55 protein-coding genes (1 of these 55 cut by a window edge) are annotated in these 56,907 nt (G+C 58.0%); 24 read left to right on the top strand and 31 right to left on the bottom strand.

The window, feature by feature from the left end; all coding sequences use genetic code 11:
• The 5 genes from PYR65_RS11275 to PYR65_RS11255 all read left to right on the top strand — a co-directional run.
• Nucleotides 1–362 carry the end of a sensor histidine kinase gene (locus PYR65_RS11275; RefSeq protein ID WP_328518488.1) on the top strand. It extends 1,459 nt beyond the left edge of the window, so only the last 362 of its 1,821 coding nucleotides appear in the window; its start codon lies off the left edge, out of view; the stop codon is at nt 360–362.
• Nucleotides 359–1,714 carry a sigma-54-dependent transcriptional regulator gene (locus PYR65_RS11270; RefSeq protein ID WP_060640449.1) on the top strand — a complete coding sequence of 452 codons (1,356 nt, stop codon included), beginning with the start codon at nt 359–361 and terminating at the stop codon, nt 1,712–1,714. Before PYR65_RS11275 ends, PYR65_RS11270 begins: the two co-directional genes overlap by 4 nt.
• A 203-nt stretch (nt 1,715–1,917) precedes the next feature.
• Complete coding sequence (locus tag PYR65_RS11265; RefSeq protein ID WP_060640450.1) at nt 1,918–2,901, top strand: tripartite tricarboxylate transporter substrate-binding protein; 984 nt, start codon at nt 1,918–1,920, stop codon at nt 2,899–2,901.
• A 135-nt stretch (nt 2,902–3,036) separates the two neighbouring features.
• On the top strand, nt 3,037–3,498 hold the full coding sequence (locus PYR65_RS11260; protein ID WP_060640451.1) for a tripartite tricarboxylate transporter TctB family protein: 462 nt from the start codon (nt 3,037–3,039) through the stop codon (nt 3,496–3,498).
• A gap of 9 nt (nt 3,499–3,507) precedes the next feature.
• Nucleotides 3,508–5,013: a tripartite tricarboxylate transporter permease gene (locus PYR65_RS11255; protein WP_060640452.1), complete on the top strand. Its 1,506-nt coding sequence runs from the start codon at nt 3,508–3,510 to the stop codon at nt 5,011–5,013.
• A gap of 302 nt (nt 5,014–5,315) precedes the next feature.
• Here PYR65_RS11255 and PYR65_RS11250 read toward each other — a convergent pair whose 3' ends face one another.
• Nucleotides 5,316–5,486 (bottom strand): hypothetical protein, encoded by a 171-nt coding sequence (locus PYR65_RS11250; RefSeq protein ID WP_276118046.1) that lies wholly within the window; start codon nt 5,484–5,486, stop codon nt 5,316–5,318.
• A gap of 194 nt (nt 5,487–5,680) precedes the next feature.
• Here PYR65_RS11250 and PYR65_RS11245 point away from each other — a divergent pair, with 194 nt between their 5' ends.
• The 4 genes from PYR65_RS11245 (at nt 5,681) to PYR65_RS30590 (ending at nt 7,709) form a co-directional block, all read left to right on the top strand.
• On the top strand, nt 5,681–5,893 hold the full coding sequence (locus tag PYR65_RS11245) for a hypothetical protein (RefSeq protein WP_276118044.1): 213 nt from the start codon (nt 5,681–5,683) through the stop codon (nt 5,891–5,893).
• A gap of 173 nt (nt 5,894–6,066) precedes the next feature.
• Nucleotides 6,067–6,270, top strand: coding sequence for a hypothetical protein (locus PYR65_RS11240; protein WP_276118043.1), 204 nt, complete (start codon nt 6,067–6,069; stop codon nt 6,268–6,270).
• Nucleotides 6,271–6,357: 87 nt separating this feature from the next.
• Complete coding sequence (locus PYR65_RS11235) at nt 6,358–6,708, top strand: hypothetical protein (protein ID WP_276118042.1); 351 nt, start codon at nt 6,358–6,360, stop codon at nt 6,706–6,708.
• On the top strand, nt 6,705–7,709 hold the full coding sequence (locus PYR65_RS30590) for a GlxA family transcriptional regulator (protein ID WP_037096584.1): 1,005 nt from the start codon (nt 6,705–6,707) through the stop codon (nt 7,707–7,709). Before PYR65_RS11235 ends, PYR65_RS30590 begins: the two co-directional genes overlap by 4 nt.
• Before the next feature lie 49 nt (nt 7,710–7,758).
• Here PYR65_RS30590 and PYR65_RS11220 read toward each other — a convergent pair whose 3' ends face one another.
• From PYR65_RS11220 to PYR65_RS11195, 6 genes are all read right to left on the bottom strand, one after another.
• Entirely contained in the window at nt 7,759–9,087 is a 1,329-nt protein-coding gene (locus tag PYR65_RS11220) for a diguanylate cyclase (protein WP_276118040.1), read from the bottom strand.
• A 246-nt stretch (nt 9,088–9,333) separates the two neighbouring features.
• Nucleotides 9,334–10,167, bottom strand: a complete 834-nt coding sequence (locus PYR65_RS11215; RefSeq protein WP_060640457.1) for a response regulator — start codon at nt 10,165–10,167, stop codon at nt 9,334–9,336.
• A 124-nt stretch (nt 10,168–10,291) separates the two neighbouring features.
• Nucleotides 10,292–10,555, bottom strand: coding sequence for a hypothetical protein (locus tag PYR65_RS11210; RefSeq protein WP_276118039.1), 264 nt, complete (start codon nt 10,553–10,555; stop codon nt 10,292–10,294).
• A gap of 272 nt (nt 10,556–10,827) precedes the next feature.
• Nucleotides 10,828–13,389 (bottom strand): GcvT family protein, encoded by a 2,562-nt coding sequence (locus PYR65_RS11205; protein ID WP_276118038.1) that lies wholly within the window; start codon nt 13,387–13,389, stop codon nt 10,828–10,830.
• Between the two features lie 207 nt (nt 13,390–13,596).
• Complete coding sequence (locus PYR65_RS11200) at nt 13,597–16,185, bottom strand: mechanosensitive ion channel family protein (RefSeq protein ID WP_276118037.1); 2,589 nt, start codon at nt 16,183–16,185, stop codon at nt 13,597–13,599.
• 149 nt (nt 16,186–16,334) lie between these two features.
• Nucleotides 16,335–16,895, bottom strand: coding sequence for a DUF924 family protein (locus PYR65_RS11195; protein WP_276118036.1), 561 nt, complete (start codon nt 16,893–16,895; stop codon nt 16,335–16,337).
• A 451-nt stretch (nt 16,896–17,346) separates the two neighbouring features.
• Here PYR65_RS11195 and PYR65_RS11190 point away from each other — a divergent pair, with 451 nt between their 5' ends.
• From PYR65_RS11190 to PYR65_RS11170, 5 genes are all read left to right on the top strand, one after another.
• Entirely contained in the window at nt 17,347–18,372 is a 1,026-nt protein-coding gene (locus tag PYR65_RS11190) for a sulfate ABC transporter substrate-binding protein (RefSeq protein WP_276118035.1), read from the top strand.
• Nucleotides 18,373–18,378: 6 nt separating this feature from the next.
• Nucleotides 18,379–19,236, top strand: a complete 858-nt coding sequence (cysT, locus tag PYR65_RS11185) for a sulfate ABC transporter permease subunit CysT (RefSeq protein ID WP_060640463.1) — start codon at nt 18,379–18,381, stop codon at nt 19,234–19,236.
• Complete coding sequence (cysW, locus tag PYR65_RS11180) at nt 19,226–20,113, top strand: sulfate ABC transporter permease subunit CysW (RefSeq protein ID WP_060640464.1); 888 nt, start codon at nt 19,226–19,228, stop codon at nt 20,111–20,113. The genes cysT and cysW overlap by 11 nt, the downstream gene beginning before the upstream one ends.
• Before the next feature lie 14 nt (nt 20,114–20,127).
• Complete coding sequence (locus PYR65_RS11175) at nt 20,128–21,159, top strand: sulfate/molybdate ABC transporter ATP-binding protein (RefSeq protein ID WP_276118034.1); 1,032 nt, start codon at nt 20,128–20,130, stop codon at nt 21,157–21,159.
• A gap of 339 nt (nt 21,160–21,498) precedes the next feature.
• Nucleotides 21,499–23,583 (top strand): acyltransferase family protein, encoded by a 2,085-nt coding sequence (locus PYR65_RS11170; protein ID WP_276118033.1) that lies wholly within the window; start codon nt 21,499–21,501, stop codon nt 23,581–23,583.
• Here the strand turns inward: PYR65_RS11170 and PYR65_RS11165 are convergent.
• Nucleotides 23,573–23,812: a DUF6894 family protein gene (locus PYR65_RS11165; protein ID WP_060640468.1), complete on the bottom strand. Its 240-nt coding sequence runs from the start codon at nt 23,810–23,812 to the stop codon at nt 23,573–23,575. The two genes, PYR65_RS11170 and PYR65_RS11165, sit on opposite strands and share 11 nt — an antisense overlap.
• Before the next feature lie 192 nt (nt 23,813–24,004).
• Between PYR65_RS11165 and PYR65_RS11160 the strand changes: the two genes are divergently transcribed.
• Complete coding sequence (locus PYR65_RS11160) at nt 24,005–24,235, top strand: hypothetical protein (protein ID WP_060640469.1); 231 nt, start codon at nt 24,005–24,007, stop codon at nt 24,233–24,235.
• Between the two features lie 32 nt (nt 24,236–24,267).
• Here the strand turns inward: PYR65_RS11160 and PYR65_RS11155 are convergent, their stop codons facing one another.
• From PYR65_RS11155 to PYR65_RS11090, 14 genes are all read right to left on the bottom strand, one after another.
• On the bottom strand, nt 24,268–24,432 hold the full coding sequence (locus tag PYR65_RS11155; protein ID WP_276118032.1) for a hypothetical protein: 165 nt from the start codon (nt 24,430–24,432) through the stop codon (nt 24,268–24,270).
• A 75-nt stretch (nt 24,433–24,507) separates the two neighbouring features.
• The gene (locus PYR65_RS11150; RefSeq protein ID WP_276118031.1) at nt 24,508–25,122 is read right to left on the bottom strand and encodes a DUF1236 domain-containing protein; all 615 of its coding nucleotides are present in this window, start codon (nt 25,120–25,122) and stop codon (nt 24,508–24,510) included.
• Nucleotides 25,123–25,215: 93 nt separating this feature from the next.
• On the bottom strand, nt 25,216–26,937 hold the full coding sequence (locus PYR65_RS11145; protein WP_276118030.1) for an ABC transporter ATP-binding protein: 1,722 nt from the start codon (nt 26,935–26,937) through the stop codon (nt 25,216–25,218).
• A 324-nt stretch (nt 26,938–27,261) separates the two neighbouring features.
• Nucleotides 27,262–28,452, bottom strand: a complete 1,191-nt coding sequence (locus PYR65_RS11140) for a cystathionine beta-lyase (RefSeq protein WP_276121036.1) — start codon at nt 28,450–28,452, stop codon at nt 27,262–27,264.
• 169 nt (nt 28,453–28,621) lie between these two features.
• Nucleotides 28,622–29,218 (bottom strand): 2-hydroxychromene-2-carboxylate isomerase, encoded by a 597-nt coding sequence (locus PYR65_RS11135; protein ID WP_276118029.1) that lies wholly within the window; start codon nt 29,216–29,218, stop codon nt 28,622–28,624.
• Between the two features lie 42 nt (nt 29,219–29,260).
• Nucleotides 29,261–30,295 (bottom strand): LLM class flavin-dependent oxidoreductase, encoded by a 1,035-nt coding sequence (locus tag PYR65_RS11130; RefSeq protein ID WP_276118028.1) that lies wholly within the window; start codon nt 30,293–30,295, stop codon nt 29,261–29,263.
• A gap of 27 nt (nt 30,296–30,322) precedes the next feature.
• Nucleotides 30,323–31,261 (bottom strand): ABC transporter substrate-binding protein, encoded by a 939-nt coding sequence (locus PYR65_RS11125; RefSeq protein ID WP_276121035.1) that lies wholly within the window; start codon nt 31,259–31,261, stop codon nt 30,323–30,325.
• Between the two features lie 76 nt (nt 31,262–31,337).
• Nucleotides 31,338–32,282, bottom strand: coding sequence for an ABC transporter substrate-binding protein (locus tag PYR65_RS11120; RefSeq protein ID WP_276118027.1), 945 nt, complete (start codon nt 32,280–32,282; stop codon nt 31,338–31,340).
• 75 nt (nt 32,283–32,357) lie between these two features.
• Complete coding sequence (locus tag PYR65_RS11115) at nt 32,358–34,139, bottom strand: amino acid ABC transporter permease/ATP-binding protein (protein ID WP_276118026.1); 1,782 nt, start codon at nt 34,137–34,139, stop codon at nt 32,358–32,360.
• 36 nt (nt 34,140–34,175) lie between these two features.
• Nucleotides 34,176–34,730, bottom strand: a complete 555-nt coding sequence (locus PYR65_RS11110; RefSeq protein ID WP_276118025.1) for a GNAT family N-acetyltransferase — start codon at nt 34,728–34,730, stop codon at nt 34,176–34,178.
• Between the two features lie 48 nt (nt 34,731–34,778).
• Nucleotides 34,779–35,981, bottom strand: a complete 1,203-nt coding sequence (locus PYR65_RS11105) for a M20 aminoacylase family protein (RefSeq protein WP_276118024.1) — start codon at nt 35,979–35,981, stop codon at nt 34,779–34,781.
• A gap of 16 nt (nt 35,982–35,997) precedes the next feature.
• Complete coding sequence (locus PYR65_RS11100; RefSeq protein WP_276118023.1) at nt 35,998–37,347, bottom strand: LLM class flavin-dependent oxidoreductase; 1,350 nt, start codon at nt 37,345–37,347, stop codon at nt 35,998–36,000.
• 23 nt (nt 37,348–37,370) lie between these two features.
• Nucleotides 37,371–38,363 (bottom strand): MsnO8 family LLM class oxidoreductase, encoded by a 993-nt coding sequence (locus tag PYR65_RS11095; RefSeq protein ID WP_276118022.1) that lies wholly within the window; start codon nt 38,361–38,363, stop codon nt 37,371–37,373.
• A 473-nt stretch (nt 38,364–38,836) separates the two neighbouring features.
• A complete protein-coding gene (locus PYR65_RS11090) occupies nt 38,837–39,592 on the bottom strand; it encodes a class I SAM-dependent methyltransferase (RefSeq protein WP_276118021.1) in 756 nt (251 codons plus the stop codon).
• 192 nt (nt 39,593–39,784) lie between these two features.
• Here PYR65_RS11090 and PYR65_RS11085 point away from each other — a divergent pair, with 192 nt between their 5' ends.
• The 4 genes from PYR65_RS11085 (at nt 39,785) to PYR65_RS11070 (ending at nt 45,649) form a co-directional block, all read left to right on the top strand.
• Nucleotides 39,785–42,181: a WcbI family polysaccharide biosynthesis putative acetyltransferase gene (locus PYR65_RS11085; RefSeq protein WP_276118020.1), complete on the top strand. Its 2,397-nt coding sequence runs from the start codon at nt 39,785–39,787 to the stop codon at nt 42,179–42,181.
• 31 nt (nt 42,182–42,212) lie between these two features.
• A complete protein-coding gene (locus PYR65_RS11080; RefSeq protein ID WP_276118019.1) occupies nt 42,213–43,019 on the top strand; it encodes a glycosyltransferase family 29 protein in 807 nt (268 codons plus the stop codon).
• A gap of 467 nt (nt 43,020–43,486) precedes the next feature.
• On the top strand, nt 43,487–44,899 hold the full coding sequence (locus PYR65_RS11075) for a site-specific integrase (protein WP_276118018.1): 1,413 nt from the start codon (nt 43,487–43,489) through the stop codon (nt 44,897–44,899).
• Between the two features lie 420 nt (nt 44,900–45,319).
• Entirely contained in the window at nt 45,320–45,649 is a 330-nt protein-coding gene (locus PYR65_RS11070) for a hypothetical protein (protein WP_276118017.1), read from the top strand.
• Nucleotides 45,650–45,668: 19 nt separating this feature from the next.
• On the opposite strand, the gene PYR65_RS11065 is transcribed toward PYR65_RS11070, so the two are convergent.
• From PYR65_RS11065 to PYR65_RS11040, 6 genes are read right to left on the bottom strand one after another with little or no spacing between them, the layout of a single operon-like run.
• Entirely contained in the window at nt 45,669–46,088 is a 420-nt protein-coding gene (locus tag PYR65_RS11065) for a hypothetical protein (RefSeq protein WP_276118016.1), read from the bottom strand.
• A complete protein-coding gene (locus PYR65_RS11060; protein ID WP_276118015.1) occupies nt 46,085–47,083 on the bottom strand; it encodes a hypothetical protein in 999 nt (332 codons plus the stop codon). The genes PYR65_RS11065 and PYR65_RS11060 overlap by 4 nt, the downstream gene beginning before the upstream one ends.
• Nucleotides 47,080–47,766, bottom strand: coding sequence for a hypothetical protein (locus tag PYR65_RS11055; RefSeq protein WP_276118014.1), 687 nt, complete (start codon nt 47,764–47,766; stop codon nt 47,080–47,082). The genes PYR65_RS11060 and PYR65_RS11055 overlap by 4 nt, the downstream gene beginning before the upstream one ends.
• Before the next feature lie 30 nt (nt 47,767–47,796).
• The gene (locus PYR65_RS11050; protein WP_276118012.1) at nt 47,797–48,279 is read right to left on the bottom strand and encodes a hypothetical protein; all 483 of its coding nucleotides are present in this window, start codon (nt 48,277–48,279) and stop codon (nt 47,797–47,799) included.
• On the bottom strand, nt 48,269–48,469 hold the full coding sequence (locus PYR65_RS11045) for a hypothetical protein (protein WP_276118011.1): 201 nt from the start codon (nt 48,467–48,469) through the stop codon (nt 48,269–48,271). The genes PYR65_RS11050 and PYR65_RS11045 overlap by 11 nt, the downstream gene beginning before the upstream one ends.
• Nucleotides 48,459–49,019 (bottom strand): hypothetical protein, encoded by a 561-nt coding sequence (locus PYR65_RS11040; protein ID WP_276118010.1) that lies wholly within the window; start codon nt 49,017–49,019, stop codon nt 48,459–48,461. Before PYR65_RS11040 ends, PYR65_RS11045 begins: the two co-directional genes overlap by 11 nt.
• Nucleotides 49,020–49,370: 351 nt before the next feature.
• On the opposite strand from PYR65_RS11040, the gene PYR65_RS11035 reads away from it, so the two are divergent.
• Nucleotides 49,371–50,912: a hypothetical protein gene (locus PYR65_RS11035; protein ID WP_276118009.1), complete on the top strand. Its 1,542-nt coding sequence runs from the start codon at nt 49,371–49,373 to the stop codon at nt 50,910–50,912.
• Nucleotides 50,913–51,113: 201 nt separating this feature from the next.
• Here PYR65_RS11035 and PYR65_RS11030 read toward each other — a convergent pair whose 3' ends face one another.
• Nucleotides 51,114–51,416, bottom strand: coding sequence for a hypothetical protein (locus PYR65_RS11030; RefSeq protein WP_276118008.1), 303 nt, complete (start codon nt 51,414–51,416; stop codon nt 51,114–51,116).
• Between the two features lie 241 nt (nt 51,417–51,657).
• On the opposite strand from PYR65_RS11030, the gene PYR65_RS11025 reads away from it, so the two are divergent.
• Entirely contained in the window at nt 51,658–52,086 is a 429-nt protein-coding gene (locus PYR65_RS11025) for a hypothetical protein (protein ID WP_276118007.1), read from the top strand.
• 503 nt (nt 52,087–52,589) lie between these two features.
• Entirely contained in the window at nt 52,590–53,648 is a 1,059-nt protein-coding gene (locus tag PYR65_RS11020) for a nucleotidyl transferase AbiEii/AbiGii toxin family protein (RefSeq protein ID WP_276118006.1), read from the top strand.
• Between the two features lie 4 nt (nt 53,649–53,652).
• On the opposite strand, the gene PYR65_RS11015 is transcribed toward PYR65_RS11020, so the two are convergent.
• Nucleotides 53,653–54,396 (bottom strand): hypothetical protein, encoded by a 744-nt coding sequence (locus PYR65_RS11015; protein ID WP_276118005.1) that lies wholly within the window; start codon nt 54,394–54,396, stop codon nt 53,653–53,655.
• Nucleotides 54,397–54,541: 145 nt separating this feature from the next.
• Between PYR65_RS11015 and PYR65_RS11010 the strand changes: the two genes are divergently transcribed.
• Entirely contained in the window at nt 54,542–55,600 is a 1,059-nt protein-coding gene (locus PYR65_RS11010) for a hypothetical protein (RefSeq protein WP_276118004.1), read from the top strand.
• 152 nt (nt 55,601–55,752) lie between these two features.
• Entirely contained in the window at nt 55,753–56,244 is a 492-nt protein-coding gene (locus PYR65_RS11005; RefSeq protein ID WP_276118003.1) for a hypothetical protein, read from the top strand.
• Between the two features lie 5 nt (nt 56,245–56,249).
• Here PYR65_RS11005 and PYR65_RS11000 read toward each other — a convergent pair whose 3' ends face one another.
• Nucleotides 56,250–56,792, bottom strand: coding sequence for a hypothetical protein (locus PYR65_RS11000; protein ID WP_276118002.1), 543 nt, complete (start codon nt 56,790–56,792; stop codon nt 56,250–56,252).
• Between the last annotated feature and the right edge of the window lie 115 nt (nt 56,793–56,907).

The raw sequence follows: 56,907 nt of genomic DNA, 5'->3' as shown, positions 1-56,907 counted from the left end.
TCCATGCGGGTTTCGTCCGGCTGCAGCAGGTTCTGGTCAACATCATCACCAATGCGGCGGATGCGGTCGAAGGGCTCGCCGACCGGCGCATCCACGTCGGTGCGGAACGTCTGGGAGACAAGATCATCCTGACGATCAGGGATCATGGACCGGGCGTGCCGGCCGCGATTACAGAGCGCATCTTCGATCCGTTCTACACCACCAAGGGCGTCGGCAAGGGCCTGGGGCTTGGCCTTTCCATTTCCTATAATATCGTCAAGGATTTCGGTGGCAGCCTTTCCGTCACCGATCATCCGGACGGCGGCGCTGTCTTCCGCATCGAGCTTGAGGCTGCGGCCGCCGCCAGGGAGGCTGCCGAGTGAGTGACGCGCGCGTGCTTCTGGTCGATGATGAGGAGGACATGCGCCGCTCCACCGCGCAGGCGCTCGGCCTGTTCGGCCTGGATGTCGATACGTTTTCCAGCGCCGAGGACGTGCTGGAGCTGATCGGCTACAGTTTTTCCGGCGTCGTCATCAGCGATATCCGCATGCCCGGCATGGATGGCATGACGCTTTTGCAGCGCATCCGCGAAATGGATGCCGAAATCCCGGTCATTCTGGTGACGGGCCACGGTGACGTGCAACTGGCCGTCAAGGCGATGCGCGAGGGTGTCTATGATTTCCTTGAAAAGCCGTTCACCGCCCAGCATCTGGCAGCCATTGCCCGCCGGGCGCTCGACCGCCGCAGCCTGGTCCTTGAAAATCGGCGGCTGCGGGCCGTTGCCGGCAAGCGGGACGATATCGAGGCACGGCTGCCCGGCCGGACACAGGCCATGGTCGAGCTGCGCTACCGGTTGCGCGCCATCGGCGCGACCGATGCGGACACGCTGATCATCGGCGAAACCGGCGTCGGCAAGGAGGTCGTTGCCCGGGCTTTGCACGATATCAGCGCGCGCGCCGACCGGCCGCTGATCGCCATCAATTGCGCCGCCCTGCCGGAAAACCTGATCGAAAGCGAGCTGTTCGGCCACGAGGCCGGCGCCTTTCCGGGGGCGCTCCGGCCGCGCTACGGCAAGTTCGAACATGGCCGCGGTGGCACCATCCTGCTGGACGAGATCGGCTCCCTGCCCTTCGACCTGCAGGCGAAGTTCCTGCGGGTCCTGCAGGACCGGGTCATCACCCGGCTTGGGTCGAACGAGATCGTGCCGCTCGACGTGCGTTTCGTCGCCACCAGCAAGGTCAACCTCGAGGCGGAAGTCGCCGCCGGCCGGTTCCGCGCCGATCTTCTCTACCGCCTAAATGTCGCGACGCTGCATGTGCCGGCCTTGGCGCAGCGGAAGGCCGATATTCCACTGCTCTTCCTGCAGCTGGTCCGGGAGGCTGCCGCCCGCTACGTGCGCAACGATATCGATGTGGCGCCGAGCCTGATCACCGAGATTGCCGAGCGCGCCTGGCCGGGCAATGTCCGCGAGCTGCGCAATGCCGCCGACCGCCTGGTGCTTGGCCTCGACCTCAAGCCGGACGAGGCACAGGCATCGCCGGAAAAACAGCGGCTGGCCGACAAGGTCGCCGACTATGAGCGCGGCATCATCGCCAGCGCGCTTGCCGCCCATGGCGGCGCGCTCAGGCCCGTTTACGAGCTTCTGGGCATCTCCAGAAAGACGCTTTACGAGAAGATGCAGAAATACGGTCTCGATAAAAAAATCTCAGTTCTGGATGACGACTACGCACGCTGACCGTGCGATGGGTGGAAATCCACCCATGCTTTTATGCATATGTTCCCGATCTTACCCATGCTGCGCCGCAACATCCGCGATATTGTCGGAATATCTTCGCTGAAAGGTTGCCGCTTTGGTGTCCTCAGCCACAAATGGCCCATCCAGAATCGGCGCGGGAGGAGCTGCGCCAGCTGGCAACATTTTCATCCGGGAGGACTTTGATGAAAACCCTGACAGCCATTTTCGGTATGACGGCGCTTGCTGCCGTTTCCCTCGTTTCCCTTTCCGCCAGCGCCCAGACCTATCCGGACCGCACGATCACCATGGTCGTCCCGTTCTCGGCCGGTGGCCCGACCGATACGGTTGCGCGCCTTGTGGCCGAATCCATGTCCAAGGATCTCGGCCAGCAAATCGTCGTCGAAAATGTCGGCGGCGCCGGTGGTTCGCTCGGCGCCGGCCGCGTGGCCCAGGCCGATCCGGACGGTTACACGGTTCTGCTCCATCATATCGGCATGGCAACCAGCGCCACGCTCTACCGCAAGCTTGCCTATGACACGCTGAACGCCTTCGACTATGTCGGCCTCGTCACCGATGTGCCGATGACGATCGTCGCCCGCAAGGATTTCGAGCCGGCTGACCTGAAGAGCCTGATCGAATACGTCAAGGCCAACAAGGACACGGTCACCGTGGCCAATGCCGGTATCGGCGCTGCCTCGCATCTGTGCGGCATGATGCTGATGAGCGCCATCGACACGCCGCTCGTCACCGTTCCCTACAAGGGCACCGGTCCGGCCATGACCGACCTTCTCGGCGGCCAGGTCGATATCATGTGCGACCAGACCACCAACACCACCAAGCAGATCCTTGGCGGCACCATCAAGGCCTATGCCGTCACCTCGCCGGAACGCCTGCCGGTCCTGCCCGACGTGCCGACTGCGGCCGAAGGCGGCCTTGCTGATTTCCAGGTCGGCATCTGGCACGGGGTCTACGCGCCGAAGGGCACCCCGGCAGAGGCCACAGAGCGCCTGTCGAAGGCCCTTCAGGTTGCCCTGAAGGATCCGAACGTGGTTGCCCGCTTCGCCGAGCTCGGCACGGTTCCATCGCCGGAAGCGGATGCAACGCCGGCCGCACTGAAGACCAAGCTGGAAACCGAGATCGCCCGCTGGAAGCCGGTGATCGAAGCTGCCGGCCAATACGCCGACTGATTATTACCACGATAAGGCCAATGCCCTCCCGCCTTCCTCTTTCCCAAAAGAGGAAGGCGTCTGCCCAACATCTGTTCAACCGTAATGCGGAGGGGATGGCGGTCAGAAAAAAGCGGGCTGAATAAAGGAGGTACCATGAAATCCTTATCCTTCGACACCACCAATGCGCTGTGCGGCGGGCTCTTCATCGCGCTCGGCGGTTTTTTCATCTATCAGAGCCTCAACCTTGAGCTGGGCACGGCATTCCGGATGGGACCCGGTTTCTTCCCGCTGTTCCTGGCAGGCATCCTGGTGCTGCTCGGCGTCGTCATCGTCATTCAGTCCACCCAGATCGAAGGCGAACCGCTCGGACCTGTCGCCTGGCGCGGCCTGCTGTTCATCCTGCCGGCGCCGATCTTTTTCGGACTGACCGTGCGCGGTCTCGGCTTCGTGCCGTCGCTGTTCTTCACCGCCCTGATCGCCTGTTTCGCCTCGCAGCGCATGAAGCCGCTGACGGCGCTGGCGCTCTCCCTGGCGCTGACGATCTTTTCGGTCGGCGTGTTCAGCTACGCACTCGGCCTGCCCTTCCAGCGCTTCGGCCCCTGGGTCAGATTCTAGGACATCACGATGGATCTTTTCAGCAATCTCGCCCTCGGCTTCACCACTGCCGGCTCGCCGGAAAACCTTCTCTTCTGCCTGATCGGCGTGCTGCTTGGCACCCTGATCGGCGTGCTGCCCGGCATCGGCGCCACCGCGACCATCGCCATGCTCCTGCCGATCACCTTCCAGCTTGAGCCCGTCTCCTCGCTGATCATGCTGGCCGGCATCTATTACGGCGCACAATATGGCGGGTCGACCACCGCCATCCTGATCAACATGCCCGGCGAATCCTCCTCCGCCGTCACCGCCATCGACGGCTACCAGATGGCCCGCAAAGGCCGCGCCGGTGCTGCCCTGTCGATCGCAGCGCTCGGGTCGTTCTTTGCCGGTACTGTTTCGACCTTCCTGGTGGCGATCTTTGCCCTGCCCCTGACAGCAATCGCCCTTCAGTTCGGCGCGGCGGAATATTTCTCGCTGATGATCGTCGGCCTCGTGTCCTCGATCGCGCTTGCCCACGGCTCTATCGTCAAGGCGCTGGCGATGGTGGCACTCGGGCTTCTGCTCGGTCTCGTCGGCACCGATATCTATACCGGAGCCCCGCGCTTCACGCTCGGCATCCGGGAATATGCGGATGGTTTGAACTTCGTCGCCGTTGCCGTCGGCGTCTTCGGCGTCGCTGAAATCCTGCGAAACCTTGAGGGTGAAAAGACCCGGACCGTGCTGATGGCCAAGGTCAGCGGCCTGTTGCCGACCCGTGACGACTTCAAGCAGATGTTTGCACCGGTCATTCGTGGCACGATCATCGGCTCGGCGCTCGGCATCCTGCCGGGCGGCGGCGCGATCCTGGCGGCCTTTGCCTCCTACACGGTCGAAAAGCGCGTATCCAAGCATCCGGAAGAATTCGGCCATGGCGCCATTGCAGGCGTCGCGGGTCCGGAATCGGCCAACAATGCCGGTGCCCAGACATCGTTCATTCCGCTTCTGACGCTCGGCATTCCTGCCAACCCGGTGATGGCGCTGATGGTCGGCGCGATGATCATCCAGGGCATCGTGCCCGGCCCGAATGTCGCCGTCGAACAGCCCGCGCTGTTTTGGGGCATCATCGCCTCGATGTGGATCGGCAACCTGATGCTGGTCGTCCTCAACCTGCCGCTGATCGGGCTGTGGGTGAAGCTGCTGACGATCCCCTATTACGTGCTCTTCCCGATCATCATGGCCTTCTGCTCGATCGGGGTCTACAGCGTCAATTCCAACGTCTACGACCTCTATGCCGTCGCCTTTTTCGGTCTTGCCGGATATGCGCTGGTCAAGCTGCGCTGCGAGCCCGCACCGCTCCTGCTCGGCTTCGTGCTCGGACCGTTGCTGGAAGAAAACCTGCGGCGCGCCATGATCCTGTCGCGCGGCGATGCCACCACCTTCGTCACCCGGCCGATCAGTGCCATCCTGCTCCTGATCGCGCTTGCCGTCCTTGCCGTGGTCTTCCTCCCATCCGTCAAGGCCAAGCGCGAAGCGGTGTTCCAGGAAGAGGATTGATCCCCAGCCTTAACAGGCGCCGGAATGACGTTGCGACGATCGCCGGCAGGCTCCCCTGCCGGCGATCCCGCAGAGAGACCGTGCCGAAACGAACAAAGGCCCGTAACGAACAAAGGCCGGTCTCTCGACCAGCCCTTCAAAAAGTCCCGACGATATCCATCATCAGCTATCGGTGTTTAACGGCCACCTGCTCGTTACCGCATAATCAATTAAGGCAAAAATCATGCAGCTTATTTAAAGTGGTAAAGCAACCTTCGCATTGGGAAGAACATGGGCTGTAGTTGTCATATTCACCCTGATGTTTACGCTGCATTGACATCCGTCTTGCCGTCTTTGCTCCTTACATAGGCAGCCCCTGTCGTGGCTTCTATCATCGCCATGTTGATGATATAGCTCAACAGGACCTTACTTTGATCATCGGCCAGAAGCTTTGCTGCACTGAGAAGATCGACGATATGAGACTTTGGTTTCATGGTGTACTCCAGTCCTGTCAGAAGTGACACCCTATCGTTGTCTATTTTGATCATAAGTTTCAACTGCGGATAATCATCGGTGAAAGTTGCCAGTTGAGGTGCAAAACACCCCTATAATTTTAGGGGATTTGCGCATATTTCATATTTCGCAATCACGATAAGTCCTGTCCCGCATCCTTCTCTGAGAACCCCAGATGACACCCGGCCCAATTTTCACCGATGCGCAGCTTAAACTTTGGCTGCGGCGCGTTAACACTGAAATGTCCAAGGGAACGCCGCCGGAAGAGACTTTGGAACTGGTCAAGGCAACCATGCACGCACAAAATGCCGGCCAGGCTCCACTTTTATCGGCCGAAGACAGCACCCAAAAAGCAGCGAAAAATTCTAAAAAACGCTGCCGGGAGTAAGCGTTTTTTCCAGCTTTTGACGTGCGGGCGCACAGGCATTTCCACAGCCAGATACATCATGTTTATTGATGCAAGAGATCAATTATATTCGCTTGAATGATGAGGGGCCATCCGGCATTACTCTTTCATGGTCGCGACCTTTTGATGCCTCCCACTCAAAAGGAACCAGAGCAATGACATTGCTAAGTTTAGAACAGAGCACCAAGTCAAGCCATTCGTCCTTCGCGTCAGCCCTTCTTGGCCTGCGGTCGCGTGCCGTCGCCTCGTGGAAGCGCCGCCGTGCCGAGCGTGCGCTTGAAGGCCTCTCCTACGACACGCTGAAGGATATCGGCTTCCCATCGGCCGATCGCACCAACGGATCCAAGCCCGCACGATGATGCGGTATGGAATGGCCCGTGACGGGCAACCGTGTCGAAGAAGCATGAGCTACGTATAATAAAGGGCATTTCGGCCATGAAGGCGGAATGCCCTTTTTGTTTGCCGGGATCGCGCAATCCGGCATGGCCTATTTCCGACACATAGAATTTCCGCATCCGCTGGTCGCAAAACTGCCGGAAATACGTCCGGAAACGCGTCAAAAAACCGTGCTGCAACTCGGAGAGGCAAGATGCGAATGCGACATTTCCGGCATTGATAACGAAGCTTTTGGGCGTTTTCTGACCATTCTGCCGTTTTCAGCGCCATGCCACCACAGCGGACAGGTATTTATTTCTTCCCAGTCGCTGGCATCCATGCCAATGTCGCATTCAGGAAAGCCCGATGACGCTTTTCCACGTGACAAATGCGACATCTGCGGCGCATGGGACCTTCGATGAACAAGCCACTGACCAAAAAGCGATCACTCGTCTTCTTTCTCGTGCCCAACTTCTCGATGCTGCCCTTTTCCGCAGCGATCGAGACGCTGCGCATCGCCAACCGCATGCTGGGCTATGAAGCCTATACATGGCGCCTATCCTCGACCGATGGCACGCAGGTCCTGTCGTCAAGCGGCATCGGCCTGGAGGTCAACACCTCGCTTGCCGATGAACGGAAATTTCTCGGCGGTGAAAACCGTCCCTCGATGGTGCTGGTCTGTTCCGGCATCTATGTCGAAGACTTCAACAACAAATCCGTCAATGCCTGGCTGCGCGAGGTCTACAATCGCGGCGTCTCGGTGGGCAGCCTCTGTACGGGCGCCCATGTGCTGGCCACTGCCGGCCTGCTGACGGGCAAGCGCTGCGCCATTCACTGGGAAAACCTGCCGGGCTTTGCCGAAACCTTCCCGCAGGTCGATGTCTATGCCGATCTCTACGAGATCGACAGCAACATCTATACCTGCGCCGGCGGCACCGCCTCGCTGGACATGATGCTGAACCTGATCGACCAGGACTTTGGCGAGAACCTGGTCAACCGTGTCTGCGAACAGGCACTGACGGACCGCGTGCGCGGGCCGCATGACCGCCAGCGCCTGCCGCTGCGCGCCCGCCTTGGCGTGCAGAATGCCAAGGTTCTGTCGATCATCGAGTTGATGGAAGGCAACCTCTCCGAGCCGCTGTCGCTTTTGGAAATCGCCGATGGCGCCGGCCTGTCGCGCCGCCAGATCGAGCGCCTGTTCCGCCAGGAGATGGGCCGCTCCCCTGCCCGCTACTATCTGGAAATCCGACTCGACCGCGCCCGACACCTCCTGGTGCAGTCGGCCATGCCGGTGGTCGAAGTCGCCGTTGCCTGCGGCTTCGTGTCGGCCTCGCATTTTTCCAAGTGTTATCGCGAACTCTACAATCGCTCGCCGCAGCAGGAGCGTGCCGAGCGCAAGCTGACCTTGCAGGCAGCACGATAAACACGCGATCTGCGGCGGCGCGGCATAAAATGCTGGCGCCGCCGTTCTTTTACGACGCCATGGATTTAAGCAGGGTCAGTTCCGAGACGATCCGGTTTCGCCCGTCATATTTCGCCATGTAGAGAAACTGGTCGGCGGCGTTCAGGTAATTCTCGAAGGTCTCGAGCCCCTCGATCGTGGCAAGGCCGATCGACACGGTCACCGACAGTTCCTCGTCATCGGCAATCACCTTTGCCTGCGCCAGATCGAGCCGCAGCATTTCGCAGAAATCGCTGGCAGCATTGACATCGAGCCCGTTGAACAGCACGCCGAACTCTTCGCCGCCCAGGCGGGCCAGAAGATGCTCCTCACCGACAAGCCCGCGCAGGCGCTTGGCAACGGCTTTCAGCACCAGGTCGCCAACCTCGTGGCCGTAAGTATCGTTCAGCCGCTTGAAATGGTCGATATCGAGAATGGCAATCGAGGTCGTCTCGCCACGGCGCAGGCATTGTTCGACCAGCCTTGGCCCGTGCTGGAAGAAATAGCGCCTGTTATAGATGTCGGTGAGATAATCGCGGGCGGCAATGCCATGCAGCGCCTGGATCCGCTTCTGGATGCTGGCGACCTGAAACACCCGGCTGTTGAACTCATCGACCAGAAACGGTTTCGGTATGAACTCGGTGCCGCCGCGTTGCAAAAACCGCGCCGCATGCTGGCGGTCGCCATCGCCGGCAAGCGCAATGACCCCCAGCGTATCCTCGCCATATCGCTGCCTTAGCTCCGCCAGCAGCGTATAGGCTGTCATGTCCGGAAGCGCAAAATCGGTGACGACCAGATCAAAGCAGCCGCCGGTATCCAAGAGATGCAGCGCCTCTTTTCCGCCCGCCGCCGTCGTGACGCAGAACTGCTGCTGCCGCAGCTGGCTCAAAACAACGACCTGCGACGTGGGGTCCGAATCCACCAGCAGCACGGTCGTCTTCATATTGGTCAAGGCGCGGTCAACGAGCGAAATCACATGGCTGATCGAATCCGGCTGGCTCTTGATGACGCAGTCGATGACCTGGCGGCAGAGGATATCCTCGCGCGTGCTGTTGTTGAACGACCCCGTAAACACGATTGCAGCGATGTTCTGGGAAATCACATATTCTAGCGCTTCGCAGTTGGGCGCATCCGGCAGATTGAGGTCGAGAACCGCGACGCAATAGGCGCCGTCGCCCGCTTCAACGGCCTGACGAAGTGCCTCCAGAGACGCGCAATGGGTGACATCGACGCCGTGCGCAGTCTCCAGGCCGTGCTTGAGAACGGTGGCAAACATACGGGAATCCTCGACCAGCAGCATTCGCTTGCCCGAATGCTTCTGGATGTGGTTTTCCCGCGCTAGCGCCTTGCGAAAGCTCACGTCCCATCAATCCCATATTGAGCCAAGGCGGCCTTATGACCATTCGGGCTCTTAAAAAAATATTGGCATTATGCAATTGGCGGCCCCGCTCAAATGAGAGCAGGACTTTTGTCCCCCGCGCATTCAACCGCCAGGCACTTGCGATTTGGTTAAAACTGCCGGCCGGTTGATCAAGTTTCGCCACCGGGAACACAAAAATGTCACATTTCCGGCAGCGAAAATTCTAATTTAGTTACGCTGAAATATTCAGGCCGTCTTGGCGATCTTGGCGCCGAGCGTCTGGATCTTGGTCAGCGTATCGAGGTTCTGGTTCACCCGGCAATAAAACTCCTCGTTGACGAACGGCCGCAACATGAAATCATTGCCGCCGGCCTTCAGGAAGCGCGCCGACAAGAGCCGGTTGGCCGAGGACGACACGCCGATGATGCGCAACTGATGCGGACCATAGGCGCCGCGGATGCGGCGGGTCAGCTCGAAGCCGTCAATATCAGGCATGTTGTAATCGGTGATCACAAGGCCGATATCCGGATGCTTCTTCAGGAGCTCGAGTGCCGCAGCGCCGCTTTCCGCCGAACTGGTGCGGAAATTGTAGCGCTTCAGCTGCGTCGTCAAAAGCGCGCGCGCCGTTGGGCTGTCATCGACGATCAACACATGGTGCTTGTGGTTGGTCAGAAACCGGCAGACCGCTTCCGCCAACATATCGACGGCAAAGACACTGTCCTTGATGACATAATCGACGATGTCCTTGGCAAGGATGGTCTCGCGGGTGCTTTCCTGGAAGGTGCCGGTGAAAACGATCGTCGGCACGCTCATGTCGATGAGATAGGACAGAGCCTCGCCGTTTTCCGCGCCCGGAAGATTGATGTTGGAAATGGCGAGCGTGGCCGGAAAAGAAGCGTTCTCGATCGAAAACTGCAGATCGTCATAGTCGCGGCAGACGATGACGTCGATATCGAGAAGCTCTTTCAGCCTCTTGGAGACCATGGCGGCGAAAAGATTGGAATCCTCGGCAAGCACGATGCGATGCTGCTGCAACGATTCACCGGAATAGTACATTCCGGACACGCCAAAAAATGACATTGATTGCCTATCTGAAAAGATTGTCCCCGAGGCCAAGCTACGCAGAAAGGTTTTCGCAGTCGTTAATCGCGGCCCCGAATGGAAGACCACTTTTGGGCCAATGCGAAACCGGCAAACTGAGCTCTTACTTGAAGACGGCCGAGCCGTTGACGAGCTCTATCGTTTCATCGCCCTGCAGGCCGACGCGGTCGCCGCTCGGCGTCGTGATGAAACAGCCGCTCGGGCAGATCGATTCCGTGCCGCCTGCGCTGATGGCGACTTCCATGCGGCTTTCGCCCTCCACCACGACAAGCACCGCAGCGTCGGCATCCTTGTTGGTCACCGTCGCGGACCATGCCGGAAGGGCCATCATGACAGTCAAAACACATGCACTTACGAATGTTTTCATTGCCCATCAGCGCCTCTGCGCCGCCCCTTTTTGGCATTTGCACTCCAGACGACAGGTCTGGTCAGAACAAGATGCCGCTTCACCCCGCACCAGACTAGCGCACGCGGGAGGAATTGCATGAGAAATATGATGGGACGGCTGAATAGAGGCTGAATGGCCGGGATAACCGGCGTTCATCTGGACGGCCGGCTTTCACGTCTGTCGCCAATGTCCAACGCACCCGCTCGATGGAGCGAGTGCGTTGGAAAGTTTGCGGTCAGCCAGGGGGAATGTCAGCTCTTCGGCTTCAGGTTTTCCGGATCGTAGAGCGGCTTGTAGCCGATCCCCACCACCTCGACCGGGTAGGTTTCGGCGAAATACTCGATGTTCAGCTTGCGGCCGACCTGGCAATAGGCCTGCGGCAGATAGGCGAGCGCGATATTCTTGCCGATGGTCGGGCCAAACGCGATCGAGGTCGTGTAGGAGCGGCGGCCGAGATCGTCGATCAGCACATCGCCGGTTTCCGGGTCCATGACCGGCAGGTTGCCGAGCGGGTAGCGCTTCACGCCGGTTTTGTCGGCATTCTCAGTCATGACCAGCGTGCACAGCATCGCCGGCTGATGTTCGCGCGCCTTGTATTCCAGATGTTTCGCTTTGCCGCGGAAATCGGCTTCCTTGACCTTCGGGCGGGCAAGATCCGCCTCGATCAGATTATACTGGGTCAGAAGGTCGGCATTCTGCAGGCGCAGGCTCTTTTCCATGCGGCGCGAGTTTGCATAGGTTTCCACACCGAAGGCCATGACACCGGTGGCGCGCAGCGCGTCCCAGACAGCCAGGCCATCCTCGTATTTCATATGCAGTTCCCAGCCCTGTTCGCCGACATAGGAAATGCGGAAGGCGGTTACCGGCTTGCCGCCGATCTCGATTGGCTTGATCGCCGCAAAGGCGAAGTTTTCCGGATCGAGGCCCGACGGATCGGCAACGACTTTCTTCAGCGTCTCGCGTGCATTCGGTCCCCAGATGCCGATGGTGATGAATTTTTCGGTGACATCGATGATGGTGACATCAAGGCCACGATCCTGCGCGACACGGCGCATATAGTGGAAGTCGCGCGGGCCCGCATCGGCGCCGTTGATCAGGCGGCACCGGTCGGCCATGCGGATGACGGTAAAGTCAGCCCGCACCATGCCTTCGTCATCGAGGAAGTGGGTGTAGATGCCCTTGCCGATATTGCCGTCGCCACCGATCTTCGCAGCACACAGCCATTCGAGCAGCTCGACGTGATCCGGCCCCTCGATATCCACCATGTGGAAATGCGAGAGGTTGACGATACCGCAATCGTCGGTCATCGCCAGATGCTCGGCATTGGACACGCGCCAGAAGTGGCGGTTGTCCCATTCGTTCTCGCGCACAGGAACCTTGTCGCCGTATTTTTCCAGGAGATGCTCGTTGGCGGCGTAGCCATGGGCACGCTCCCAGCCGCCGAGTTCCATGAAATAGCCGCCAAGCTCCTTTTCGCGCTCGTGGAACGGCGAGCGCTTGACGCCACGGCCGGAAGCATAGGGCTCGCGATTGTGCACGGCCGGGAAATAGATTTTCTGCGCCGCCTCGTAGGTGCGGCCTTCGATGAACTTTTCTTCCAGCTGATGCGGGTAGAAGCGTGCATAGTCGATCGAATTGTGATCGACCTCGGTGCGGCCGTCGGTCATCCAGTCGGCAATGAGCTTGCCGTAGCCGGGACCGTCCTTCACCCAGATGGCGACGCAGTACCAAAGGCCCCGCACCTTCTGGCTCTCGCCGCAGGAAGCGCCACCGCCGGCGGAAACCTGCAGCAGGCCGTTGAAGGAATGGCTCTCATTATAGCCGAGCTCGCCGAGGATCGGCGTCAGCTCCATGGCGCGCTCGAGCGGCTCGATGATCTGTTCCATGTCGAGATCGCGCTGCGACGGCGACAGGCGTGCCTCGTGCTTTTCCAGGATGTCGCGCGGATGGCAGAGGCGCGGATTGGTGGTCTCGTAGTAACCCCACTCGATCTGGCCGCCCTCCGTCGTCTTCGGATCGCCGGTGTCGCGCATATAGGCGGAGTTGCCCTGGTCGCGCAGCAGCGGAAAGCCGATCTCCTTGCCGGTGCCTTCAAACTCGTTGTAGGGACCGAAGAATGTGAGCGGGTGATCGACCGGCATGACCGGCAGGTCTTCACCGACCATTTCGGCGATCAGGCGGCCCCAGATGCCGGCACAGACGATGACATGATCGGCCATGATCGTGCCGCGATGGGTGACGACGCCCTTGATACGGCCGCCCTCGACAATCAACGACTTGGCCGGCGTGTTGCCATAGACCTGAAGCTTGCCGGATTTCTCCGCCGCGTCAACGAGCTTGCCCGCAACCGTCTGCGAGCGCGGGATGACCAGGCCCGCATCCGGATCGAACAGGCCGCCCATCACCTGATCTTCCTCGATCAGCGGGAACATCTGCTTGATTTCCGCAGGCGAAACATAATGCGCGCGGGTGCCGAACGCCTTGGCGGAGGACAGCTTGCGCTTGATCTCTTCCATCCAGGTATCGTCGCCGGTGCGCGCCACTTCCAGGCCGCCAATGCGGGCGTAATGGCCCATCTTCTCGTAGAAATCGATCGAATACTGGGTCGTCCAGACCGAGAGGTAATCGTGGCTCGTCGTGTAGCAGAAGTCGGAGGCATGCGCAGTCGAGCCGATATCCGTCGGAATGCCCGACTTGTCGATGCCGACGATATCATCCCAGCCACGCTCGATCAGGTGATGGGCGATCGACGCGCCGACGATCCCTCCCAACCCGATGATAACGACCTTCGCCTTTTGCGGAAATTCTGCCATTGCCCACGACCCTGATTGAAGACTGAAATCGGATTTTAGAGTTTGCGTCCCACAGACTAGAGCCTGTCTACGACATAATCATCATGCTGCACGACCAGAAGCGCCATGGGCGCCAATTGCCGGCACAGCTATCCCAAGCTTCGCTGCAAACGACAACCGGAATCACCGGGATGGGTGGACCGGTCAGGGCTGGCGCTGACCGCAATCCTATTCGGCCGCCCCGTCAGCGGTCACCCGGCGCGGGCGCCGTTGCGTGCCGCTGCGTTTGAAAGCCTCGATGGGCTGTGGCGTTGCCGCAGGCGGCCCGGCGGCCTCGGCTTTCAGAGTTTCGGCATCGGCCTCCGGTCCCGGCGGCAGCGTTTCTGGCTCCAGTTCCTCCTTGGAAAACGGTGCCCCAAGCCCCTCGTCCTTGAAACGTTCGTAGATCGCTAGCCGCAGATCGTTGCGCACACCGTTGCCATTGACGATATCGGCAAGGAATACCCGCAATTCGAAGGTCATTGTCTCGTCGCCGAAAGCAGTGAAAACAGCCTGCGGTTCTGGGTTTTTCAATACGAGCGAATGACCCGCCGCAATTTGCAACAGCGTATCCATCACCAGCCTTGGCGTACTGTCATAGCTGACAATGACGGGAATGTCCGAGCGGCCGAGCTTGTTCTTATGCGTCCAGTTGCCGACAGACGCATTGATGAACAGCGAGTTCGGCACCATGATCGTCTGGCGCTGGAAGGTCTCGATCTCGGTCGCTCGAACCGAGATGCGCTTGACGAAGCCTTCCGTCGTGCCGGTCACCACCCAGTCTCCGACCTTGAACGGCCGTTCGACCAGAAGGATGAGGCCCGAGACGAAATTGGAGACGATGTTCTGCAGGCCGAAACCGACGCCGAGAGACAGGGCACCGGCAACCAGCGCCAGGTTCGACAGGTCGAACCCCGCCGCAGAAATGCCGATCAGGCCGGCCAGGCCAATGCCGAGATAGCCGATGCCGGTCTTGACGGAGTTTCGCACGCCGGTATCGACGCGGCTTCGCGCCATCACATTGCCGTCGAGCCAGCGCTGGAGCCAGCGCGTCACCACGTAACCGGCGGCAAACAGCAGGATCCCGGCCAGGATGCCGACAATGGAGATCTTGATGCTGCCAATATTGATGTCGGTAAAGATCCGGTAGGCCCATGCCTCGATATCGGCGGTCTGGAAGCCCCATTGCAACAGGATCAGCGGAATGAAGAACAGCACCACCAGGACATAGATCCCCAGTCCGGCCGCCAGACCAGTCTGGTCGAGCGCAACCTGTTCCATCCGGAAGCGCTTTTCGAGATAGCGGCCGACCACCGTGTCGGCGAGCGCATTCTGCTTGGCAACGGCCTTACCGGTGAGGATGCCGATATACATCGTCACCAGAATGGCACCGGTCATCACGATCTGCGTGGCGATGAAGCGGGCAAGCCCCACATAGCCGGCGAGCGCGGCCACGATCAGCAATATGCCGCTCGACACGAACAACAGCGACACCGCCCGCGGCCATGGCTTGCCGCGCGCATCGAGACTATCGCCTTTCGGAACGATCGGCTTGATCAACGCCATCGCCATCAGGATGAGACCGATGATGATCGTGGCGATCAGGCTTTTGACGACGGTCAGGACCACGGGCGAGCCCATGACCTCGCTGATCGCACCGGCGAGATAGTCGAGACCATTGACGAGGGCCATGGCAAAGATCGACAGCGCCAAGAGGCGTGCACCGCGATCCGAAACCCGCACCAGCCGCCAGGCCCTCTGCTTGGGCGCCAGCACCGCATTCGACAGGGTCGAAACAAACAGCAGCGCGACGCAGATTGCCAGCGTGATCGAAATGATCGGCGCGATATCGGGCCGCAGGACCTTGAAGGCCTGCAGGAAGAAATAGCTGGTGGCCGCAAACACCGCCATCGCCACCGTCGGGATCATCGTCGACCAGAAGGCTACCGACAGGCGGGTGATATAGCCCGGCTCTTCGCTGAGAACCTCACGATGGATCAGCGGGAAAAACAGTTTTCGCGTGCCGAGCAACAGGACGAGCGCTGCGCAAAGGGACAGAAACAAGGCGCTCAGCAGCTGCAGCCGCTTGAAATTCCACGCAAAGGTCAACCAGCTGCCGACGGTGCGCGCAAAGGCCTGCCGCTCCAGCGTCAGCGAGGCCATCGCGTCCATGACCATCGGGCCGTTGATATCGGTATGCTTGAGGAGCGTGTTGCTGAACAGGGCACGCCGTGTGGCGGTGATGCCATTCGACAGCTTGGTGGCCTGGATAGACAGGTCCTCCGCCGTTCCAGTGAGCGCGTTGATTTCGCCGCGCTCTGCCAAAAGGCGCTTGCGCTCCTGCGCCACGACATCCGTCTCGGGCGGCGCGCCATCGGCCGGCGGATCGCCGAGTTCTGCCAGACGCGCCTTGATTTCATCGAGCCGTGGCCGGGTGGCGACCGATATCGCGATGATCTGCTTGGTCGCCGCCTCGACCTCGACCTTCAACTCGGCAAGACGGCTATCGTCATCCTTGGCAGCGTTGGTCTGGTCGGTCAGCCGTGCCAGGTTCTTGCGCGCCTCTTCGAGCTGCGCGGATGCCTGCGCCTGCGGACTAGCGGCCGCTGCTGCTGCCGTTTGCTGCGGCGTCGCTTGTCCCGAAGGTTGTTGCGGCGTGGCCTGTCCGGCCGGCTGCTGCTGCGGCGTCGCCTGCGCGGCTGGCTGCTGCGCCATGAGAGGCCCGGATGCGGCAAACATCGACAAACAGAGAAGGATGGCAAAACATTTCGACATCATCGGCAATCACATATCCTTTTCCGCCAGACCGCGCTGAAGAGTAGAATCGGCGCGCGCGGTGCGCAGAGCTTTTGGCGTTCCATAGGCCGGGCCGTAGCCAGATGCAAAATCGGATTGACCGTTTTGCTATATCTGGCTGGCCCTTCGGCTTAAAATCCTGATCCCGGTTGAGAGAGAAACGTGACCTCCGCCGGGGTGGACACACGCCCTAAAATGGCATTGCGATGCGGGAACCGTCCAAACTGGAGGACAACCTCGCGGTGCCGGATGGCATAGTCCAGATAATTGGCATCGCCCAGTTCCGTGAACAGCGCCACCGATCGTGACTGATCGACGAGGTTTTCCGAATGTTCAAAAGGCAGATAGAGGAAAACGCGCTGATCGACGGAAAGGCCGGTATCCGCCCCCGCGTCCAGCGCAAGGTTCGCCTCCCGCAGGGCAAGTCCGTCGGTCGCAAACGCCAGCGGCGTGCCACGATACATGTTGCGCGGCATCTGATCGAACAGGATGATGGTGGCCAACCGGGCGCTGGGCGTGGCCCGCCACTCAGGCGGAACACCGCGCGCCAGTTCCAGATGCGTCGAGCGGAAACGCTGTTCGCATTCACTGTCGAGCGACGGATGCGGCTTGAACCAGTCCTGCGGTTGCAACTCACCGAACCAGAACGACAGGATGTCATCCGGTGTGCTTATCCCGACAGTGTCTGCCATGCGCTTCTTTCCTCTTCATTCACGTCAGCCGGCCCAACATCGCCGCCCGGCTCCATTGGCCGGTGGCCGGTTTCCCATGCAATTCCGGCGGTACCACGGCGAATAGCATCTTCATGCGTATTTGCCATGCTGCCAATCGCTGAAGTTCTGCGGATTCAAGACTCGCGCAAGACAGCCGGTATCCCGGTCAGACCCGGCGGCAGGCTCGCGCTGATCATGCGGCGCCGTGATTTTCTCGGTTTTGCCGGGGGATGGACGTTCCGCAACCGGCCTATGCGTGGTAACTTATTCTAGGGAACGGAGCGCCCGGGGGATGGTGAGGCAAATGATTTCGATATTACACCGGGTGAAGAGCAGGACTTTCTCCAGCTATGCGCGCAAAGGGAAAGTTCTGCGTTATAATTTCCTACCCAATGAATAGAGTATGCCTGCTAACAACGGAGAGGTAGACATGCGAGCGAAACAACTCACGAAATTCTTTACGGCGGCGCTTCTTGCCTCCGCCATCCAGATCGGCGGCCTCGGCGTTGCGTTTGCCGACACGACGATTCTCAATGTCTCCTATGACCCGACCCGCGAACTCTACAAGGATTTCAACGCGGCCTTCGCGGAAAAGTGGAAGACGGACACGGGCGAGACAGTCACGATCCAGACCTCGCATGGCGGGTCCGGCAAGCAGGCACGCTCGGTCATCGACGGCTTGGAAGCTGACGTCGTGACCCTGGCTCTGGAAGCCGATATCGACGCCATTGCCAAGGAATCCGGCAAGATCCCGGCAGACTGGAAGTCGAAATTCGAAAACAACAGCGCCCCTTACACGTCCACGATCGTCTTCCTGGTGCGCAAGGGCAATCCGAAGGGCATCAAGGACTGGGGCGATCTGGTCAAGGACGACATCCAGGTGATCACGCCAAACCCGAAGACCTCGGGCGGCGCACGCTGGAATTTCCTCGCCGCCTGGGCCTGGGCCCGTGCCGCCAATGGCGGGGATGACACAAAGGCACAGGAATATGTCACCGATCTCTTCAAGCATGTCCCGGTCCTCGACACCGGCGCACGCGGCTCGACCACGACATTCGTTCAGCGCGGTCTGGGCGACGTCCTGATTGCCTGGGAAAACGAAGCCTATCTGTCGCTCGAAGAACTCGGCCCCGATAAATTCGATATCGTCACACCGACGATCTCGATCAAGGCAGAACCGCCGGTGGCACTGGTCGATGGCAATGTCGATACCAAGGGCACGCGCAAGGTGGCGGAAGCTTACCTGCAGTACCTCTATTCGGATGTCGGCCAGAAGATCGCCGCCAAGCATTTCTACCGCCCCTTCAAGCCTGAAGTGGCAGACCCGAATGACATCAAGCGATTTGCCGATGTGAAGCTCGTCACGATTGACGATTTCGGCGGATGGAAAGAAGCTCAGCCGAAATATTTTGGAGACGGTGGACTGTTTGACCAGATCTACAAGCCGGGGCAATAAGACTTTATGACCGCACGCACAGCTTCGCTGTGGCAATTCAGACAGCCGAGCGTCATTCCAGGATTCGGATTGGCGCTCGGCGTTACTTTGTCATGGCTCATACTCATCATCCTCATTCCGCTCTCAGGTCTCGCGTGGCGCTCAAGCGCTCTGGGCTGGTCCACCTTCTGGACGCTTGCCACCGACCAGCGCACCATCAACGCTCTGCGCATCAGTTTCGGCACCGCCTTTGCCGCAGCTTTGATCAATGTCGTCTTCGGCGTCATCCTTGCCTGGGTTCTGGTGCGCTACCGCTTTCCGGGAAAACGCATCATCGACGCGATGGTCGATCTGCCCTTCGCTTTGCCGACGGCTGTTGCCGGCATCGCGCTGACGACGCTCTACGCGCCGAACGGCTGGATCGGCAGCCTGTTTGCACCGCTCGGCATCAAGATCGCCTTCACGCCGCTGGGTATCGTTTTTGCGCTGGTCTTCGTCGGCCTGCCCTTCGTCGTGCGCACCGTGCAGCCGATCATGGAGGAGATCGACAAGGAGGTCGAAGAGGCCGCAGCCACGCTTGGCGCCAACCGCTTCCAGACCATCCGCCGCGTGCTTCTACCCGGTCTCGCACCGGCGGTTCTCACTGGCTTTGCCTTGGCCTTTGCCCGTGGCGTTGGCGAATATGGCTCCGTCATCTTCATTGCCGGCAATCTTCCCTATGTCTCGGAAATCGCTCCCCTCCTGATCGTTATTCGTCTCGAGGAATTCAATTATCCGGCGGCAACGGCGATTGCGGCGATCATGCTGATGATCTCCTTTGCCATGCTCTTGATCATCAACTCGATACAGGCCTGGAGCAGAAGGAGGTACGGCTATGGCGCATGACCTCACGACATCGACCGGCAGCGGCAACACCGAATTGGTCCGGACCGCAACGTCGGAACATAGGCTGGCACGCTACACGCTCATCGGCCTCGCCCTCTGTTTCGTCGGGCTCTTTCTCGTCCTGCCGCTGGCAGCCGTCTTCACCGAAGCCCTGCGCAACGGCCCCGGCGAGTTCCTGACGGTGCTCTCCGATCCCGAAACCTTTGCCGCGATCAGGCTGACGCTGCTGGTCGCCGTGATTGCCGTGCCGCTCAATGTGGTCTTCGGCATCGCCGCCGCCTGGGCGATCGCCAAGTTCGAATTCAAGGGCAAGGCGTTCCTCACCACCCTGATCGACCTGCCCTTTTCGGTATCGCCGGTCATATCGGGCCTGGTGTTCATTCTTCTGTTTGGATCCCACAGCCTGCTTGGACCCTGGCTGCAGAGCCACGGCATCCAGATCCTGTTCGCCGTCCCCGCCATCGTTCTCGCCACCGTCTTCGTCACCTTCCCATTCGTCGCCCGCGAACTGATCCCGCTGATGCAGGAACAGGGAACCAGCGACGAGGAAGCGGCGCTGTCGCTGGGGGCAAGCGGCTGGCAGACCTTCTGGTATGTGACGCTGCCCAATATCAAATGGGGCCTGCTCTACGGCGTCCTGCTCTGCAACGCCCGTGCCATGGGCGAGTTCGGCGCAGTCTCCGTCGTCTCCGGACATATCCGCGGGCTGACGAACACCATGCCGCTGCAGGTGGAAATCCTCTACAATGAATATAATTTCGTTGCCGCTTTCGCCGTCGCAACGCTTCTCGCGCTGCTGGCCCTCGTCACCCTCGTTCTGAAGTCGCTGCTTGAGATGAAGTACAGCGCCCAGATCGCGGCCAGCCGCCGGCACTGAAAGGTCAAGTTTCCATGGAAGTTCGCGTTCAAAACATACGCAAGGAATTCAGCCGTCTGCCGGCGCTGAACGACGTGTCTCTCGATATCCGCTCCGGCGAGCTGATTGCCCTGTTGGGGCCCTCGGGCTCCGGCAAGACGACGCTGCTGCGGCTGATTGCGGGGCTTGAAAGCCCGACCGACGGCACCGTCTATTTCGGCAATGAGGATGCCTCGCGCAAGACTGTCCAGCAGCGCAATATCGGCTTCGTGTTCCAGCACTATGCCCTGTTCCGCCACATGACGGTGCTCGACAACGTCTCCTTCGGCCTGACGATCCGCCCGGCCGGCCGGAGGCCCTCCAAGGCCGACATCCGCAAGCGGGCGCTCGAACTGCTCGACCTTGTCCAGCTCAGCGGTCTGGAAAAACGCTATCCCGCCCAGCTGTCCGGCGGCCAGCGCCAGCGTGTCGCTCTCGCCCGCGCCATGGCGGTGGAACCCAATGTCCTCCTGCTCGACGAGCCCTTCGGTGCGCTGGACGCACAGGTCCGCAAGGAACTGCGCCGCTGGTTGCGCGAAATCCACGACCGGACCGGCCATACCACCGTATTCGTCACCCACGATCAGGATGAGGCCTTGGAGTTGGCTGACCGGGTCGTCGTCATGAGCAAGGGCAAGATCGAGCAGATCGGTACGCCCGACGAGATCTATGATACGCCGAATTCGCCCTTCGTCTTCGGTTTCATCGGCCAATCCAACATCCTGCCCGTGCGGATCGAAAACGGCCAGCTGTGGATCGGGGACAAAACAATCGGCATCAGCGCGCAGGGTGAAGCCGACGGCACGGCCCAGCTCTATTTCCGCCCGCATGACATCGAACTGCTCGATGGTGGCAGCATCGAAGGCATCGTCACCGTGACCCGCCGCGTCGCCGGTACCCGCCATGTCGAATTGGCGATCGACGCTGCCAACAGCCGGGTGGAAATCGAACTGCCGCCGGAAAAGATCACATCCGATCATTCCCGCGTCGCCTTCCGCCCGACGCGCTGGAAACTTTTTCGCGATTGAAAAGAACAAAGCTGGCGGGACGTGCAGCGTCCCGCTACAGGCTGCGACGCAAGCTTTCGCGCCCTCACGAAATTGAACGGCTTGGGTGGATTTCTGGCGTGCGGCTGGCGCAGCAGTTCCGTCGCATACCGGGTGGTATTTTGCGGTAACGCCATGCAGATCATCACCAGCCTGGTGTGCCCAACGCAAATTGCGGAGATCGCGGCGCGCTTGAAAGCCGATACTGCAACATATGCTGTTGCTTCTTCATCGATTTTCAACGGACAGGCTTGATCCGCGCCGGTAAGCCGTCGCATCCTGCGCAGCCATCCAGCCATTTGGATCTCGCCGGGGCCGCCAATGAACTATCGACGCGAAATTGACGGCCTGCGCTCTGTCGCTGTGATACCCGTTGTGCTGTTTCATGCGGGCTTCCAGCAATTCAGCGGCGGCTTCGTCGGCGTCGATATCTTCTTCGTCATCAGCGGCTACCTGATCACCTCCATCATCATTTCCGAACAGGCCAAAGGCCGTTTTTCGCTGCTGAAATTCTACGAGCGCCGGGCCCGCCGCATTCTGCCCGTGCTGTTCTTCGTTCTGTTGTGCTGCCTGCCATTCGCCTGGGCCTGGATGTTGCCGGCGCAGATGGAAAGTTTTGGCCGCAGCATCATCGCGGTTTGCCTGTTTGCCTCCAACTTCTTCTTCTGGTCGCAAAGCGGCGGCTATTTCGCGGCCGCATCGGAAGAGCAGCCGCTGCTGCACACCTGGAGCCTCGCTGTCGAAGAGCAGTATTACATGCTGTTTCCGCTGTTCATCATGCTGATCTGGCGGTTCGGAAGACGGGCGTTGATTGCGGCGATTGCCGTGATGGCGCTGGCCAGCCTGCTGCTGGCGCAATACGGCTCGGTCAATTTCGCAACCGCAAATTTCTATTCGCCGGCCACCCGTGCCTGGGAGCTTCTGGCAGGCTCGCTCTGCGCTTTCCTGCTCACCGATGGCAGGCACTACCGGAACAATATCCTGTCGCTCGCCGGACTGACGATCATCGTTTTTTCGATCTTCGCCTATGACCAGACAACCCCTTTTCCGTCGCTTTATGCGCTTGTTCCGGTTCTCGGCGCGGTACTGATCATCCTTTTCGGTGCCGAGGGCACGCTGACGGCACGGCTGCTCTCGACCCGTCCGATGGTCGGCATCGGGCTGATCAGCTACAGCCTCTATCTGTGGCACCAACCTGTGTTTGCCTTTGCGCGCATCCGCAGCCTGACGGAGCCGTCGCATGTGCTGATGACCGCTCTCGCCTTTGTCTGTGTCGGCTTGGCCTATCTGTCATGGCGGTTCGTCGAGACGCCATTTCGCCAGAAAAGCGCGGCCCGCAAAAACAGCGCGGCGCAGCTTTTGCCGACACCGGCGCGCATCCTCAGCGCCAGCGGCATTGCGGCCGCCCTCTTCATTCTTGCCGGTTTTTATGGCACGTCAAACAACGGCCTGCAGTTTCGCCTGCCGCCGGCAGCCCTCGATGCGCTCGCTGAACAGGAACGCCACGATCCCGTCATGGAGACATGCCTGTTCGACAAGGGCGAGGCGTCCCTGCCCCATCCCATCAAAGATTGCCTGACGAAACATTCGACCGCGAGCAAGACCATCCTGATCGGTGATTCGCACGCGGGCGCGCTGGGCGGCGAGGCATTGCGCAGCTTTGATGCCGCCAATGTCGATCTCTATGTGATGGCCCATTCGTCCTGCGTCGGGTTTTCCGGATTTTATGTTTCCAATCTGAAATACAGGCTGCGCTGCAATCCGTTCTTCACCGGTATCGAAAATTACATCCGCACAAGCGGCATCAAGACCATCATCATGGCGAACCGCTGGAGCCTGTATATCGACGGGACGCCCTTCGACAACGGTGAAGGCGGTATCGAGCCGCTGCAGCCAACCTACATGGATCTGCTGAGCCGGCTGAACGAGCACGCGGCGCAGGGCGATCCCGCCCGCAAGGCCAGAGTGCTGAAGCAATATATCGCCGACATCCAGGCCTATCTCGATAGCGGCCATAACGTGGTGCTCGTCTACCCCATCCCGGAGGCCGGATGGAATGTGCCGGACCTGGTTGCGAAAAGTGCGATGGCAGGCGTCCAGAAGCTGGAGTTCAGCACGAGCTATGCGCGCTACCAGCAACGCAATGGTGCGGTGATTGCGGCCTTCGATGCCATGAACCATCCCAACCTGTTCCGCGTCCGCCCTGCCGAGACATTTTGCAACAGCTTTATCAGCGAGCGATGCATCAACAGCCTGAGCGCGGGAAAAGTGTTTTATTTCGACGACGATCACCCATCGACATCGGGCGCCCAGCTCATCATCCCGGCAGTGCTGAAGGCGGTTCAGGCGATCGAGACAGGCACTGCCAGCGACGAAAATCCCGGCACGGCCTTGGTCACGCCATAGGCCATTCGATCTGCAGTTCGAGCGTCATCTTGACGACGGGCCTGCGATCGGCATTGAGAACTTCAATTTCCAGGGCTTTGATCGGGTCTTCCGGCAACCCGTCGAGCGCCATTTCCGCCAGCACGATTTTCGCCTGGCGTATGGCGGCGATCAAATCGGGAAAATCGAAGGGATCATCGGCCGGAATTGTGCCGTCATTATCGATTACCTTGAAATAGAACGCGGCCATGGCAAATTTCCTTCCGGGGGAAAAAGCATGAAAACGCAAAAGGTTGCCTGAGAAAAAACATTTCGTGGCCGGCAATACATGTCTTTGTGAATAGCGCCGTCATCAAATCGCGCTATGGTGCAGATCCAAGAGCCGTTCTGTCGGCAATGACGGAGCCTGCGCAAAGCTTCCAGCCTCAAGGAAGGAAAATGAATGGCCTATTTCAATCCCCATGCTGATGCCCTTTGCAGCGAGGATATCGACGCGTTGCGGCAGGTTTTCGAGACGTTTTGCGAAAGACACCAAACCACTGGATCGGATGCGGACATGCAGATTTGTGCTGCCGCTATTGTCCGGCTTTACCAAAGCGGTGAGCGCGACCCGGCAGTTCTGACCCAGGCATGCGAGACAGCCCTGCGGCAGGATTTTGCAATCGGCGCCTGATTTCTCGACGACTTCGCATAGGACATGTGCGGCTATTCGGTCTCTTCGGCTGCATTCTCCGGCGAAACGATCAGCGGGTCCGGCGGCGTGGTGCTTTTCGCGCTTTCGTCCGGGGAGAAATATTGCACGGCGAGGATGCTGAGGATCGATCCGACGATCAGGGCAAGGACGGCCGCCATCAATGTGCGAGAGGTCATGATTAACGCCCCCAGGCTGCAAACGGTATTTTGGCAACAGGGGCCGCGCTTGGCGCGGCCCCTGTTTCGTTCAAACTATTCATAGACATAGACGACGCGCCGGCTTTGCGGATCGACCAGCATCGGGCGTCCGTTGACGCGGACATAGCTATATTGGTAATTAGGCACCTGGGTGATCACCATGTCGCCGGGCAGCGTGGCGCCCACAATGACCTCGCCATCATAGGTGACTGTATCGACCGGAGCACCATCGATATAGGTGCGCACTTCCGGCGGCGGGATGATCGCGCCACTGCTGTCGACCGTGCCAACAAGCTCATCGCCGGGCGCGGGCGAAGCCGGACCATCGACGACGACCGTCTTTTCATAGCTGACCACTGGGATACCGAGATCGGAACGGCGCTCCTGGACGACAACGGGGGCACCGTCGTAATCGACCGTCAATTCCTGAGCGTAAACCCAGCCGCGCAAGCCGTTGACGTCGATGCGGCACCAGCTTTCGCCTTCAAGGCAACCATCAAGGGCAGCGGAGCTGCCACGCGTGGCGATGCCAACGGAGGGATAGTCGGCGCCGGGGCCGGAATAGACCGTCAGGTCGGTTGCCGTCGTTGCCATCATCTCGGCCGAAGCCAGGCCGGCACCCGTCAGAAGCATCGCACCCGCGAGCAAAGGTTTCGAAATCCACCGCATGTTCTTCTCCTTCGTAAACATGGCGTAAAACAGTGGACACAGAACGCCCCACCATCGCCAAGGTTCCGAACGCGCGGATGTATCCTGGACGGATTACCCCGCCTGCATCTGGCTGAGGCGGCTGTAGAGACCGTTTCGGCTTAGGAGTTCAACATGGCTGCCATCCTCGACGATCGCCCCCTCATTGACGACCAGGATGCGGTCGGCCTTGGTGATCGTCGCCAGGCGGTGGGCAATAACCAATGTCGTGCGCCCCTTCGATAGCTCCGCCAGGGATTGCTGGATCGCCCGTTCGGTTTCCGTGTCGAGCGCCGATGTCGCTTCATCGAGGATGAGGATCGGCGGGTTCTTCAGGAAGATGCGGGCAATCGCCAGCCGCTGCTTCTGACCACCGGACAATTTGACGCCACGTTCGCCAACGACCGTATCAAGGCCCTGCGGCAGATCGGCAATCACGCTTTCAAGCCGCGCCTTGCGGGCCGCCTCGACAATATCCGCTTCGCTGGCATCCAGCCTTCCATAGGCGATATTTTCCCGCAAAGAGCCTGCAAACAGAAAGACATCCTGGCTGACAATGCCGATATGATTGCGCAGCGACCGCAGGCTCATGTCGCGGATATCGATATCATCGACGCTGATGGAGCCGCCCGTCACCTCGTAGAAACGCGGCAGGAGCGCGCAGATCGTCGTCTTGCCCGCCCCCGAAGGACCGACGAAAGCCACCGTTTCGCCGGCACGAATATCGATGCTCAATTCCTTCACGATCGCCTTTGATTCGCGGTAACCGAACGAGGCTTTCTTGTAGGAAATATTCCCCTTCAGCCCGGAGATATCGCGGGCACCCGGCCGGTCGGCAATGTCGGGGCGGGTATCGAGAAAGTCGATATAACGGCGGAAACCGGCAATGCCCTTCGGATAGGTCTCGATGACCGAATTGATCTTGTCGACCGGGCGGAAGAACACGCCGACCAACAGCAGAAACCCGACAAAACCACCGGCCGTCAGCTCGCCGCTCAGCACGAAATAGCTGCCGGCAACCAGCACGACCATCTGGACGAGACGCATCGAGAGATAGCTCAGCGTCGTCGATACAGCCATGATCCGGTAGGCATCGAGCTTGGTCTTGCGGTAGCGCTGGTTGTCCTTCTCGAACAGGCCGCGTTCGTGATCCTCATTGGCAAAAGCCTGCACCACACGGATGCCGCCGACATTTTCCTCGATGCGGGCGTTGAAATCGCCGACGCGATTGTAGAGCGCCTGCCAGTTGCGCGTCATGCGGCCGCCATAGCGGGTGGTCAGCCACGCCGTCAGCGGCAGCACGAGCGCCGTGATCAGCGCGAGCTTGGGATTGACCGAGAACATCAGGAGGAAGGCCCCGATCAGCGTCATGATCGCAATGAACACATCTTCCGGGCCATGATGGGCAACCTCGCCGATCTCCTCCAGATCCTTGGTCAGACGGGCGACGAGATGGCCGGTTTTCTGGTTGTCGAAATAGCCGAAGGACAGTTTCTGCAGATGATCGAACGCCTTGCGCCGCATCTCGGTCTCGATGTTGATCCCGAGCATGTGTCCCCAATAGGTGACGATAGCCATCAGCCCGCCATTGATCAGGTAGATCACCATCAGCCCTGCCGAAGCCGCCGTCACATAACCCCACTGCCCAGTCGGCAAAAGCACGTCGATGAACAGCTTGACCGCGATGGGAAAGCCCAGTTCCAGCAGGCCTGATGTCACCGCGCAGGAAAAATCCAGGATGAAAAGACGCCGGTGCGGCCGGTAATAGGAAAAGAAGCGAGCGACGAGATCGCGCATGATGTCGGGTCCTTCATCGGCGTTCAAACGCAAAGCGAACAGCCGGATACGGAAATCGGCGCAATCGTCCCTGCGGACCTGCGCTCCTGGGTTTGGTCCGCCCCTTTTAGCCAGTTCGCCGGGAACAACAAGCATCCTGAAGAAAACTTGTCTAAAGAATGAAGCTTTTATTCACACGATGCGCGCGACAGGCGAAATTGCACCGTCGCCGGGGACGGGATCGTGGGGAAGGAAAAGCAGACTGCCCGGGATCAGGACAGTCTGCGGCCAGTGCGGCCGGGGCCAAATCCCAGGTCACGCGAGGAGTTGAGCAATGATACGGAATCAGATCGCCCGAGCGGCGGCAAAACCTTTGTCCAGATCAGCCTTGAGGTCGGCCACATCCTCAAGCCCGATGTGAATCCGCAGAACCGGACCTTCTTTGGGGGCTTCGAGAATCTGACGCTCGCTGAGATCAACATGCAGCGCCAGGCTGGCAAAACCACCCCACGAATATCCAAGCCCGAAAAGCGAGAGTGCGTCGAGGAATGCCTGCGCCTTTCGCTTGAAGTCCTGCGGGTTTGAGACTGAAAGCACGAAGGAAAACACGCCGCTTGCGCCTTTGAAATCGCGTTTCCAGATCGCGTGGCCGGGAAAACTTGAAAGGACCGGACTGAGAACGCGCGCCACCTCCTCCCTGCCCTCCAGCCATTCTGCGATCTCCACCGCGCTTTCCTGGTGACGCTCCAGCCTTACCCCCATCGTGCGCAGTCCGCGCAGGACCTGATAGGCATCATCAGCAGCGCCGCAGATGCCGAGCGCGCCATTGGTTTGCCGCAGACGCCGCCAGTGCTCGGCATTGGCCGAAACGGTTCCGAGCAGGATATCGGCATGGCCCGCCGGATATTTGGTCGAGGCCTGAATGGAGATATCGACGCCGAAATCGAGCGGCCGGAAAAACAGCGGCGTCGCCCAGGTATTGTCCATCGTCACCACAGCGCCCTGACGGTGCGCGGCAGCGGCGATCGCCGGAACGTCCTGCATCTCGAATGTATTGGAGCCCGGCGCTTCCAGATGCACGAGCCTGGTGTTCGGGCGAAGCAGCTTTTCGATGCCTGCACCGATCAACGGATGATAATATTCGACCTCGACGCCGAAACGCTTGAGCATCGTATCGCAGAAATGCCGGACGTTGCCGTAGACGGAATCAACGATCAGAGCGTGATCGCCCGGCGTGAGATAGGCCAGAAACGGCAGCGTGACGGCGGCAAGCCCGGACGGCACGATAATGGTTCCGGCGGCACCCTCCAGTTCGTTGACCGCCTGGCAAAGCGCATCGGTCGTCGGCGTGCCCCGCGTCGCATAGGTGTATTTCTGGCTATGCGTTTCCATGGCATGCGCAGTGGGAAACAGCACGGTCGATGCCCGCACCACGGGGGGATTGATGAAACCGTGATAATCGAAGGGGTCATGCCCCGCCCGGACCAGCTGCGTGTTGGGGCCGGTCGTCTTTGGCGTGCTGTCGTTATCGCTCATGGTGTCCTGCATGTCTTTGGTGGCGGTCCCGGCGACGGCCATATGGTTCCGGCAATCTCCGGCCGGTCATCGGCGCGGTAATTTTCACTCAGTCCAGATGCACCTGCAAGCCTAGAGCCTCGTACGATCAATGAGGCGCATTCTGTTGCCTCATTGATCGTACGAGGCTCTAAGGCCTGTCGCCGGAAACATGGCGTTCCAGGAATGGCAGATTGTCCTGGCCCCAGTAAATCTCGCTGTCATAGAGGAATGTCGGGAACCCGAAGACGCCGGTCTCCACGGCATGGTCCCGGTCGGCCGCCCATTTGGCGCGCACATCGTCATCGGCCTGGCGTTTCAACAGGGCGGCGCCGTCAAATCCGGCCGCATCGGCGATGGCCTGGCGCACCTGCGGCTGGCCGATATCCTTCGCCTCGCTCCAGAAGGCCTGCTGCAGGGCGCGGGTCAGGCCAATCCAGTCCTGGCCGTCGAGATAGGCAGCGATGATGATCAGCGATGCGGGTGCGGGATCGCTGAGTTCCGGCCGGTTTTCCAGGATCAGTTCCTTGCCGCGCACACGCGCCCAGCGCTTCAGATCGCGCGTCCAATAGCTGCGCCGGGCCTGCGGCCGGTTGCGCGAAAAGATCCCGCCATTCTCTTCGACGACGGTTGTCAGATAGGGTTTGATCTCGACACCGTTCTTTGCCGCAAGTTCGACGAAGGCGTCAAAGCCGATATAGGACCAAGGCGATCCGATGGAGAAGAAATATTCAACGATTCTGGTCAATGCCTGTCATTCCTGCGCTGTCGGGATGGAAAGATAGCCTTATCAGGCCGTTCGTTTTTGCCGGTCTTTGCCGTTGATCCAGCCAAGCTGTGGGGCAATGAGCGTCATGAAGTCGTGGATGATCTGGCGATAGTGCGCGTCCTCGAATTCATAGGGCAGCTCAAGCCTGATTTCGCTGACATGCGGCAGGATCGGGTCGGTGAACAGACGTTCCAGAATTTCAGAGGAAGTGCCGACGATGTCGCGGGCGTAGAGTGTACGGCGCTCGCCCTGCGGCGTCAGCGTCCGCTCGTTTCGCCCCGCCGCATAGTCGCGATAGCGTTTGCGCGTCTGTGCGTCGGCGCTATCGGTGGGCACGATGACCCGCCCGAGACCGACGCGCCTGCCCCCTCCGCCAGCCTCCCGGTAAGCCGACAGCTGCCGCGCCTGCGCCACAAAGAAATCGTCCGTCTCCTCCCCGGTGGTGACATTGCCGATCAGGAGGTTGAAACCATTCTGCCCGGCCCAACGGGCAGAGCGCAGCGACCCGCCGCCATACCAGATGCGATCCGTCAGCCCCTTCGCATGCGGCTGCAGCCGCGGCCGCTGCGGCCCGAACGGTGTTTTGATAAGGGTCGTCTCGTCGCCGACCGGATTGCTCTTCAGGTTCTCGACGAAGCGCAGAACCCGCTCATGCGAAAAATCATAGGTCTCCCAATCGCCGTCAAAGACCAGCGGCGCGATCAGATCGGCATGCAGCGGCCGGCCGGCGCTCAAGCCGACATTCAGCCGTCCGCGCGACAGGACATCAACCGTCGACAGGTCTTCGGCAAGCCTGTAGGGGCTTTCATAGCCGATCGGGATGACAGCCGTGCCGAGTTCGATGCGGCGGGTGCGCTGGGTGGCCGCCGCCAGAAACGCCGTCGCCGACGAGATGCCCGGCTCCAGATGCCGCTGGCGGGCCCAGGCGCTCTGGAAACCCAGCGCTTCGCCATATTCGAGAAGATCCAGCGTCTTTTCCAATCCGGACAGCGGGTCTGCGGCGGGATAATTGCCCGGCGTCAGAAAGCCGATATGGTTGATGGCGATGCGGCTCATCGTGTCGTCTTCCTTCAAGTCTTGGCGTCAGGATTTCGGCAGGCCGGGCGGATTGGTTTCCGATTTCGGCAGCGCTTCCTCGCTCAGATGCCAATGATCGAGAATTTTGGCATAGACGCCGCTTTCGATCAGCCCGTTGGTGGCAACCGTCAGAGCGTCCGCCAGCCCACTGCCCTTCCTCGTGGTGATCGCCACGTCGGAACGGTCGGGCCAGCCGGCACTCAAGGTACCCACCCGCTTGATCGTGTGATCGCGCGCGGCGATATAGACGAGCTGCGCATGCGGCTGGACGATGACGTCGGCCCGGCCCGATGCCAGCGCAAGCAGGCCGGCCGCATCGTCGTCGTAATATTGCAGCTCCAGCGGTTTCAGCCCGGCAGCGATATTATCGTCATTCCAGCGGAGCAGAATGCGCTCCTGATTGGTGCCGGCACCGACGATGATGCGCAGGCCGGCCGTGTCCTTCGGCTCTTGAATCGCACCGATAGCGCTATCCGACTTGACGAAAAAGCCGTGCAGCCCCTGCCGGTACGTGGAAAAATCGAATTTCTCCTTGCGCTGTTCGGTGACCCCGACATTGGAAATGACGGCATCATATTTGCCCGATACCAGGCCGAGCGGCCAATCGATCCAGGCGACCGGTACCAGTTCCAGTTCCAGCGCCAGACTGTCGGCAATGGCAGAGGCGTAATCCGGGTCGGCTCCGACGACTGTTTTTGCATCCGTCGCATAAGTCGCAAGCGGCGGCCCGCCGGGGCTGACCGCGACTGTGAACTTGCCGGGCGAAACGAATGTGAAATCCTTTGCGATGGCTGCAATGGCTGCGTCATTCTTCTCCGCCCGGACGCGGGCGGGCTGTCCGGGGCTGAGATCGAACACCTCTTGCGCCCCAGCGATGCCGGACAGGCTGAGAAGCGTGAGCAAAGCGCCGATCGTCACGTTACGTAAGGTGTATGTACCAGCCATCATCCCGGTCTCCATATTCATCAGAAAAATATGCCGGGCCGGTATCTCCAAACGATACCGGCCCGGCGTTTGCAGATTACGAGCCGCTTTTCGGCAGGCCCGGAGGATTGGTCTTGGCTTCGTCGATCGATTCCGAAGCAAGGCTCCAGGTGTCGAGAACCTTGCGATAGGCACCGCTGGCGATCAGGTCGTTGATGACATCCGTGAGCGGAGCCGCCAGACCGCTGTCTTTTCGCGTGGTCACGGCGATTTCCGCAGTGATGGGCCAACCGCCGCTGAGGGTGCCGACCAGCTTGGTCTCGCCTTTCAGCGCGGCCGCATAGGCCTGGGTTGCGTTGACGCTAAGAACGACATCGGCCCTGCCGGACTGGACGGCCAGATTGCGGACGGCATCATCGTCGTAATACTGCACCTCGACCGGCTTCAGGCCGGCCGCTACGTTCTGGCGGTCCCATTCCAGAAGGATCTTTTCCTGGTTGGTTCCAGCGTCGGTGATCACCCGCAGCCCGGCAATATCCTTCGGTTCCTTGATCGCGCTGATGGCGCTGTCGGCCTTGACGTAGAAGCCGAGCTCATCCTTGCGATAGGTAGAGAAGTCGAATTTCAGCTTGCGCTCTTCGGTCACCGTCACATTCGAGATCACCGCATCGAACTTGCCGGATGTGAGGCCGAGCGGCCAATCGGCCCAGGCGACGGAGACCAGTTCGAGCTTGCGCCCCAGGCTGTCGGCCAGAACCTGCGCGAAATCGACGTCGTAGCCGATGACGGTTTTGGAATCGGACGCATAATCATGCAGCGGAAGATTGCCGCTGGTGCTGATGCCGACCGTGAAAACGCCGTCTGCGACGAATTTGAAGTCTTTCACCTGCTCGATGCGCTTCTCGTTCTTCTCCACCCGAAGCCGGTTGGGCTGCTCGGGGCTGAGATCAAACGTATCTGCTGCCTGCGCGGAGCCAAGCCCCAATGCCGCAACAGTCACCGCGCCTGCCATCAGTCGTTTAGCACTCTGTAAAAATGTCATTTCCCGTCTCCGTTTCATCTTATGGCTGTATTGACTGTCAGTCCCATCCCGTCCGCTCAGAGTGGCCGGAAATTTCTAGAGAACTTTTGCGAGGAACTCGCGGGTGCGCGGATGGGTCGCCTGGCTGAAGATGCGGGCGGGCGGTCCCACTTCCAGGATCTGCCCCTCCTCCATGAACACAACCGTATCGGCGACTTCACGGGCGAACCCGGTTTCATGGGTGACGATCACCAGCGTCGTGCCGGTGCGTGCCAGCTCCTTGATCACATCCAGCACCTCGCCCACCAGTTCCGGATCCAGCGCCGAGGTCGGCTCATCGAACAGCAGCACCTTCGGCTTCAGCGCCAACGCCCTTGCGATGGCAACACGCTGCTGCTGGCCGCCCGAGAGCTGGCGGGGATAGGCATCGATCTTGTCCGTCAAGCCGACGCGGGCGAGAAGTTCCCGCGCCAGCTCGACGGCCTCGGCGCGGTCCGTCCCCCGGACCTGCATCGGCGCCTCGATCAGGTTTTCCAAAACGGTCAGATGCGGAAAGAGATTGAAGTTCTGGAACACCATGCCGATATCGGCGCGGCGTTTCAGGATGTCCTTTTCCTTCAGTTCATAGAGCGTCTCGTCCTTCTGGCGGTAACCGACGAGTTCGCCGTCAACCGAGATGAAGCCGCTATCGACGCGCTCAAGATGATTGATCGCCCGCAGCAAGGTCGATTTGCCGGAACCGGAGGGCCCGAGAATGGCCGTGACACTGCCTGCCGGAAGGGTCAGATCGACCCCATCCAGAACTTTCAGCGCGCCAAAACTCTTGGAAATGCCGTGAATTCGCACCGTGGCGCCGGCCCGCAGCAGCGGCGCATCGCGAAACCCGGTTTTGCGCGCAGCCTGTGTCCCGTGAGCCGCCGTCTGCCGCTGTGCCGGCTGGCGGAACCTAGCGAGCAAACCCGCGAAGGGCAACGGCACGGGATTGCGTACCGCACCCTTGGAATAATAGCGCTCGATATAATATTGGGCGATCGACAGCACGGTCATGATCACCAGATACCAGGCCGTCGCCACCATCAGCAGCGGCACGACCTCCAGATTGCGGCGGTAGATGACCTGGACCGTGTAGAAAAGCTCAGGCAGCGCCAGCACGTAGACCATGGAGGTGCTTTTTGCCAGGCCGATGATCTCGTTGAAGCCGGTTGGCAGGATCGAGCGCATGGCCTGCGGCAGGACGATGCGGAACACCTGGCGGCGGCGCGGCAGGCCAAGGGCGGCGGCCGCCTCGAGCTGCCCCTGATCCACCGACAGGATACCCCCACGGACGATTTCGGAAAAGAACGCGGATTGATTGAGCGTCAGCCCGAGGAAAGCGGCGGCAAACGGGGTCAGCAGCTGCATCGTCGGATAATCGAGGAGAACCGTGCCGGTGAACGGTTCGGCGATGCGGATCGTCTCGTAGAGATAGCCGAGATTGTTGAGAATGAGCAGCAGCACGATCAGCGGAATGGAGCGCAGCAGCCAGACATATCCCCAGGAGACACCCGACAGAAGCGGCGATTTCGACACCCGCGCCAAGGCGAGCGCCGTGCCGAGCACCGAACCGGATATGGTCGCGAGAACCGTGAGCAGCAATGTCCGGCCAAGACCGGCCAGAACCGGCTCTGCAAAAAACCATTCGGCAAAGACATTCCAGCCCCAGCGCGGGTTGGTGAAGGTCGAATAAAGGACCACTGCAATGACCAGGCCCGCAAATATCGTGCCGGCCAGGCGGCCGGGATGGCGCGCGGGGACGATGCGGTAGCGCGAATAATCCTGGCCGTGCTCGGCCGCTTTACGGCTGGGCTCTATGCCTGCAAAATCTGTGGTGAGCGCCATGTGTGATCCCCGGTCAATAATGAAGTTTCTACCCGCTCAGCGCTGCGCGGCGGCGCGCTGGAACGGCTGTTCGCCAGCCACGCCGGCCGGCAGGCCGACAGTGGCGAGATGGCCGATCTCTTTTTCAAACGGCAGCGTTTTGTAGATTTCCGGATCGGCTTTAACGTCGAACAGCGCGGTGTAGCCATATTTGAGATAGAGCCCGACGGCCTCCGGTTGGCGAAAGCCGGTAGTCAGGTAGATGCGCGAATAGCCCTGACGCGCCGCCTGCACTTCCAGCTCGAGCAGAACCTTGACCGCCAGCCCCTGGCGGCGCAGGTCCGAGCGGGTCCAGATGCGCTTGAATTCGGCCGTGCGCTCGTCATAAAGCTTGAACGCGCCGCCGCCGATCGTCTCACCACCACGCTGCAACAGCACAAAATTTCCATGCGGCGGCGCAAAGGCTTCGGCCGGATAGCGGTTCATCTCCTCGACTGCACCCGCTGCGTTGAAATACGAGCCGTAGCGGCTGTCATATTCATAAGTGAGTTCGTCGATCAGCGGCTTGGCGCGGGGATCGAGGGGCGTGGTGTAGACAAACGTGTCGCTCATGGTCGCCATTCCTGTGAGAAGTTGGCCTGTGGAAATGTGGTGATGCCGTCAGATGAGAAAAGTTTCCGCCAGCCGCACCCAGTAGCGGGCGGCGGGCGCGATGATCGCGTCGTTGAAATCGTAATGGGCGCTGTGCAGCGGCGCTGTTTCGCCATTGCCGACAAACAGATAGCTGCCGGGCTTCGCCTGCAGCATGAAGGCGAAATCCTCGCTCGCCGTACGCGGCTTGAACCCCTCCTCGACCCGTGCCGGACCAAACGTGTCGAGTGCGACGCTGCGCGCGAACTCGGTCTCTGCGCGGTGGTTGATCAACGCCGGAAAGCCGAGCCGGTAATCGACTTCGGCCACCGCACCAAAACTTTCCGCCTGCGCCCGCGCCAGGGCCGGAATGCGCTCCTGCAGCTGCTGGCGGACGGTTTCGGTGAAGGCGCGCATGGTCATCTTCAGCTCGACGCTTTCGGGGATGACGTTGGAGGCGGACCCCGCATGGATCGATCCGACCGTCGCCACCGCCATGTCCTGCGGATCGACATTGCGCGAGACAACGCTTTGCAGCGCGGTGATGAAGGACGCCGACGCCAGCACCGGATCGACGGCGCGGTGCGGCTCTGCTCCGTGGCCGCCCTTGCCGACGATGCGGATCTTTGCCTGATCGACCGAGGCCATGGCAGGCCCCGAAACGAAGCCGAATTGGCCGAGCGGCACGCCCGGCCAATTGTGCAGCCCGAAGATCGCATCGACCGGAAAGCGCTCGAACAGGCCCTCCGAGATCATTTTTTTCGCACCGGCGCCGATTTCCTCCGCCGGCTGGAAGATCAGATGCAGCGTCCCGTTGAAGCTGGAACTCTGCGCGAGATAGCGGGCGGCGGCCAGGAGGATGGAGGTATGGCCATCATGGCCGCAGGCATGCATGACATCGGGATTGTTGCTGGCATAGGAAAGGCCGGTCGCCTCCTCGATCGGCAAGGCATCGATATCCGCCCGGATGCCGATCCGCCGCTCGCCATCGCCGCGCTTCAACGTGGCGACAACACCGGTCCCGGCGATGCCGGTGGTAACGGCATATCCCCAGGAGGACAGTTGCGCAGCGATCAGCTTGCTGGTGCGCCGCTCCTGAAAGGCAAGCTCGGGATATTGATGCAGGTCGTGGCGAAACGCGATGATCTCGTCGAGAGAGGCGGCAATGCCGCGCTCCACGGGATCATCCCCTGAAGGGCCATTGGTCTGCTCTGTCCGTGCGATGATGTTCATGGCTTTATCCGGCGCCTCAGGCGCCGACCGCCTTTCCGCGTTCGACGTCTTCAGCGGGCGCCGCGTAACGGCTTTCCCGGTAATCCAGCCCCAGATGATCGCGCAGCGTCTCACCTTCGAGCACAGGATTGAAATAGCCGCGCCGCTCAAGGATCGGCAGGACATGGGTGGCGAAATCGTCGAGCCCCTCGGCAATCACCGGAAATCCGAGAATGAACCCATCGGCCGCGCCCTCTGCCACCCAGCGGATGATCTCGCCTGCGATATGATCGGCCGTGCCGATAAAGGCCGTGCGCGGCGTGGCCGAATCGAGCGCGACTTCGCGCAGCGTCAGGTTCTTCTCGCGCGCCGTCTTCTTGATCCGGTCCGTCGTCGCGCGAAAACTGTTCTTGCCGATATCGCCAATATCCGGAAAGGCTTCGTCGAGCGGATAGACGCTGAAATCATGATGGTCGAAGAAGCGGCCGAGATAGAGAAGCGCTTCCTCGATGGTGACGAGATTGCGGATCGCCTGATACTTCTGCTCGGCCTCTTCAGCCGTTGCCCCGACCACAGGCCCGATGCCGGGATAGATGCCGATCTCTGCGGCTCGGCGCCCTTGCGCAATCGCGCTCCGCTTGACCTGCTTGTAAAAGACCTTCGCATCCTCGATCGGCCCGCCATTGGTAAAGACGGCATCGGCATGTTTGCCGGCAAGCCGGATACCGGAATCGGACGCGCCCGCCTGGAAGACGACCGGCTGCCCCTGTTTCGAGCGGCCGATATTCAACGGGCCTTCGACGCGGAAGAAGCGGCCTTTGTGCCCGAGCGTGTGCAGCTTCGACTTGTCGGCATAAACGCCCGTTTCCCGGTTGCGGACGAAGGCATCGTCATCCCAGGAATCCCACAGGCCCTTGATCACATCGAGATATTCGTCGGCGATCTCATAGCGCAGCTCGTGTTCCGGATGCTCGCGGCTGTAATTGCGCCCCGACCCTTCGAGCGGCGTCGTCACCGCATTCCAGCCGGCCCTGCCGCCGCTGATCTGGTCGATCGTGGCAAACTGACGGGCGACGGTGAACGGGTCGCTATAGGAGGTGGAGACCGTGCCCACCAGGCCGATCTTTGCAGTCGATGCCGCCAAAGCAGACAGGATCGAGATCGGCTCGAACCGGTTGAGGAAATGCGGGATCGACTGGGCGTTGATATAAAGTCCATCGGCCACGAAGGCGAAGGCAATGCCTGCGGCTTCTGCCTTGCGGGCGGTGGTGACGAAGAACTCGAAATTGACGCTGGCGTCAGCGGGACCGCTTGGATGTTTCCAGGCGTTCATGTGACCACCGGGGCCCTGCAGCATGATGCCGAACGGAATATGTGTGTGAACCATCGGATAGATCCTTGTTGTCGGTATCAGGCGGCGAGCGCGAGCCGCTCCTTGGCGAGCCGTTCGATGGAGGCGAAGCGCTCGGCGCTGGCAAGCGCCGGCGTTTCGATGATGAATTCGCCGATGCCGTAGCGGCTGGAGAGGTCATCGAGCTGGCTGCGAACATCCGCGGCCGTGCCATGCAGCACGCTCGGCACCTTTGATTCGAGACGATCGATGGCGACGCCAGCCTGGCGCGCATATTCGGCGGCCTGCTCCTCGGTACCGACATTGACGCTTCTGCCGTCCGTGAGGAAAACCTTGACGATGCGCAGATCGCCGACGGCCCGGCGGGCAAGGGCCGCATCCTCGGCGGCATAGGCCGCAAGCGCCAGGATCGGCGTCTTGCCGCCGCTCAACCGCTCATAAGCCTCGAACGTCAGACGCAGGTTTTCCGGATCGCCGTTCAACTGCCCCGCAAACACCAGCCGCCAGCCCTTGGCTGCGGCAAGCTGCGCACTCTCAACGCTGGCGCCCAGCAGAAATCGCTCCGGTGCAGACGGCGGAAACGGCGTCGCATGCGGACCGTCCTGCGCGGGATCGGCCGCCAGATAGCGATTGATCTCGGAGAGTTGCTGCGCAAAGTCCGGTTTCGCCGCAGGATCGATCCCCACCTGCAGGGCGCGGGTCGAGAGCGGAAAGCCGCCCGGAGCCTTGCCGACGCCGAGATCGACCCGGCCCGGCGCCAGCGACGCCAAAAGATTGAAATTTTCCGCAACCTTGTAGGCACTATAATGCTGCAGCATGACGCCGCCCGAACCGACCCTTATCCGCGCAGTCCTGGCCAGAAGATAGGCAATCAGCGTTTCCGGAGCTGAACTTGCCAGATTGAGCATGCTATGATGCTCGGCGACCCAGAACCGGTGATACCCAAGCTCCTCCGCCCTTTGCGCCAACCTCACCGTCGCCCGCAGCGCCTCCACCGCAGTGCCACCCTCGTCGATAGGGCTCTTGTCCAGGAGACTGAGGAGGTAGGACATAGCCAATGATCCCTTCGCTAAGTTGCAAAACTTAGTCCATAAAACCAGTAGACAAACCGATTCATAAGGAACGGCATTCTCTTTGGCGGGACGTTGGGAGAAAAACTCACCTGGCTGGCGAGGTGTAAAACGGCGTCATGTCTTTTCACTAATAGCTGCCAGGACATCGAAGTCATCGACGAGGTCGGGGGCAAAGACAATGTCGTTGCGCCGTCCGGATCAGCAGGCCGAGCACCTGCGTTCAGCATGAATTTTGGTGAATAATCCGCCGTGTGACCGAATCAGGCCCGGGGCAGCCGCCCCGTTTTTTTTGAGCGATGCCAATCGACGGAATGTTAGTGCGCGCGCACGATAACGCTATTAATCTTCGGCAATTCGAGGCTCGCTTCACCGGCCAGAACCTATAGAATCTGGTCGGCAATAGCGTACAAATGGGAATACAAAACCCTCAAATCGTCAATACGATCTAGGATCTAATCTGTGTGAATTGAAAGCGCGTCTGGCATTTTCCAATTCACTTTTGCATCAGGGATATGTGCAGGGGGAACCTTGTCTCCGCGCCAGGCGATTCCGACCCCAGCGCTCGTTTGCACGACGCGTGTCTTCCACCCCGAATGTTTTAGTCGTTCGAGAGCTGCGCTTACAGGGGGGAAATAAGCGTCGTGGAGCACTATACAAGATGTTGGCAACATTGCCCGCTCTACAGCGACGACATCGACTTCTGGATAGGGCCAGCCATGATCTCCGTCCAATAGAGCAAACGACCACAGAGGCTTCCATCCACCCTCTCGATAAAGATGCACCGGGACTTGTGGGCTTTGCCCTCCATGTAGTTTGCACAGCTCCAACACGCCTGCGTCTTTCAAGCATCGCCTAATTTCTGCTTTGCTTTCGGTGGCCAAAATCGGGTCTACCACGTCGTATCGTTCAAAAAAGCCGGCGAAATGTGCCGTCGTCCATGCGTAGTAGCAGCCGACTTCCAAGCCCACTCCATGCGAGAATTCTTTTGCAACCGCCTGCATGTAAGCGATCTCATCGCGGTTTGCGTACCCACAAGGAACGAGATTTGAGTGGCAGTACCATGGGTGTGAATAGCCTTCTGAAACGCCCAGTTCTATTCGTCCCCACGGGGCAGTATCCGCTGTCCCATGCGCCAAATTGGGAAATGCGTCGTCTTTAAAGTTCGGAGAAAGATTAGGCGACCAGTAATCATTGGAATGCACTGCCATAAATCACCTCGTGGAAAATCTATAAGACACCGGAAGGTCTACGGTTTACCCGTCAAAACAGCAAGCAAGCTTTTTGACGTCAACAAAAAGTGGGGCGGCAAACTGAAATCGACGCAATTTTTGAGAGCACAGCTTAAAAGTTGACGCTTTCGCCTTAACGATCTAGGTGATTCATCAAAACAGGAGGATTCCATGAAAAAAGGTGCAGTGTATCACGCATTGGGACGGCGCTATGCGGACCAATCAGCGCTATCTGCGAGAGCGCTGAAAGTGACCAACCCATGGATATCGACAGCACTTTTTACGGACGACCCCGCGTACGCAAAATTGAACTACGCCGCGATTTTCGACTTTATAATCCCGCTGTCAGAAACAGACGAGACTTCGGAGCTGATTGAATACCTCAAAAAACACAAACGCTTGGCTTCCTTAAAAGTTGCAATTGCGGATAGATCACCATTCGATCAAACCTTGATGATAGACAGTGACACCGTCGTCATAAAAGATATCTCACCCGCATTTGACCTTCTGACGGATTTCGACCTCCTGGTCTGCAATGAGGTCGAACATCACATAGACACGTCAAGCGGTTGGAAAGCGTCCGGGCTGAAGGATAACCGCATCCAAGGCTACCAAAACGCCGGGATGATTTTTTTCAACTCATATAACCCTGCATTGACACACTTTATGGCTGCTTGGCGAGGCCTGATGATGAACGGCGATGAAGTGCTTCAACGCAGTGACCAGGACGCCTTGAACCATATGATCGGTTCACCAATCGAATACATGCGTGACATCCGATTCAGCTCCTCGGCATTGAAGACCCGTGAATATAACGCCTTCTGTCGATATTGGCGCGAATTATGGGACGCTGGCCAGTGGGAAGACGTACGTATCGTTCACACCTTCATGACGGATATGATTGCCTCACGGCTCTTAAGCGGTGCTTTAGATTGGAAATCTATCATCGAAGACTCCGAAACCGACAACGGCCGATACATTAACAGCTTCACTTCCGGTTGGCCTACAGAGACTAAGAAGCGTTTTGCTACGATAGCAGGCAATCGGAACGTCTCGATGCGGCAATTCACCTCGTACGAGCTTCGAAAGGCTGGAAAGTCGGAAGCCGAAGACAAGGCCGTTTTGTTTTCCATGACACCGGACGACACGGGATTTAACCTGATCCCCGCTTTACACGCGCTTAAGGAAAATGGTCGAATCAAGACGGGCGCGCGTATCACTCAGATTGGCTTGATGACACACTTGCCGTCTCTCCCTCTCCGGAACAGAAACTCTAGTTTTGCCGTTGGGAACGATCTCGAATATTTGGCGGATATTTTCGTCGCTCAGGTAACCGGTCTTTCACGCTCGACATTTCTTGGTTTCAAAGGCAAAGCCTGCAAGACCATCTACCGGGAGTACGCGATAGACGGCAACATGGAAGGAGCAATTGAGCCCGATCAAGACCTAATCATAGATATCGACAATTCCGTTTCGCCACCCACTAGAATACACAACGCGATTGCTGCCAAGGCGTCGTTGTCCCCCGACGGGGTGTATCTGATCACAAATATCAGTCCAGACGTCGCTGGGCGCGTCGGGGAGCGGCTCAAACCCTTCTTCACCGTTAACGTCAACGGCAGTACAATTTGGCTAACCAAGGAAACAGTGGCGACCCCGGTTTATATCTCCGCCTACACTCCTTACTCCACAGCAAGAATAGCATTGCTGGGAAATTGCCAGTCCTCGGCGCTTGCTTCTATCATCTATCGCGTAAAAGGCGTGAAGGTTGATATCCTTGTTGACATAAATGCCCAAGGCAGCAAGCCTTATGAGGATGCCCACTGGGCTGCCGCGCATACCGACCGTGTCGATTTTTGTTTCAGTCAGCCACTCAGCGAAACCTTTGGCGATATCAGGTCAGAACGACTTAGAGAAAAATATGGTAGCCGCTTCAAGCAGTATACGAACCTCTATTTTACCGGGTACCATCCAGACTTGACCTATTTCGGTGATCGTGGCGTTCGGCTACAGTCTGCCATGGGTGACTACAATAGCCGGATCGCTTTGATCGGATACGTCCGTGGCTTATCGGTTGACGATACCCTCGCGCTCTTCAACAATACGACGTACGAGCACTTAGGATACTTTAACCAGTTTGAAAGCTCCAAATTGGAACTCATCCGCCGAGATCAAGATAACGACGTGCGGTTTGCCGAGGAGTTCTTCGAGGTCGCCAAGGCCCACCTGCCACTATATACGGTCAACCATCCAACGGCTCACGTCCTAGCGCCTTTAGCTGAAATGATCATCGAAGCGTGTGGACAAAAGCGGCCATCTATCAATATTGATACTGTCAAGAATCCACTAGTCGATGGCTCAATTTGGCCTGTCTATCCAGAGGTAGCGTCTCACCTCGGTCTCGATTACGAGGGTGATACCATTTTCTATCCGAGCTTTTATGAAGAGCGGCATCCGATGGAACTAAGAGATTTTATTGCGACAACCTACGAGCGTTACGACAGTTTTGGACAGTCAAAAATAACCGAGATGCCGGGTGCACAGGACTTGGCAAAGAGCGAGGTGTGAGATGGCCTCAGCGGTGAACAGGCCTAAAAGCATGGCAGAACATGGTTCTCATTTCTATCGTGCCCACTTTGGCCATGTGATCACCCACTCTGCGGACCCCTGCCGGCTGCCTGATGAGTGGATCATCTTTCCAGACGATTTCTACACGCCTTTTGAAATGCCGATAGCAGGGAGATCAGTTGCTATTGTAGGCAACGGCCATGTCACCGGCCGCGGTCGCATGATTGATGAGCATGATGTCGTTATTAGGATTAATTATCCCTACCAGTGGAAACGTCACGCACGGGATGATGGTGAGAAGCTGACAATATGGGCTGGACTTGGGAAACTCGAGGTTTTCAACCCTAGTGTCTTCCAAAATCCTCCCGACAATTTCAACCTTGTCGATTTCAAAGATGCGATAGCCGCTGCCGAAAGCTTGCACTGCATTTCGCATAGGCACGTGCAATCGGGCTTTTGGGACATGATACTGGCCCTCGGCCTGACCTCAAAATTCCAAGTTCATTGGTCTTCTCCGGTGGTTTTTGACGCTATCGAACCGACCCCGTATGGAGCAGATAGGTTCCTGCTCTCATGGCTCACGAACCGCTGTTACCTTGAGAACGGTTACGGAGGCTGGTACGGATGGGACGTACTTCTGACAGGGGTCAAAGTTCTGCTTATGGTAGGTATGTCCAAGCCAGCGTCTATCAATGTTTTCGGTATGAACTTTTATAATGACGGCTATCGGGAACCTTGGGACATGCACCAGCTCAGCCTCAATTTAGAGGTGTTTCGAAAGATTATTCACGTTGCACGAGAAATCGGTATTCCGACTGAAATTATCGATAACCAGTAAGAAAAACATTGCTCTTATCCTGCTCGAAGACAGACGCTGCATAAACACAGCCGCCTCTTGCGTGAGCTATACCGACACATCCATCAATGATGAAAACAAATTTTATGCCGCCGCAGGATAAAGAGAATGGTGGGTGATGTAGGGTTCGAACCTACGACCCGCTGATTAAGAGTTAGAGGCACTTATACTTAGGCTTTTCAAGCAATATCAGGTCTTGTCAACATATTTGGCAAATCAAAGGCTTACAGTATCCGCAAAATTTGTTGACGACGTCAAATTAAACCTAGCCGCGTCAATTTTTTTGGATGTGATATACCCGCCAAAATTCATATCACGCGTGATAAAACTGCTAACCCGACGGATTTTTCTCGTTCTAGCCTCTTGCACATCCATTCAAAGCGAATCAACCTTACGCATGTCCAATTACCGTCGAGGCCAAAACGACGTCTTCCTCAGGGAAATTCTACATGCCGAACGAAGTCTTTTCTAAACTCACCTTCAATAAGGTCCTCAGCCGCTGCAAAGGAAAAGTAGCAAACACGCTCCGCCTTCGCGATAGCGACTGCCCAGGACTGGCCATTTTTTCAGGTCCGGCAGGCGCATCCTGGTATCTCGCAACCCGAGACCAAAATCTTAAGATCGCACCATTTGAAACTTTTACTTACGAGGATTTGCCCTCTTTAAGAAAGTTCATCGAACACGTCCGCGAGGAGATAAAAAAAGGGCACGATCCATCCGTTTTGATTAAGGCCTTCAGCGCAGGCAAAACTCTGGCGGATGCTGACAGTCTCCACAAGGTTGCTCATCACGGCGGGCTCATCTGGGAAACAGCGCGTGATATGTATCTCGACTATGTGCTGAACAACAGAAACAGGAACACGCATCGCTCGTATAAATCGTCGCTCGGCGTGTGTGGACTGGCCGATGATTATAGCGCGATCTTAGGCGAACCGCTGGCGACAATCACCTCGGCCGATTTAATCGAGGTCCGAGACACAATCGTTGAGAGAGGGTTGTCGGGTGGTGGCAAAGGTGCGTGCATCGCGCAGGCAAATGCCAGCGTCGCGGCCATGAAGTCGGCGTTCAAATACTTTTTGAATCACCCAAAAGTATTCAGGCTGACGGTCAACCCGGCCAGTGACCTGGCGGATACGGACGCGCGAGACCCATACGGCTTCAAACTGAAAGGCAATCGGCCGCTGAGACAAATTGAGATTGGTGCCTACATCCATGCCTTGGATGGATTGTCGAATTCCGATGTGAGGTCAGCACTCAAGCTGCAGCTTTTCACCGGGCAACGGCGGTACGATCCCACGACAGCGACAGTGGAGGCGTTCGCTGAAAACGACGGCTACGGTTTAACCTGGACTTTCGAAGACAAAAAACACGCTTGGCGCGTCCTCCCCCTCACCGGAATAACGGAACCGCTGGTACGCGAGGCCATAAAAATTGCGAAGGCAAAGGGATCGGACTACCTCTTTCCGAAGCAGCGCGTGAAAAAAACCGGCGATAGTATGGAAGGCCACATCAACGAGCGCACAGTTTCAAAAGCGGTCGAGGCGATGAATGCTGAAGACGGGGTTTTTTACGGCGTAGAGTTCGCCGTTGCAACGCATGAAATCCGGCGGGCGTTTATCTCTCAGATGCGTGGACGGATGGGTGAGTTCCTAATTGGGAACAGGCAAATGGAAGAGGATGATATTGAAATCATCACCCACAAAAATGAAGGTCGAGATCGGTGTTCGTCTATGAGGTACGACAAGACCCCCTATCTCGACGCAAAGCTAAGCATCCTTCGCGCTTGGGAGCGCTATTGCATGGATGGATATCACATGTACATGTCGCGGCTTGAGGCGGAGTCATCGCGGCAAGCCGCCTGATCCGTTCAGCAGTTCCGGTCAAATACAAACGGGACTGCCGAAACCGTTCAAATCGCCTGAGCTATACGAAGATTACGGAACTCGTATAGCTCAGGCTCGCCTGTACCGCTCACCATTTTGCAGTCGTCGCACATGCGATCCCCGGGCCAGGTTGAAACAATAGGCTGCTCGCGGTTTCCGGACGGAAGTTGTTGTGGCGGCGGTGTTTCACGAACTTACGAATATCGCGGAAGTTAAAGTCGTCACCGAGCCGATTTCTTTTTTACCCGGATTGCCCCAGATGTAAGGTCCAACTGCTCACCGATCTCGTTTGCTGCATCCTCGTGTGTCCATTTCCTCTCGCTCTCATGATAGCCTGCCAACTAGTCGTTTTCATCAGTGCGCAGCCCATCCCTGTCGGCGCAAAAGGAATTTTGTCCTATGTCGAAGTTCATTCCCGAGCGGGTCCGAGACGACTACGCGGCGGACATCCAGGCGGTCCGCGAGCGGCACGGCGACGAGACCGTCGAGGACTGGATCGAGCGCTATTACGCCAGCCCTGACGTCGACAGAGATGACGTGATGACCGCATTGCAGATTGACTATGTAGGCACATTTTATGAGCTGCTGCGCGCATACGACGTCGCCAAGCCGGAGCCCGATAAGGTCGAGGAAGCTCGTCAGTTGGAAATGATGCGGCTGCTGCTGGATGGGAGAGAGGTGCCGGAAAACTTAAGAAAACCGGCATCCTGGCGACGCCAAGTGAACTGAAACGGCTTTGGTTCAGAAGTCAGATATTGCGTTTCGCGGCTACCCGCTCACGGATTGCGGCGATCCGTCCGTCGATATCTTCAAGTGGAGTGATGTAGCCCTCGCGGATGACCGAGCCCGCTACAAAGCCCAGATTTTGGACCATATCGCCCATGATCGCATCGATCAGGTCGTCCTGCTCGGGCGTGCCATCATTGTCCCAAGCGACCGAATAGCCGTCAGACGATGAGTGATCTCGATAGTCGACGCACATTTCCAGCTGGAAATTTGTGTCCTCGCCAACGGCGTCGACGTGAGCGAGGTAGGCCTTCAAGATTTCGAACTGCGGCCCATCGAGCAGGACCCTGCAGCCTGATGCCATAAGGTGGTGAGCAACAAATTCGAGGCTCCAGGTGTAGTCTCTGGTCCGACCGCGCGGGTTGTTGTCGTTCGCGATCATCGTTGCTCTCCTGCCATTATCATCTCGATCTCCGCTATAATCGCGCCGCGCCTGATCTCGTCAATCGTCGCCGTCTGATGCGAATTATCAATCGCGATCTCGTAACCGCGACGGCGCAGCTGGAATTTCACTTCGTGGTGCCTGCCGATAGTGGCGTCGACAGCCAGAAGCTTTTTGCGGAGACCAGCCAGTTCCTGATCGGTGCCATCAAGCTTGAGGTCTGGAGACAGAAAAGGCTTGAATTCAATTTCCATCTGCTTTGCTAGGTCCATCGAGTGGCCTTCATTGAGTCCAAGTTCCTGATCAGTCCACGTGTATCGGCCCAAGTAATTTTCAGGCCAATTGGCGACACTGCCGTCTGCTTTCATTTTTTGGCGATCAGGATCGAGGATAACGCCGTCCTCGGCTCTCAGTCCCCCAACAAGATGGACGTGACGGTCGCACAGGGTTGCTGCATGAGACCCCCAACGCAGCCGACCAGGCTGCCCACATTCCTGGCAGGTCCTTAGGCTTTTGCGGCGTGCGAATTCGTCCAGCCTCGACAGCCAATACGATTGTAATGTTGTCAGGGTGTAACGGCTGCTGCGGGTATAAAGTCGCAACGATCCGAACTTTTCCTTGCCCCACCGGAGCGCTTCGACAAAATGATCGCGCTCGAATCCCCGGAGCTGATCACAGTATTCCCGTACGATTTCGATCCATCCAGGGCCAAATTCCAGACCACGAGCGCCCGGTCCCTCCTCAGGTACATAGACATCGGCATACTCGACTTTAAAATCCTCGTGCCGACGACGGCGGAATTCCTGTTTGAAATTTTCGGCGTCGGCATCCGAAAACCGCAAGCTGCCGATCACGTCAGGCAGCCTGCGATTTTGATAGTCGTCGATAATCGAATGGGGGCGGATGTCACCGACATCGATGATGTGCCAGATCGCATTCTCGCGAACGTTGAGCAACTTCGCGAATTCTAGGAATGTGTAAAACTTCTCGGTCATTCTGCGTTCCAATGCTCGTCGCAACGCACCCGCCACCATCGCTCTTGCCGCATCCACCCAGCTTGGCCGCAATACCAGCATGCCACCAGAGCCCGATCAGACGCTCGTTTGACAATGGCGTCGACATCCGCTTGGCGGTCGCCGTCGTAGAGATACGCAACTTTCAGCTCACCCCACTTTTCATGCGCTGCCAAAAATCCGCGTCCGGCGATCTGGGCGAATTCGGTGACGAGATCGTCGAGTATAGCGTGCCAGCCAGCACCGACGTAGTAAGCCGGTCGAGCCCGATCCAAATCGCCATCATATACAGCTGCACGGCGGCGAGCATCGGTCACCCGGTCGTGAGCTGCCTGCATTTGATCGCTTTTTGCCTGATCGGCTGGGCAGCTATCGATCATCCTCTGGACGATTGCTGACATTGCTTTCTGGTCCACTTTACCCATTTTCGCCCAGGCTCCTATCGCTTCGGGTGTATGAAAATCGAGAAACGCTTTGGACCAAGCTTCGAGATAGCGGTGACTCTCAGCTTTGAGCTGGTCCATGGTCTCGTCCAGGCGGGCGTTCGTCACATCGAATATTCCGGGTTTACTCAGATCATCGACAAGCCTGTAATCCTGGTGGCGATCACGCTGCTCGCGGGCCATTTTCGATATCCGCCTTATCTTATCTTTTTCATCGGTCATGGCTTCGATCCTGCGTTTTTGGACGGCGTCTTATGATTTTCGAGATGCCTTACGCGCTTTCCACTCTTCAAAATGCCTGTCGCAGCACGTGCTATACCAGCCATCCAGGACACGCAGCTCTCCCGGCTCTCCACAATCCTCACAGACATGGGCAGCCCGGCCGGTGATATGCTGTTTGATGATGCCGAGCATGTCTTCGACATGTGTCGGTTCAGGAGGATCGATATCGTCCACCCATTCCATGAATCCGTCCACATCCGGTCGCTCGTACGGAGCCGGTCGGACATAGATGCGCAACTCACCAAATTTCTCCTTCACCTGCCGGATGTACCAGCGACCGGTCTCGTCGTGGTGGTGCAGGACGCCTTCCATCTGCTCGCAGAAATCGGTGAACAGTGGACACCAACCAGGCCCGACGGTGATGAGGTATCGCCAGACTTCGTCGGAGTTGGTCGGGTCAAAGAGGGTGGCGTAACGCTCGCGAATGTAGGCGACAAACTCGTCATGCGTCATCGTCATGCTCCCTCGCGACGATTTCGATATCGATGTTGTGCGCAGCCAAGTCGGCTTTCAATTCGCTTACGAAATCACTGATTATCAATTGCATCTCTGGATCGCGGTCTATGCGCATCTTTCGCAAGCGCTCAAGCGACAATTGCTGGCGGGCGAGGAGACCGGGTTTGGTCGGAAACTTAATTGGCATCGAGGGGCTCATGCACCGCCTCGGCATCGCGCATGCGAACCGTCAAACCCAGGAGTGTCGATGGCGCGTATCCAAGGTCAGGGCAATCAACACCGCAATCACGCGACCGTCCGTATGCAGGCAGGCGGCCGTGGGAATGGCCATACAGGTGCCAGCTTCCATGGATGCTCGCCGACCAGGTGCGCATGGCGTAGTGGTGCAGGATAACGCGTTCGCGATCCTGTTTGACCTCAGCATAATGTGTCGGGGGCTGGTCCCACGCGAGAGCGGCGATGCCTTTGCGAACATTGCCGCTGTGGTCCGTGTCGTGATTGCCCAAGATGAGGCGCTTCCGGCCTTTCAACTGGGCGAAAATCTGGGCGGTGCAGCTGTCCTGATGGGAGGAGAAATCACCCAACATCCAAATGATATCGGCGTCCTTGACGACGGCATTATGTGCATCGATCAGGTAGCGGTCCATTTCATCCGTGTTCGCAAACGGACGGAATTCGAGCATGCGCGCATGGCCGAAATGCTGGTCAGCGGTAAAATAGTGGGTGACGAACGCCATCCGAAAGTCCTTTCAAGTCACAATAAATCTCAGACACCGGTGTGCAAACCGGTGACAACGCGGTGTGCGTCATAGATTTATTGGAAAGGCTTTCACGGTATGTGGCTCCAGTGAGCGGGTGGCGTTGAAAAGAAGGTAACAGGTACCTGATGGGTACCGCAAGTGGTACCGACAGCCGAAAATAAATTTCTACTGAGAAGTATTAGATAGGTTAACGGCTGGTCAACAGATTGGGCTTGTCAACATATCTGCGCATCTTGAAACAGGATTGGCCCACAGCAAACATAGAAAAACCGACGGGTCACTGGGTCGCCAAACCCTCGCCGTCGGTTTTCTTGGGGTGATCTAATTATGTTTTTCGGCGAAGCTCAATGCAAGCCGGTTGACGATGTAAATGCATTCGTTTTTCCGGATTTTGATATCGATATACCTGCTGCCGCCATGAAAGTGGTGCGAGGCAAGGTTCAGCGACCTGTAACCACCAAAACGTTCAGCGCTCGGCACATGGTCGAGTTGATGCATCCTTCCGATGGCGAGGGATTGGTTGTCTACGGCAACCTGACTCGGAAGGGCAGAATTTACGAGACGTATGCCGACCTCGAACATGCCGCAGACTACGCTGATCATCACCTGCGCAAGTTCAAAAAAGACATTTATCTCTCGCTGCACCGCTATCATGGGAAGCGGGTGACGCAGAATCTGGTCGAACTCGGATGTGTTTTCACAGACCTCGACTACTACAACACCGATCTAGCAAAATACCCGCCGGAGTGGATTGCCGACGAAGTTCTTCGCTTTTGCGATGACGAGGCATTTCCCGCCCCCTCAATGATTCTTTGCAGCGGAAAAGGTCTTCTTTGTATTTGGCTGCACGACGCTGTGCCGCCTTCGGAGCTAAGCCGATGGCAGTTGATACAGGACGAGATATTTAGGCGTTTCGAACGCTTTGGCCCGGATCGCGGCGCAAAGGATGCTATTCACTTTTTCCGTCTGCCCGGTTCGAGGAACAGCAAAGTCGAAGACCAGGGTAACCCAATCGTTCGCCTTCTATGGTCGAAAGGATCGCCGATGTCTCCGGCTCGGTACGACTTTGAAGACCTCATCTCCGAGATCGTGCCTCCATCGGAGACGGTGACAGAGCCGGTAAAGCGGGCTTTATCCAAGCCAAAGCCAAAGCCAAAGACGACAACGATCAAGGTCCATGTGCCTGACGCACGGCCGGAGGGCGAACACCCTCTGCGCAGGGCTGTCGAAAAACGAGCGGACCTTGTTGGATACAAGATGACTCACCGGACCTACTACACGTCCGTGTTTGACGATCTAGAACGGCTTCGTGTCTACCGATATAGAAAAGGCATCCTTCCCCCTGGCCGTCGCGACAGCTGGTTGTTTGTCGCATCAGTCTGCCTGGCGTGGACTGTCGACGTGGAGATGATCGAGGAAGAGATTGTCGATCTAGCTCGTGGTCGGTGCGAATGGGATGAGGATGAGATCAAGGCTCGGATGTCAGCCGTTATCGCTCGCGCGCACATGGCTGCAGATGGGATTGAGATTGAATATAATGGTATGGTTGTGGACGCCCGCTATTCGATGAATGCCGATACCATCCGGCAGTGGCTGTCAATCTCAGATGAGGAGGCAGAAGCGGCCGACCTGCGTTGCCTTATCGGCGAAGACCGCAGCATAAAGCTCGCTTCAGCGCGCAGCAACAAATCGAAGCATCGTCGGGGTCTCTTGAAGTCTACCCACGCGGCAATGGCAGACAGGCGGGTTGAGATCGGAGCAGCTGCGCTTGAGATGCAAAAGAACGGTGCATCAATGCGTAAGATCGCCGTTCACTTTGGCGTATCAGTGGGACATATTCACAGATGCCTTGGCTTTTATGCCGGTTAAGATGTTCACGAATTAACTCGGTAGATGATATCCTCTAGCTATGGCCCGATGGTCTCGGCCTGTTCTACGGGGATGATCATAATAACGTAATTGGAGATTGTTCACGAATTAACTCGGTAGATGCTATCCTATGGCTTAGGAATTGAAGCGAAGACTACTTGAGCGATCAACCGTATATGAACCCTCATCTCCATCCTTAGCTCAGGACAGCGGAACGCGACGTTGTAAAACGAATTGAGACAGGTATCGCAGAATATCTGCGGTCGGCTTACGAGCATCGTCTTCGATCCGGCCAAACTCGATCTTGTGAGCAATGTTCATGACCGCTTCATGCGCCATCACCGATTCGCCTATGTATTCCCCTGAGGCGATCATCTCATCAAGCTGGGCGACAATCCATGCTCCCGCTTCGGAAATACCACCAATGGCGGAGATGGTCGACCTGCTGCCGTTTCCCATCATCACAGCATAGTCGTCGATCTGGGTAGCGGTAATGTCGACCATCAATGTCTCCTTTTGCATGGAAAAGAAGTAAATGTCCATAATGTCAACATTGTCAAAGGTCTTGAATTGCCTGGAGATTTGTCTGTTCGGGCGTGGTTACTGAAACTTAAAATAAGTTAAAACAACGTATTTTACTGTGGTTACCCTTTATTCTAGGTTGGCCGACGAAAAACACCGGGTTTCTTGCGTCGCGGCGTCTCATTGTGACGGTAACGGGATCACAGTGTGACGGGAGAAAACGATGGAACCTGAGGAATATGTATCAGCTGGAGCTGCGCGGACTGCGCGTTGGAGAGCATCTGTAAAGCAGCGTGCCATCCCGGAAACGGATGACCTAGACACGGCGATAGCGTCCGCCTTTTCCGCTTTCGTGGGCCATTACCAGCGGTCTGGGCTCCTGGAGCACCAGCAGGCGGCTGACGGCATGGTGCGGCTTATCGGCAAGGCGTTGCAGGATGCAGGGTACTGTGGTGATGAAGCAATCAGGAGGGCTGAGAACCGCTTGTATTATTTGCAGATGACCAGCCGCCACCCCGATGCATCGGCTACGGCTAAGCGCAGATGGGAACTGGGTCCACCTGATCCGGAAGAGGCCATTATGGAAAGCGATTTCGACCCAGCATACGAGGGCGACTACGACATCCAGGATGAAGACGCTTATGACGACTGATGGTCACTCCCCCCGTTACTCCATAGTTTCGCAACGAATATATTCAGTTTTGAATCTCGTATGTCGCATCGCACAGTGTGACGATCCTGCAGCTTTGGTGCGGGCTCACAAAGCGGTCGGTTGGCTGGCTGCCCAGGACGAGGATCACGCGCAGCTGGCAAACGGCCGTGGCTTTTCGAAGTCGGATACGACCGCCGGAAGAAACCTCGCTCGAATTCCAACGAGGCAGGTCATTCTGTCGTCGATCCTGGCTCCCATGGCCGTTCGGTTGGCGAGAAAATATCGCCGTCAGCTGCCGCATGAATACCTGGTCGACCGACCCAAGCAGGCTAAACTGAAAATGTAGGTCTTGGACATTTCCGCCGACCATAGGAGTCTTGTCCTATTGATATTCGGACTGCTGAAATGGAAACCTCGACCCGAGACGACACCTGATCGGCCGAATTCGTATCTTGCAAGGCCGAAAACAAACCTCCTCCCAGATGCAATTTGGGAGAAAAACAATGTCGAACATCGATACCCGCATCCTCGAAGAAGGAAAGAAATTCAAACAGCGTATCGAAGCCGCCTGCTGTGCGTTCAATTCGGAGACGAATGCACGTGTCCGGACAATGGACGCAGGCCGAGCCCTCGACCGCGCCACCGGCGAAGAGGTCCTTCGCCACATCCTTGCGGAAATCAAATCCGAGCCGCTCGTTAAAGGGGGCTACGCGTACCACCAAGGCATCAGGGAGACCGCCGATATCGATCTCCTATATATGCGTGCCATTGAGGACTGGGAGTTCGAGAGAGCCTTCACCGTCATGGCACCACGCCTTGCCGAAAAGGGAATTGCCCTGACCGGCTTTGACCGGAAGGCCCAGGTGATCAACACGAATGGTCAGCTCGTCCATCGCTACAATTTCTCGGTGCAGGTTGGTCCGAGCACGGTCAAAAACCATGTCGATGTGACATGGGGCGGCCCTAAGAAGTTTCCTAGGCACAAGCAGACCAAGCGTCACGGCTCAACCTTCTACGCGAAGCAAGAGCCGACATTCGCACACTACCAGTCGTTCGAGTCCCAGGCTGCTGACAAGCTTCTGTCTGCTCTGACCCCGACAATCGGTCGCTGGAAGGATTACTCCGACCTGTCACTGCTGGCAGGCATGTCCTTAGACCACAACATCGTTGCAGCCGAACTGCTGGCCAAGTTTCTGGCGGCAGGCCACAGCTACGACGACATCATGGCCTTCTTGATCGAACAGCCTGAGACTCTCAGCTATGATTTCACGATGGACAAAGCTGGTAGCCTGGAAAAAGTTCTGTCAAAGTACGGCCCAACCTCCGACAAACTCGACGCAATGCAGGTGTTCATCGACGTTCGGGACTTCTATCAGAAAATCCGTTACATCATCGGTGCCGCCCGTATCCGCAAGCTCGAAGGCAAGAACCCCACGATTGATGAGGTCAAAAAGGCCTTCAGGCAGGCGCAGGCCGATAAAGATGAAGGCAAGAAGGTCGTGACCTTGTCTGATTATCGGCTGCGGACTGGTGCTGATCTGCCTTCACAGCTCAAACGATAACCTGTTAGAGGGCCTGCGGGCCCTTTTTCGTTGCGGCTTCCAGATCAGCCGAAAGCTTTGCATGCCGAGCGTGAAGTACCTCAATTGGCACCTTCGGCCTCATAAAATCGGGCATTGCTGCGTGCCGAGCTTCTTTCTCATCCCGAAGTTTTGTGATCTTCGCTATCTCACTTCTGAAACGATCCGCCGGATGCCAGTCGCCACGATCTAAAAGAGGCACGCCATATCTTTCCGCCAGGGTATCGTTGATCAGGCATGCTTCCAGCCCGATCCAAGAATATCGCCAACGTGCTTCCTGGAAGGCGTCAGCGTAATCTGGGGGGCCGTCACCGTATTCACCCAGGGAAGAGATATTGCGTTCTGCAACATCGATTTTGTTTGGGATCGACCTGATTTTGTATTGCAGAGCCTTTGCAAAGACCGACCAGGTAACGTGCTCCGGAAAAATGATCTCCGGAGTTTTGGTTGTGCTCTCCCAGCACTGAGTTTCTCGGTCCTGATGCAGCGGATCGTCAACGACATCCGCACACTGAGAGATCAACGTATCGAACAGTGTGACAAGCGAAAAAGCCAGCACCTCAGCCTCGGATTTACGCTTCAGATAGCCCGTCAGCCACTCCCGAAACCAGTTCAATAGGAACAAGATCAAGCCCGCGCTCAATGCGACCGTCAGCCCCGGCATAACCGTCGTCAGCCAGGCCTGCGGAGCCGACGACGCGCCGCCAATCGAAAAATTGATAAAATTCATGCCGCCCCCAGCGCTGTAGCGGCCGACATTACACAACTCCGAAGTGCGTCGCCAAGATTCTTGTCGGCGGATGTCGAATTCATTTGATTCAGGTTTCGTTCGCTCCAACCATTTTAATCAGGATCAAAGACATCAGAAAAATGGAATGTCGATCATGAAGGAAGTAATCCAGGAAATTCATAAAATCGAAGACCGTGAAATGCGCGCGCTCGTGCGCTACGAAAAGGTCGTAGCGTGGCACAAGTCCGGCGGCTTTCAGCGTGCATCCGCCGCATACCACGCGCAGATCGCCGAGGCCGCTCGTGTAAAGGCCGTTGCCGAACTCCGTATCAACCAGATTGAAATTCTCCAAACAGCCGTCAGCCGCTTTGATGCGAAGGGGGTTCGCAACGCCCAGATCGCCGAGGTCGCGGCCAGATATCGGGCCAGTGCCGCCGAGCGTCAAGCGATCCAGGAAGCGATTGATAAGGTGCTGGCCCTCGAAGAGGTCGTGCCAGCGGATGACATCGACGATATCCTGTCGCAGGTTTCCAACGCGCTCGGCATCGAGCTGCCGACGGATGCCGACAGAGCCGATATCTGCCAGCGTGGTCACAAGTCCATGGAGGACTTCAAGAGGGAGCTAGGACCTTCGGTGTGGGATCAGCGTATGGCCAAGCACGAGAACGACCGGTTTCACGAGCTGCGTAAAAAGGACCGGTTTGCAAAATTGATCGCCGTTTACTCGACATCTGTGACCAGCTTTGCGCACATCAAGGCTGATACCTCTGACGAAAACATGTGGGTCGAGTTCTTCGACGACATGCTCGCAAAGCGTGATCGGCTGTATGGGGCGATCACCACACTCAGGGACCAAACGACGGAGCCTCCATTCCCGCTGCACAGATTAAAACACGCGCAAACTATCGCTCCTGCTCCTTGGACCGAGAAATTCAGCCGGATCGAATTGTGGGCTCTCGCAAATTTCGACCGATGGGACAACGAAGTCACGCTGTGGATCGACCGAAACAGGGATAAGCCCGAATGGGCTGACGACGTCCTGGATGAAACAACACTCGATGCCTCCTGGAAGGCCGTAACGGATCAATTCGACGCGGGCAGGACACTTGAACAACTGGGCTGGTCACCACCATCTGACGAGCCTCCTGATCCGCCACACGGCGTCACATCTATAGCCGAGGTGATCAGGAGGGCAGCGGCATGAAGTGGATCGGTCTCGCGATTATCATCGGAGCTGTCGTTTTGGCAGCTCTACCGGTCGCGGCCGCTACATATTGACTTTCGGTCGAGTTCTAATGCTCTTTACCCTCGCATAGGGGGGCTGCATTGAATCGAGCTGTGAGGAGTATCCTAGTCGTGGGCGCGGTTGTCGTCGCAATCTGGCTCGTCTACATGGTGGGCACCGGCTCATACCAGACTGGCACTGGCATGCTGCTCCTCTATGATCGCGAAGCGCGTCATCTCACCGGCTCCGAGTTGGCAAACCTCACGGATGCTGAACGTGCTGACCTTCTGGCGCGCCTACATCCGAGAGCCTTGGCCTATTCTGTCGGGATGACGGCGACCATTATCCTGCTGCTGGTTACGGTCTTCTATGCTGGTCTACGTGGAGCCAGGGTTATCATACAGGGTAGTGTGACAACGGCTTTGCTCATGACCCTGTTGGCAGCTGCGACCGGCATCACTTACGCCATTCCGCCGACGGCGCTCGGCCAGCCTTTCTTCAACACGAGCGGGATCGCAGTCGTCTCCGCAATTGCAGTCCTGATCCTATCGATTTTCGTGTTCGTGATTGCCTGGGGCATAGGTAAGATGCTCAGAGGAAAGAAATCTGAGGTGGCGGCATAACCCGTTCACTCGTCCTGCTCTTCCTCGAAAAGGCCTTCCTCCAGAAGGAATTGCTGCCACTGGACGGCCATATCGCGAAACAGGTTGATCACCGGATACGACTTATCATCCACGGTGATGTAGGCGTGTGGCAGCATCTTCTGATCTGGCGGTATCGGTTTCGCAAAGTCTAATGGTGGATCGAATTTGACCGACCGGCCGGTGCTCATGTTGTCCATGATCGGGCCACGTGTGACCTTGACATGTTTAACGGCGTTCGCAATTTGACGGCAAAATTCCAGCGCTGGCAGCCGGGTGGCGTTCGTCTGCCCGAATCCTTTCATCGCCTCGTTGTGTCCGGATTTCTTTCCGGTCAGCCTGAGATGCTGGGCCGATCCGACTGTATGGACGACCCAGTCCGCAATGTGGGTGGCTGTCACGGCGCAGTCGTATGCAGCATATGACAACGGCGCTGAATAAGACGCGGTGGCGAGACGCTCAATGTCGTGGACGAGTTTTCGGTGAAGATCAGTCGGTGTGCGCAGGCCAAATGTTTTTGTCTTTGTCATACAATCCCATCCGAAAATATTTATCGCTGGCCTAACAGTCACATAACGATCTCTTTATGTGATGGCGGGTTGCGAATCTCGCGACACCGCTCTACCTTTTTATTACCGATGCGGG

This window comes from Pararhizobium qamdonense (assembly GCF_029277445.1).
Lineage (GTDB): Bacteria > Pseudomonadota > Alphaproteobacteria > Rhizobiales > Rhizobiaceae > Pararhizobium > Pararhizobium qamdonense.
This window is presented reverse-complemented; position numbering and strand designations above follow the sequence as displayed.

What these genes read in the sequence shown, in the direction of transcription:
- PYR65_RS11265 (WP_060640450.1), top strand. Translation starts at nt 1,918, where the DNA reads ATGAAAACCCTGACAGCCATTTTCGGTATGACGGCGCTTGCTGCCGTT.
- PYR65_RS11260 (WP_060640451.1), top strand. Translation starts at nt 3,037, where the DNA reads ATGAAATCCTTATCCTTCGACACCACCAATGCGCTGTGCGGCGGGCTC.
- PYR65_RS11255 (WP_060640452.1), top strand. Translation starts at nt 3,508, where the DNA reads ATGGATCTTTTCAGCAATCTCGCCCTCGGCTTCACCACTGCCGGCTCG.
- PYR65_RS11250 (WP_276118046.1), bottom strand. Translation starts at nt 5,486, where the DNA reads ATGAAACCAAAGTCTCATATCGTCGATCTTCTCAGTGCAGCAAAGCTT.
- PYR65_RS11245 (WP_276118044.1), top strand. Translation starts at nt 5,681, where the DNA reads ATGACACCCGGCCCAATTTTCACCGATGCGCAGCTTAAACTTTGGCTG.
- PYR65_RS11240 (WP_276118043.1), top strand. Translation starts at nt 6,067, where the DNA reads ATGACATTGCTAAGTTTAGAACAGAGCACCAAGTCAAGCCATTCGTCC.
- PYR65_RS11235 (WP_276118042.1), top strand. Translation starts at nt 6,358, where the DNA reads ATGCCCTTTTTGTTTGCCGGGATCGCGCAATCCGGCATGGCCTATTTC.
- PYR65_RS30590 (WP_037096584.1), top strand. Translation starts at nt 6,705, where the DNA reads ATGAACAAGCCACTGACCAAAAAGCGATCACTCGTCTTCTTTCTCGTG.
- PYR65_RS11215 (WP_060640457.1), bottom strand. Translation starts at nt 10,167, where the DNA reads ATGTCATTTTTTGGCGTGTCCGGAATGTACTATTCCGGTGAATCGTTG.
- PYR65_RS11210 (WP_276118039.1), bottom strand. Translation starts at nt 10,555, where the DNA reads ATGAAAACATTCGTAAGTGCATGTGTTTTGACTGTCATGATGGCCCTT.
- PYR65_RS11205 (WP_276118038.1), bottom strand. Translation starts at nt 13,389, where the DNA reads ATGGCAGAATTTCCGCAAAAGGCGAAGGTCGTTATCATCGGGTTGGGA.
- PYR65_RS11200 (WP_276118037.1), bottom strand. Translation starts at nt 16,185, where the DNA reads ATGATGTCGAAATGTTTTGCCATCCTTCTCTGTTTGTCGATGTTTGCC.
- PYR65_RS11195 (WP_276118036.1), bottom strand. Translation starts at nt 16,895, where the DNA reads ATGGCAGACACTGTCGGGATAAGCACACCGGATGACATCCTGTCGTTC.
- PYR65_RS11190 (WP_276118035.1), top strand. Translation starts at nt 17,347, where the DNA reads ATGCGAGCGAAACAACTCACGAAATTCTTTACGGCGGCGCTTCTTGCC.
- cysT (WP_060640463.1), top strand. Translation starts at nt 18,379, where the DNA reads ATGACCGCACGCACAGCTTCGCTGTGGCAATTCAGACAGCCGAGCGTC.
- cysW (WP_060640464.1), top strand. Translation starts at nt 19,226, where the DNA reads ATGGCGCATGACCTCACGACATCGACCGGCAGCGGCAACACCGAATTG.
- PYR65_RS11175 (WP_276118034.1), top strand. Translation starts at nt 20,128, where the DNA reads ATGGAAGTTCGCGTTCAAAACATACGCAAGGAATTCAGCCGTCTGCCG.
- PYR65_RS11170 (WP_276118033.1), top strand. Translation starts at nt 21,499, where the DNA reads ATGAACTATCGACGCGAAATTGACGGCCTGCGCTCTGTCGCTGTGATA.
- PYR65_RS11165 (WP_060640468.1), bottom strand. Translation starts at nt 23,812, where the DNA reads ATGGCCGCGTTCTATTTCAAGGTAATCGATAATGACGGCACAATTCCG.
- PYR65_RS11160 (WP_060640469.1), top strand. Translation starts at nt 24,005, where the DNA reads ATGGCCTATTTCAATCCCCATGCTGATGCCCTTTGCAGCGAGGATATC.
- PYR65_RS11155 (WP_276118032.1), bottom strand. Translation starts at nt 24,432, where the DNA reads ATGACCTCTCGCACATTGATGGCGGCCGTCCTTGCCCTGATCGTCGGA.
- PYR65_RS11150 (WP_276118031.1), bottom strand. Translation starts at nt 25,122, where the DNA reads ATGCGGTGGATTTCGAAACCTTTGCTCGCGGGTGCGATGCTTCTGACG.
- PYR65_RS11145 (WP_276118030.1), bottom strand. Translation starts at nt 26,937, where the DNA reads ATGCGCGATCTCGTCGCTCGCTTCTTTTCCTATTACCGGCCGCACCGG.
- PYR65_RS11140 (WP_276121036.1), bottom strand. Translation starts at nt 28,452, where the DNA reads ATGAGCGATAACGACAGCACGCCAAAGACGACCGGCCCCAACACGCAG.
- PYR65_RS11130 (WP_276118028.1), bottom strand. Translation starts at nt 30,295, where the DNA reads ATGAGCCGCATCGCCATCAACCATATCGGCTTTCTGACGCCGGGCAAT.
- PYR65_RS11125 (WP_276121035.1), bottom strand. Translation starts at nt 31,261, where the DNA reads ATGGCTGGTACATACACCTTACGTAACGTGACGATCGGCGCTTTGCTC.
- PYR65_RS11120 (WP_276118027.1), bottom strand. Translation starts at nt 32,282, where the DNA reads ATGACATTTTTACAGAGTGCTAAACGACTGATGGCAGGCGCGGTGACT.
- PYR65_RS11115 (WP_276118026.1), bottom strand. Translation starts at nt 34,139, where the DNA reads ATGGCGCTCACCACAGATTTTGCAGGCATAGAGCCCAGCCGTAAAGCG.
- PYR65_RS11110 (WP_276118025.1), bottom strand. Translation starts at nt 34,730, where the DNA reads ATGAGCGACACGTTTGTCTACACCACGCCCCTCGATCCCCGCGCCAAG.
- PYR65_RS11105 (WP_276118024.1), bottom strand. Translation starts at nt 35,981, where the DNA reads ATGAACATCATCGCACGGACAGAGCAGACCAATGGCCCTTCAGGGGAT.
- PYR65_RS11100 (WP_276118023.1), bottom strand. Translation starts at nt 37,347, where the DNA reads ATGGTTCACACACATATTCCGTTCGGCATCATGCTGCAGGGCCCCGGT.
- PYR65_RS11095 (WP_276118022.1), bottom strand. Translation starts at nt 38,363, where the DNA reads ATGTCCTACCTCCTCAGTCTCCTGGACAAGAGCCCTATCGACGAGGGT.
- PYR65_RS11090 (WP_276118021.1), bottom strand. Translation starts at nt 39,592, where the DNA reads ATGGCAGTGCATTCCAATGATTACTGGTCGCCTAATCTTTCTCCGAAC.
- PYR65_RS11085 (WP_276118020.1), top strand. Translation starts at nt 39,785, where the DNA reads ATGAAAAAAGGTGCAGTGTATCACGCATTGGGACGGCGCTATGCGGAC.
- PYR65_RS11080 (WP_276118019.1), top strand. Translation starts at nt 42,213, where the DNA reads ATGGCAGAACATGGTTCTCATTTCTATCGTGCCCACTTTGGCCATGTG.
- PYR65_RS11075 (WP_276118018.1), top strand. Translation starts at nt 43,487, where the DNA reads ATGCCGAACGAAGTCTTTTCTAAACTCACCTTCAATAAGGTCCTCAGC.
- PYR65_RS11070 (WP_276118017.1), top strand. Translation starts at nt 45,320, where the DNA reads ATGTCGAAGTTCATTCCCGAGCGGGTCCGAGACGACTACGCGGCGGAC.
- PYR65_RS11065 (WP_276118016.1), bottom strand. Translation starts at nt 46,088, where the DNA reads ATGATCGCGAACGACAACAACCCGCGCGGTCGGACCAGAGACTACACC.
- PYR65_RS11060 (WP_276118015.1), bottom strand. Translation starts at nt 47,083, where the DNA reads ATGACCGAGAAGTTTTACACATTCCTAGAATTCGCGAAGTTGCTCAAC.
- PYR65_RS11055 (WP_276118014.1), bottom strand. Translation starts at nt 47,766, where the DNA reads ATGACCGATGAAAAAGATAAGATAAGGCGGATATCGAAAATGGCCCGC.
- PYR65_RS11050 (WP_276118012.1), bottom strand. Translation starts at nt 48,279, where the DNA reads ATGACGCATGACGAGTTTGTCGCCTACATTCGCGAGCGTTACGCCACC.
- PYR65_RS11045 (WP_276118011.1), bottom strand. Translation starts at nt 48,469, where the DNA reads ATGCCAATTAAGTTTCCGACCAAACCCGGTCTCCTCGCCCGCCAGCAA.
- PYR65_RS11040 (WP_276118010.1), bottom strand. Translation starts at nt 49,019, where the DNA reads ATGGCGTTCGTCACCCACTATTTTACCGCTGACCAGCATTTCGGCCAT.
- PYR65_RS11035 (WP_276118009.1), top strand. Translation starts at nt 49,371, where the DNA reads ATGTTTTTCGGCGAAGCTCAATGCAAGCCGGTTGACGATGTAAATGCA.
- PYR65_RS11030 (WP_276118008.1), bottom strand. Translation starts at nt 51,416, where the DNA reads ATGGTCGACATTACCGCTACCCAGATCGACGACTATGCTGTGATGATG.
- PYR65_RS11025 (WP_276118007.1), top strand. Translation starts at nt 51,658, where the DNA reads ATGGAACCTGAGGAATATGTATCAGCTGGAGCTGCGCGGACTGCGCGT.
- PYR65_RS11020 (WP_276118006.1), top strand. Translation starts at nt 52,590, where the DNA reads ATGTCGAACATCGATACCCGCATCCTCGAAGAAGGAAAGAAATTCAAA.
- PYR65_RS11015 (WP_276118005.1), bottom strand. Translation starts at nt 54,396, where the DNA reads ATGAATTTTATCAATTTTTCGATTGGCGGCGCGTCGTCGGCTCCGCAG.
- PYR65_RS11010 (WP_276118004.1), top strand. Translation starts at nt 54,542, where the DNA reads ATGTCGATCATGAAGGAAGTAATCCAGGAAATTCATAAAATCGAAGAC.
- PYR65_RS11000 (WP_276118002.1), bottom strand. Translation starts at nt 56,792, where the DNA reads ATGACAAAGACAAAAACATTTGGCCTGCGCACACCGACTGATCTTCAC.